Source organism: Jiella avicenniae, assembly GCF_021390325.1.
GTDB lineage: Bacteria > Pseudomonadota > Alphaproteobacteria > Rhizobiales > Rhizobiaceae > Jiella > Jiella avicenniae.
Window position 1 is genome coordinate 53,517 of record NZ_JAJUWU010000001.1, and the last position, 57,423, is coordinate 110,939.

Genomic DNA, 57,423 nt, shown 5'->3' on the forward strand with positions numbered 1-57,423 from the left:
CGTCGGCCGCGTCGTCCAGCGCCGTTTTCCGCCGAAGCGCTTCTTCGCCGAACGCGATCGCAACTACTTCGTCGGCGTCACGGGCGACCTCAACCCGCCGGACACGGATAGCTGGATCTACCAGACGTTCGAGGAGTTGCAGCCGTCCGGCCACAAGATGTTTCACCAACCGTCCGGCCTGTCGCCGCGCGGCGAAAACCGATCCGGCGTGACGCTGGCGGAATATCAGGAGATCGCGCGGCTCAATCAGCACCGGCCGTGGTGGGTCAAGCGCATGGTCGAGGGACGCTACGGGCCGTCCCGGGACGGAACGCCGTGCTTTCCCGAATATGACGACGACCGGCATTTCGCCGGCGACGAGCTGAAACCGCTTCCGGGCCTCGGCCTGCGGCTCGGCTTCGATCAGGGCGTCCGCGGTCCGGCGATGATCGTGGCGCAATGGACGCCGTCCGGCCAGCTTCGTGTCCTCGACGAACTCTATGTCGGCCGGATGGGGCCGACGCGTTTCGGCCATGAATGCCGGCTCCTCCTCGAAAGCCGCTACCAGGGTTTTTCCGTCGATTGGGCAACTTGCGACCCGGCTGGCCTGGCGGGGGCGGACACGGAAGGCGGGGACTATTCCTGGCATCAGATCATGGAGCGCGAGATGGGCATGCCGATCGCGGCCGCGCCCAGCCAGGAAATCAAGCTTCGCCATGACGGCGTGTCGCAGCTGCTGCGCTATTCGATCGACGGTCGTCAACCGGCTCTGATCGTCTCGTCGCGGTGCAAGATGCTGCGCAAGGGGTTCAACTCGCATTACCGTTTCAAAGTGCGCAAGAACGGCGTCGAGACCAGCCTCGATCCGAAGCCGGAAAAGAACGAGTTTGCCGACGTCCACGACGCGCTGCAGTACCTGATCGAAGATCTGATGGGCATCGAAGGCATCACGCAGGGACTGCTGACGGGCATGGGGCACAATGGCGGTCCGCCGCTCGACGACGACGAGGAGCGATCGAGCGTCACGCCGTCGACGGATTTCAACGTCTATGCCGTCTGACGGCCTGACGATCGTCGCAGCGACGCCGGCGATCGCCGCCCTGATGCGGCCGAGCCTGCCGCTCCGCGTGTGGCGGCGGCTGGCGGCGCAGACGGCGATGGGGCCGAGCTTCGCCGTTCTCGGCGCCGACCGCCCGCTGGCGATCGTCGGCTTCGTGCCGATCGAGGCCGGCATGCTCGAACTGTGGATGACGGTTCCACCCGGCTTCCGGCGCCTGGCGGAGGCGGCCGCGGTGCTGCGGCTTCTGACGCGCCGCATCCGGTCCGTCTTTCCCGATCGCGTCATCCTCGCCCGGATAGACGACCGCAACCTGCCGGGCCAGCGGCTCGCCTTCTGCGGCGGCTTCCTGCCGACGGACCAGATGCTCGGCGTCACGTCGCGCCGCAGCTGGGTCCGCCCTCCATTCGCCGCCATCGAGTTGCTGCCGACGGCCGAGCGCCGGGCGATCGCCGCCGTCCTGGCGGGAAACATGACGGTTCGTTCCGGCCCGTAGGCTGCGCGCCCATCGAGATCGGGCGAGGATCAGACCCATGGGTGACGCGATCGGCAAACTTTTCGGTGCCAAGAAGCCGGAAGGTCCGACCGAGGCCGAAAAGGCCATGCAGCGCGATCGCGAGACCCGCGCCAATCGCGACGAGGCCGAGGAGGACAAGAAGCTCGCGCTGGTCTCGCGCGCGCAGTCGCTGCGGCGATCCCTGTCCTACCAGGGCGACGGCAAACAAACGACCGGGGGTTGATGCTTGGCCGACCCGGAAGCCATCGAAAAGCGCAGCTCCAGAGCCTATGAGAAGTGCCGGCCAGCCAAGGAAATGCTGGACGAGCTGTACGACTACGTCCTGCCCTATCGGAAGCCAGCCACGCAGCCCGTCCATGGCTCGGAAAAGCGCGTCGAGAAGATCTACGACGCCACCGCGACCAAGGCGGCCTTCCGCTTCGCCGGTCGGATGCAGCAGGACGTCACGCCGTCGTTCCAGAAATTCTTCGAGCTGAAGACCGGCCCCTATCTGGAAAAGACCGGCGACGAGAAAAAGGAAATCGAAGAGCAGCTGGAGACGGTCTCGAAAAAGATCGCGGCCGTCCTGGAAGGTGCGAATTTCGCGGTGGCCTCGGGCGAGATGTATCTCGACCTCTTCGGCGGTACGGCGGCGCTCCTCATGCTGCCGGACAAACAGGACATCGTTTCGTTCACCGCCGTGCCGGTCGCCGAAATCGCACTTTCCGAGGACGGTCGCGGCAAGGTCAACGCCGTCTACTGGGAAAAGCAGTTCGACGCGTCGGACGTCGAGGGGCTGTGGCCCGAGACGAAGATGTCGCCCGAGCTGAAGAAACTCGTCGAGGACAGCCCGGCCGAACCGGTCACGATCGTCCAGGCGAGCGAATTCAACCGCACGACCGGGCAGTGGAACTTCACGGCCTGGCGGAAGGGCAAGCTGAAAGACGAGGGGCCGCTCTACGAGATCGCCGAAAAGACCTGCCCCTGGTTGACGCCGCGCTTCTACAAGGTGCCGGGCGAGCCGATGGGCCGTGGCCCCGGCTCGATGGGGCTGCCGACGGCGAAGACGCTCAACAAGGTCACCGAACTGACGCTGAAGGCCGCCGCCTTCGCGATCCTCGGCCTGTGGATGGTGAAGAACGACCGCGTCTTCAACCCGAAGACGGCGCGCATGGTCCCCGGCGCGATGTGGAAGGTGGCATCGACCGGCGGCACCATGGGCGCCTCGATCGCCAAATTGGAAGTGCCGGGCCGCTTCGACATCTCCAACATCATCCTGCAGGACCTGCGGGAAGCGCTGAAACAGATGATGCTCGACGATACGCTGCCGCCCGACAGCGGCGCGGTGCGCTCGGCCACGGAGATCGTCGAGCGGATGAAGCGCCTTTCGGCCGACCTCTCCGGCGCCTATGCGCGACTGGTCCTCGAAATCATCCGCCCGCTGATCCAGCGGGTGATCGACATTCTCGATCGGTTCAAGCTGATCGAAAGCCCGCTGACGATCGACCAGCTGCTGTTCAAGGTCGAGGTGACGTCACCGATCGCCAAGATGCAGCAGGCGCAGGACGTCTCGTCCCTGGTCGAATGGCTGCAGATGATCCTGTCGCTCGGCGGCCCGCAGATGATGATGATGAGCGCCAAGATCGAGGACATCTTCGGCGACATGGGCCGCAAGCTCGGCATCTCGGAAAAATACATCCGGTCCGAGGCCGACAAGAAGAAAATCCAGCAGATGGTCGCAGCGCTGATCGCCCAGGCCCAGCAGCCCGCCCAGGCGGCCGCCGGTCTCGGCGCCGGCGCCGGCGATCCATCGCAACAGCAGAGCGCGCCGGCGATGGCGGGCTGAACGAAGGAGGCAGGAGGCAGGACATGACCGAAGACGGCCAGGACAGGCACGGCGTGGAACCCGAGGAGGAGGCCGGCGGACCGGAACCCTCGACGGCGGACTTTCTCGAAATGGCGTCGCGCATGCTCGGCGGCGGCTTTGCCGGAATGGAGGCTTCGCCCGCCGATCTCAGGGGCCAGATCGACGCGCACCGGACGGCGATGAAGAAAGAGGCGGACATCTTCCGCGACACCTTCTCGACGCCGCAGGGACGCAAGTGCCTCGACATCCTGATCGACCGGACGCTCAGACGGCGCATCTACGGCGCCGCTTTCGAAACGTCCCACCTCGAGACGCTGACGGTCGCGACCATCGTCCGTGAGACCGAAAACAACTTCGTCGCCGGGATCCTCGAGGCGATCGCCTTCGCGGACAACAAGGACACCATCGTGAGGCAGGACGCATGACCAGAAAACGAGACATCATCACATGCGCGGGCTCGCTCGCATTTCTCGCCGCCATGCCCTTCGGCCCGCGCATCGTCTTCGCACCGGACGACGGCAACGGCCAAAGCGGTGGCGGTGGCGGTGGCGACGACGGCGGCTACGGCCTCGATCCGTCGCCAGCCCAGCCTGGCGACGGCGACGGTCAATCCGGTCAACAGGGGCAGCCCGGCGGTGCGCCGTCGAACGCCGGCAATCCGTCGGAGCCGATCGGCGGCGCGGACGGGGCGCAACCTTCGCTGCACAAGCCGGAAGGCGTCCCGGATCATCTCTTCGGTCAGAACGACCAGGAGACGATCGACAAAATCTGGAACGCCTACAAGGGCGCGCGGGAAGCGCTCGGCAAACAGTCGAAGGCGCCGGACAAGCCCGAGGCCTATCAGCCGTTCGCCTGGAGCGACAAGGTCAAGGCAAATCTGTCCATCGCCGAAGACGACGAGGCGGCGACGCTGTTCCGCTCGATCGCGCACAAGCACGGCATGAACGACGAGAACATGAAGGCGGTGCCGGAGTTCTTCGAGGCGCTGATCGAGAAAGGCGTGATCGAGCCGCCGCACGACACGCGGGCGGAGATGCGGGCGCTGGCGCCGCAGGGTTTCGCCGGGTCCGACGAGGCGAAGGAAGCCAAGGGCGCCGAGCGCGTCGCCGCGGCGGATCGCTGGATCGCGCAGCTTTCCAGCCAGCGCGGCTTCGACGACGGCATGAAGACGGAAATGCGCCTCCTGACGACGACGGCCGCCGGCGTCAAGGTGATCGAGAGCTTCATGACCTCGGGCATGGGCGGCTCGGTCAATCCGGGTGGCCAGACCGGCGGCGAGCCAACGATCACGAAGGCCGTGCTGGACGCGCGCATCGCCGATCCGCGCAACGACATCATGGGCGACAAATACGATCCGGCCTTCGCCCAGGAGACGGACGCGATGTTCAAGAAGTTCTATCCGGACTGAACGCCCGGAAACATGACGCCACAGCCGCCGCCTTACCGTCCCTCGCCAATCGGTAGATGGACCCGAAACGGCGGCGGCACCCGGCTTTTCTGAGACAGGCCCGCATCAAGCCCGACGGCACTCGGCTCCCGAGGACACGACCCCTCAACCCTTCGGGAAGCCAAGATGTCTCAGACCGCACCCAACCATTATGTCCAACAGTGGAAATCCACGGCGCTGCACCGCTACCAGGCGGGCGGCTTCGCCCTGCGCAACACCACGACGCCGCCGGAAAAGATCACCGGCGAGAAGATGCATTTCCCGATCTTCGGCATCATCGAAGCCGAAGAAGACGTGAAGCGTGGCGACGAGGCGCGCCCGCAGAACGCCAACGACACGACCGTCGCCGTCGACACCAAGAAGTCGCGGGCGTTCGAGGAAGTCTTCGAAGACGATCTCGACCAGATGACCGTCGACCGCAAGCAGGCGGTCGCGATGCGCTCCTCCAAGGCGCTCGGCCGCGTCCACGACAAGACGATCATCCGGGCGCTCAACGCCTCGACGCAGACCGTCGGCGACCCGGCGGAGTTCTTCTCCGTCAACCTCGCCCTCAAGGCACGCCAGGTGCTGATGGTGAACGAAGTCGACGTCCAGGACGGCAACACCTTCTGTGCCATGGACAGCGTTTCCTGGACGATCTTCTCGGCCGACAAGCGCGTCTCGGCGTCGGAATATACCGGGCCGATGCTGCCCTTCACCAAGGGCAAGCTGGCGCTTACCTGGAACGGCGTTCACTACTTCCAGCTCTCCGACAAGATCCTGCGGGAGAACGACGCGGCGGGCGAGGCCACGTGCCTGATGTGGCACCGCACGTCGATGGGCTTCGGCTACGTCCGCCAGCTCACCGGCTCGGTCGTCTGGGACAACCGCAAGGACTGCTGGACCCACAACATGCGCATGCGCATCGGCTCCAAGCTGCTGCTGCCGGAAGGCGCGGTGAAGATCGCGGCGAAATACGACGCCGACACGATGGTCCTGCCGAACCCCTGATCGCCATCGCCGCCGGCGAGACCGCCGGCGCCATTCAAACCGTTTGAGAGGACAGAACCATGAGGGAAATCGGAGGCGGTCACATCCGCCGTCAGGGCGCCGGCGTCAGCTACGGCAGCGGCACCAACATCATCCAGCCCAGCAACTGGGAACTGGCGACCAGCGCCGACGCGGCGACCGTCGAGGCGGCGGGCTATTTCAATGCGCTCGCCTACGACATGAAGAAGGGCGACATCATCACCGCCCGCATCGACATGGAGGGCACGCCGAAACTGAAGATGTACATCGTCACGGCGCGCACCTCGACCACCGTGACGGTCGCCAAGCAGACCGTCGCCTGAGGAGGAGGGCGCCCGCGGCCGACGCGGGCGCCCTGTCGCCATGAACCGGGTCACCATCATCAACCGCGCGCTGTCGCGCATCGGATGTCTCGCCGTCCAGTCGGAAGCCGAGCCCGGCCCGGCTGGCGTCGGCGTTCTGCACACCTATGACAGCGTTCTCGAAGATCTCCTGTCGAAATACCCCTGGCATTTCGCCAAGCGCTTCGCCGCGCTGACCCGCCTCGGCAAGACTCCACCGAAGGGGTGGAAATCGGCCTTCATGCTGCCGCCCGACCGCCTCGATCCGCCGCGCGCCTATTACGAGAGCGCCGGCGACGACCGCCCGACGTCACGCTTCGAACTCGCGCTCGACGAGGTCTACGCCGACAGCGACGTCCTGTTCGCCGAATATCGCTTCCGAGCCGATCCGCGCTATTGGCCGGGCTATTTCCGCGAGCTGGTCGTTCTCGCGCTGGCGGCGGAATATGCGCTGGAGATCCGCGAGGAGGTGACGCTTCGCGACCGGCTGCGGCGCGACTGCTACGGCCCGCCTGAATATCAGGGGGAGGGCGGACAGTTCGCGGTCGCGGCAGCTCTCGATGCCCAGTCGCAGCCGGGAGACCAACCGGCGGGCGGCTTCGATCCCCTCACCAGCACCCGACACGGCTATGACGCCGACGACGCTCGAGCGGGCTGGACATGGTGAAAATCACGACCGTCCAGGCGTCGCACACCTATGGCGTCCTCGACCCGTACATGACCGAGCGCCGGGACACGAAGTTCGTTCCCGGTTCGCTGTCCGCCGGCGAGAACATCGTGATCCTGCCCCAAGGCGGCTATACCGATCGCGGGGGGACCGACGATTTCGGCCGGGTGCGCCGGCGGCTGGACAAGATCGCGCTGACGGCCGCGATGGTCGCGATGCCGAACGGCGGATCGGCGGCCACTCTGGTCGCTTCGCAGAAGACGGTCACCGACGAGGCCGCCGGCAATCGCTTCGTCATCGCCGACGTCACCTTGCCGACGGCGCGATCCCTGACGTTCCTCGACGTCGAAGACGTCTCCGTATCGGACAGCGGGGGCGCCGGCGCGCTGATCGTGGAATATCTCGACGGCGCGACCTGGCGCACCTTCGGCCGCGCTCTCAGCGCGCAGATCGAGCGCAATCGCGGCAGCCGACGATTTTCCGTCGGCGCGCCGGGAAACGCGATCGGCGCCTTCAGCCGCTATCGCGTCTGCCTGGACGCGACAAAGGCCAGCGGGACGGTGTCGCTCTCCGGTATTTCCCTGTGGTCGGAACGGGCGGACAATTCGAAGGCCGTCGTCAGGGCGGCACGCGACGCCGAGGGCACGTCCTTCCAGCTCGTCGTCACGGATCAGACGATCGACATCTTCGTCGCCGGCATCTGGCAGGCGTCCATACCGTCCTATCTCGGTTCGCCCGAGGTGCGCAGCGTGCAGATGGAGGCGAGCTACGACAGCATCTTGTTGTTTCACCCGGATCTCGCTCCGCGCAAGATGCTCCGCCTCGGCGACGACCGAGAGTGGAATATCGCCCGAGCGCCGTTCACCAACATCCCGAACGTCGATTACGGGGCGCAGTACACGAACGGCGTCAATGAGATCCAGGAGATAAAGGGCTACAGCACCAATACCTACGATCTGACGTTCGAAGGCGAAATCACCACACTCATCAGCACGGCCTCGAACGAAGCCGTCAAGGCAGCCCTCGAAGGGCTTACAAACGTCGGACCGGGACTGATCGTCACGGGCGACGACAATGACACTTTCCAGGTCGAGTTCGCGTCAGAAAAGACCAAGGAACGCAATGTCCTCACGATGATCGGCACCAACCAGGAGGCGGAGGGCTTCGTTTCGATCCGGACGCTCCGCGAAGGCAAGCCCGGCGGCGAGCCGATCATTTCGTCCGCACGCGGCTTTCCCGCCGTCGGACGCTTCGCGATGGGCCGGCTCAACATGTTCGGGCTTCGGTCGCGACCGGCGACACAGCTCTCCTCGGTGACCTCGCAGCCCTTCGACCTGTCCTCGGAAATCAAGACGGCAGTCTCGGCGCTGGTCTACGACATCGCCGACAGCGAGGGCGCGGCGATCGTCGACGCGCTGTTCGGCCGGACGCTGATCATGTTCTCGACCGATGCGGTCTATTTCTACGGCAACCGCAAGCTCAGCGCCGAGGAAACTCCCGACATCGTCCGTTCGCCGTCGCCCGGCATCGAGCCCGGCGTCCCGCCCGTCCAGACGGACGACGCCATCCTCTACGTCGAGAAGGGCGGCGAGGTGCTGCGGCTCCTCTCCTATTCGGAGATCGACCAGAACTATACCGCCGGCAACGCCTCGGTCCTGTCGGCCTTCCTGGTCGACGGCGTCGTCGACATGGCGAAGCGCCGGTCCGCCAACGGCATCGATGCCGACCTCGCCGTAATGGCGAATGCCGACGGCACGGCCACGGCGCTGACCATCCTGCGGACGCAGGACGTGTCCGGCTTCGCGCCGTGGCGGACCGACGGCAAGTTCGTCTCCACCGTCGTCGATCGCAGTAACGATCTGTGGTTTCTCTGCGAGCGGGAGAGACCGGGCGGCACGGATATCCGGCTGGAGCGCTTCGCACCGATCAAGCTTCTCGACGAGGGCACGGAATTCGAGGTCGTCACGCCGTCGGCGACGCTCACGGTCGCCGCCCGCTTCGAGGGCCGCTCCGTCTGGATCGTCGCCGAGGGACAGGTCATCGGCCCGGTGACCGTCACCGCCGGCCAGGTGACGCTGCCGGTTCCGGTCAGCGGCATGGTGCGCGTCGGGACCTGGCTGCCAGCGACGGCGACGGATCAGCCGGTGCGCCGAGAGCAGGAAACCAACCAGCGCGAAGCGCGGCTGAAGCGCGTCGTCCGCGCCAAGCTCTCCGTCGTCGAGACGACGAGCCTGGCGATCGCCTGCAACGGGTCGGCGCCCTTCGACATGCCGCTTGCCGCCAACGACGAGACGATCCTCGATCGCGCTCCGCTCGACGCGCCCTTCACCGGCTTTTGCGAAGCCGAAGGCATGCATGGTTTCACCGACGCCGCGACCGTCACGGTCACGCAGCTGCGGCCGGGCTTTCTCACCGTCCGATCCGTGACCAAAGACGTGGTGATGTAATGGAATTCGTCGGAGCCCTCTTTGCGTCTGCCGCATCGGGTGCCGGGACGGCGGCTGGCGCGGTCGGAACGGCCGTTTCCGGCGCCAGCACGCTGTCGCTGCTGTCGGGCGCCGGCACGGTGTTTTCCGCCGTCGCCTCGATCGGTGCCGGCCAGGCCGCCAAACGGGAGGCCGAGGCACAGGCGCAGGAGGCCGAGTTCAGCGCCCGCAACGAGTATATCGAGGGCAAGGAAACCTCGGCGGCGATCCGCGCCGAACTCGCCTCGACGATCGCCAACCAGACCGTGGCCTTCGCATCGAGCGGCGTCGATCTCGGCTCGGTCTCGGCGCAGGCGGCGCGCGACCAGGCGACGCGGGACGCGGAAAACGAGCTGTCGATCAATTCGTCGACCGCCGGCGCCAACACGCTCGCCGGACGCCGCCGCGCGCGCAACCTCCGCTCGCGCGGCGCCAATGCGGCTGCTCAAGGATATATCGGCGCCGCCGGATCGCTCGCCGACGGCGCCATCGACATTCACAGGCGGGGCTGACCCATGGCGCGCATTCCCGAGTTCGCCGCCCAGGCACCGCGTCGCGGGGCGGTGTCCGGCTTCGTCGATACCGGCGCGGCCGACGTCTGGTCATCGCTGGCATCCGCATCGGGGCGGATCGCCGACCGGCTCGGCCGCATGGCCGATCAGCAGGCGGCGCGGGAAGGCCAGGAAGCGGGCTTTGCGGCGGCGGCCAGCGTCCGGATGCCGGGCGTCGACTTCGCCTTCAAGGAAGGCACGCCGGGAACGGCCGGAACGCCGGGCCGCTACACCGCGGCATCGGCCGGATCGACGGCGCCGCTGACAGGCGATCTCGTCTCGCGCGCCGCCTTCGCGAAAAAGTATCTGGAAACCCGCTTCGGCCTGAAGCCGCATCAATCGGCGGCGATCGTCGGCCACGGCATTCAGGAAAGCAATCTCAGGCCCGTCGGCGCCGTCGGCGACCAGGGCACCGCGTTCGGCATGTTCCAATGGCGCGGCGCGCGCTATGCCGGCCTGAAGCGCTTCGCGGCGTCGACCGGCCGCAGCCCCGACATGGTCGAGACGCAGCTCGACTACGTGATGCACGAGCTGCGCACGAGCGAGCGATCGGCGGGCAAGGCGCTGGCGTCCGCCGCCGACGTCGAACAGGCGACGGCGGCCTTCATGGGCTTCGAGCGGCCGCAGGGCTGGACGCCCGGCAATCCGCGCGGCGGCCATGCCTGGTCGAAGCGGCTGAAGCACGCTCGGCAACTGGCCGGAGCCGGCGAGGCGTTGGCGCCGGCTCCGACTGCCGCGGCCGCGCTATCCCCGGCAGAGGGGACGATCGCCGGGGCGCCTGCGCGCTTCGAACCCGGCACTCCAGGCACGGCGGGAACGCCGCCCGCGATCGACGTCCATCTGACGCCGGGCGACGTCGCTCCAAAGCGGATGCGGCCCGGCACGATCCGGGGCGACGCATTCAACGCCGCCGTGACCGGGATGCATCTCGACCGCCTGGAAACCGCCATGAGCGCCCAGATGGACGCGCTGGCGATGCAGACGCCCGACGACCCGGCGGCGCTCTCCACCGCGCTCGACGCCCTGCGCGGCGGCTATCGCGAGGGGCTGGAGCCCCGCGAGGCGGCGATGATCGAAGGCGCCTTCCAGCGGCGCAAGCTCGGCCTGGTGCGTTCGGCCGCGACGCGCTGGCAACAGAATTTCGAGGATCAGCGCCAGGCGGTGTTCGAAGACACGCTCGCCAGCCGCCAGGACAACGCGCTGCGCATCGCCCGGATCGCCGGAACCGACGCCAATGCCGACGCCGCCCTGGCGGCGGAGATGGAAGCGATGGACCGGCAGATCTCCGGCTCGGCCCTGAGCGAGGTGCAGAAGGGCCGGCTGCGCCGCAAGATCGAGACCGACGTGCTTTCCACGCGCATCGCCGGCGGTTTCGACAACCAGCCTGACGCGGTCTCTCGCGCCCGCTTCGCCGAGACGTTCCAGCGCGAATGGCAGGACGGCAAAGGCTTCGGCGGCAAGGTCGACGCGGAAAGCTACGACCGGATCACGGCCGACATGACGCGGCGGATCGAGGCGGATCAGGTCGCGGCCGACAAACGCAATCGCGCCATCGACAAGGAAATCACCGGACAGATCGGCCTGTTGAAGAAGGGGTTTCCGGTTCCGGACGATCGACGCCAGGCATTGCGGGCGGCGGTTGCCACGACCGACGATCCGGCGCTCGCCCAGAACCTCGACTTTCTCGACGGTCTCGCCAACTGGCAGCGGGCGCATATCGGCGCCCGGCCGCAGGTGGTCGACGCGCAGATCGGCGCTCTCAAGACACGAATGGTCCAGGACGGCGCGACGCCCGCAGCTCTGACGACGCTCGACGTCATGGAGAGCTTGAAGAGCGAAATGGCGAAGGGCCTCGCCGACGATCCCGTCGGATGGGCGGACCGCGCCGGCGTCGCCAGGATCGAGCCGCTGGACTTCTCTTCGCCCGAGGGGATGGTCAAGAGCCTCGTCGAGCGCGGCAACGATGCGGAGGCGATCGGCGCCCATTACGGGACCGAGCCGAAGTATTTCACGCCGGCGGAAAAGACGGCGCTGGCGCGCAGCCTCGAAGACAATCCGGAAAACCTGCCCGTCGTCGCGGGCGCTCTCCGGGAAGCCTTCGGCGACAAGACGCCCCAGGCATTGAAGGAAATCTCCAAGGATGCCCCAGTCGTCGCCCATGTGGCCGGGCTCTACGACGCGACGGGCAGCCAGACGGTGGCGCTGGAAGTCGCCGACGCGCTCGCCTGGCGCAAGCTCGACGGGTACGAGAAGACCTTGCCGCCGCCGGCCCAGCTCGCCGACGTGGCGCGCACGGGGCTCGGCGCGGCGCTGGCGCAGATGCCCGACACGCAGATGGCAATCACGCAGACGGCCGCGCTGCTGTTCGAGGCCAGAGCCCGCCGGCAGGGCCTTTCGATCGACGATTTCGACGAGCCGGGCTCGGAAGCCCAGGACCTCTATCTGAAGAGCCTCGACGATGCCGCCGGCGGCCACAGCGTCGGCGACGTCAAGATGGGCGGCATCGTCTCGGTCAACGGGGTGAAGACGATCGCGCCGGCGATGATGATGGCCGACGCGGTCGAGCCGCTGATCTGGAACCTTTCACAGGACGATCTCGCCACCCAGGCGCCGATCAAGAGCGTCAACGGCGTGCCGATCCGGCCGAAGGATCTCAGGAATGGCCGCCTCGTCGCCGCCGGCGACGGGCTCTATCACATGACGCTCGGCGACCCGTCGTCCTACGATCCCCGCTACGTGCTCGGCGCCGACGGGCAGCCGTGGACACTCGATCTGAGGGCGCTGACGGACAGCCAGAGAGAGCGCGGCGTCGGCGCGGTGGACGACGGCCGTTCCTGGAGCGAAAGTCTGTTCGACGCGCAGAACCCGGAACAGGTCGCGCGATGAGCTTCTTCTTCGAGAAGCCAAGGCTGCCGCGTGGTCTTACCTTCGCCGGTGGCGAGGCGACGATGGCCGAGATTGCCAGCGCGGCCGTCGAGAGCCAGCGCTACGCCAACAGCATCAATTCCGGCGAGCAGGCGTTGGTGGAGGCCTACGATCGTCGCATCGAAGCGGTTCGCAAGGCGACGGGCGTGACGCTCGAACACCCCGAACGCCGGGCAGATGCGGAGTGGAAACGTCTCGAAACGGAGCGCCCTGTCAACGCGCTGAACTTCGATCCTGGCCAGAAGACGGCCAGCGATCGCCGTCAGGCGATCTTCCAGCGGGAGCGCAACGCTTTCACACGACGCCTGGCCGAACTCGCGCAGCAGTATCCGGCAGCGCGAGACGCGATCCAGCCGCAGACGTCGATCGAGGCCGACGCCGCCAGTCTCGCAGTCGAGGCGGAGCGGCGATCGGCCACGCTCGCCGACAGCCGCGACGGGCTCGCCAAATGGTCCGCCGTCATCGCCGGCGCCGGCGCGGGGTCGCTGTACGATCCGACCTTCGTCCCCTCGATGCTGCTCGGCGGCGGAGCGGGCGCCGGACGAACGGTCGCGGCGCGCATCCTGTCGGTCGCGACGCGAGAGGCGCTGATCAATGGCGGTGTCGAAGCGGCTCTGCAGCCCGCCGTCCAGAACTGGCGCGGCAAGATCGGCTTGCCGTCCGGCTTTGACGAGGGGGCCAGAAATGTCGCCATGGCGGCCGCCGTCGGCGGGCTCCTCGGTGGAGCGATCGGCGGGGCGGGAGAGGCGATCGGCGCGATCGGCCGTCGCGGGGCACGACCGCGCGACGAGATGGCGGCGGAGATCGCGCGGGCGGCAGATCCCGGAACGCAATTGCGATCGGCGCTTGCTGGCGACATGGCGGCACAGCGCCAGATGCTGGAGCCGATCCGCGAGGCGCTTCCGGCCGAGGCTCGCGGTGCGCTCGACGAGGTCGACCGCGTGCAGCTGGTCGACGCCGCCAGGCCGGCAGATATGCGCGCCGACCGCCACCAGGCCGCCACCGTCGCCGCAGGCCGAGCGCTGGACGGCGACGACCCGGGACTTCTGACGTTTCCGATCGACGACGACCAGGTCGCGCGCATCGTCGATCGCCTGGCTCCGGCCGACAGCGCCGCCGCCGCGCCCACGGCGACGAGGCTTTCGAGCTTCCTGATGCGCGCCGGCGGACTGAAAGACGAGACGGGCGACGTGGCGTCCCTTGCCGGCGGCCAGGTTGCCGAGCGCTTCACCGGCAGATTGATCAAGGACGACGGGCTTGCCCTCGATCGGGCGCGCGAGATGGCGGCCGAAGCCGGCTATCTCGATCGCCTCTATGGATCTCCCGAGGAAGCCATGGCGCGCTCGACGCCGCGCGATCTGTTGGATCTTCTCGACGAAGATCTTCGTGGCGGCGAGATCCTGCCCGGCCTCGATGCGGCCGCACGCGCACCGGACATCGACGCCGAACGCGGCCACCTCGACGGTCTGGCGCGGGAGGTCGCGCGCTATTCCGGTCCGGGAATTTCCGACGACCTGATCGTCAAGGCGATGCGGGCCGTCCAGGACGAAGGCCTGCACCCGGCCGACGCGGTCGAGCGCATGCTGACATACGAGGTCGCGGAAACCGCCGAGGATGGCACCGCCCGCGTCGTCGTCGGCGACGACGGCGAGCCCATTCCCAACCTTCCGGGCTGGAGCGACGAGGAGATCGCGGCCGCCATGGCGCCGCGCGGTCCGGAACCAAGGGCCGACGGCCTCGACGACCCGGCGACGACCGTCGACGAGGATCTGATCGGCGACCGGGACATCGCTGGGCTGGAAGATTATCCGTTCATCGACGACGAGGGCAACGTGATGCTGATGCGCGACTGGCTCACCGCGATCGCCGACGACGAGAATGCCGCCCGCGTCATCGAAGCCTGCAGGATCTGAGGAACGCCGCATGTCGCTCGCTACCTGTCTCGACAGCGCCGTCGCCGGCGAGGAGATTTCCCGCCGGGACGCCGAGCGGCTGAAGGCCCGCTTCGAGGACTTTCGCAAGCGTCATGCGGACGGGGCGGAGGCCACGGCCGACTACCAGGCGCGCCAGGACCTGATCGACGAGCTGAAGGCCGACACGGCACACAAGAAGCGCAAGGCCAAGCTCGCACTGAAGAAGCTGCGCGAGATCGAGATGAACCTTGCCGGCTACCGCGACGCGCGCGGCGAGGCGGACATTTCGGCCGCGGTGCTCGACATGCTGGAGCATTTCGGGACGGCGAAGTTCGCGTCCGTCGCCGGGCGCGAGAGGGCGCTGCAGGGTATGGCCCACGCCAAGATGGAGACGTTTCTCAATCACTTCCGGCGCGGTGCGCTCGCCGGCGACAAGGCGCGATGGAACGTCGCAGACATGCGCAACGTGATGCGCGAGCTGTTCGGCGAGGACAGCGGCGACCAGGCGGCGAAAGGCCTAGCCAAGGCCTGGACGGAAACGGCCGAATGGCTGCGGCAGCGGTTCAATTCGGCGGGTGGCGCCATCGGCAAGCTGGAGAACTGGGGCGCGCCGCAGCATCACGACGCGCGAGCGCTGCGCAATGTCGGGCCTGAGAAGTGGAAGGAAACGATCCGGCCGATGCTGGATCTCGGCCGGATGACGCATCCGCTCACAGGGAAGGCGATCACCGCCCGCGAGATCGACGGCATCCTGGATGAAATCTGGCAGACCGTCGCGACCGACGGCTGGTCGAAGCGCGAACCCTCGCGCCAGCCCTTCGGCCGCGGCTCGCTGGCCAATCAGCGCGCCGAGCACCGCTTCCTGGTGTTCCGCTCGGCCGACGACTGGCTGTCCTATCAGGAGATGTTCGGCGGCGGCGACGCCTTCGCGGCGATGATGGGCCACATCAACATGATGGCGCGCGACATCGCGGCGATGGAAATCCTCGGCCCCAATCCGGAAGGGACGATGAACTGGCTGCGGCAGGCGATCCAGAAGGAAGCGGCATCTAAGGCCGCAGGCGGACGTGGACGTATCCCTGGAGAGGGATCGGACGCCACCGATCGGGCAAAGACCATGACCAAGCGCATCAACGACGTCTGGGCGTCGATCCGGGGCGCGGCGAACACACCGGTCAGCACAAAGTGGGCCAACCGCATGGGCGTGGTTCGCAATCTGATCACGGCCAGCGTGCTCGGCCAGGCGGCGATTTCGTCGGTCTCCGATCTCGGCACGGCGATGATCGCCCGCAAGTTCGCCGGACTTCCGGCGGCGAGCACCATCAAGGAGGCGATCTCGGCGACGATACCGTCGACGCGTCGCGAGGCCGTCGCGGCCGGGCTGATCCTCGACAGCGCCGCCCACGTCATGCATACGCAGGCGCGCTATGTCGGCACCCTCGGCGGCCCGGCCTGGTCGCAATATCTGGCCGATCGGGTGCTGACCTATTCGGGCCTCACCCCATGGACACAGGCCGGCAAGCACGCCTTCGGCCTGTCCTTCCAGTACGAAGCGGCCAAGCTCGTCGGGAAGTCCTACGCCGATCTGCCCGATGCCTTCCGCAACACGTTCGCTCGCTACGGAATTTCCGAACTCGACTGGAAGATGATGCAGAACGCGAAGCTGCATCAGACCGGCCGGGGTGTCGCCATGCTGCGACCGGCGGAGATCGCCGAGGCGGGCGGCGACGCGCTGGCCATGCGCTATCTCGAGATGATCCAGGCCGAGACCGAATTCGCCATTCCGTCCGGCTCGCACCGCTCGCGCACGGCGCTGATTTCCGACGTCCAACCGGGAACCTTCATCGGCGAGGTCGCACGGTCCCTGTCGCAGTTCAAAAGTTTCGGCACGGTGTTCCTGCTGCTGCACGGCGCGCGCATTCATCGGATGATCGCCGGCGGCGACAAGACGGGCGCCGCCGGCTATGCCGGATCGCTGCTGCTGACGACGACCATCTTCGGCGCCGCCGCAATTCAGCTGAAACAGGTCGCCAACGGCCGCGACCCGCGCGACATGGATACGGCAAGCTTTTGGACCGCGGCGTCACTCCAAGGCGGCGGCTTCGGTATCTATGGGGATTTCCTGTTTGCCGACATCAATCGCTACGGCGGCGGCATGGCGACGACGATCGCCGGTCCGGCCGTCGGCAAGATCAACGATTTCCGGAACCTCACCGCCGGCAACCTCGTCCAGCTCGCCAGCGGGGAAAAGACCCATTTCGGCCGCGAGCTGGTGAAGTTCGCCAAGGGCTCCATCCCTGGCGGGAACATCTGGTATCTGAAGCTCGCCTTCGAGCGGAACGTGCTCGACCAGCTTCAGACCGTCGTCGATCCGGAGGCGCAGAAAGCATTCAAGCGGCAGCAGCAATACTGGCGCAGGAACTTCGGCCAGGAATTCTGGTGGGCACCCGGGGAAACTCAGCCTCGCCGTGGCCCTGACTTGAGCCTGGCGAACAACAGATAAAATGCCGCAGCGATCGTGATGGTTTCGATCAATGCGGGCCAAGGCATTTGATCAAGATGCAGTGCCCGCGAGACCTTAGTGCCCTCGAAAACGATTTCCGAACGGAGGTCACCCCAAAACGAAGGCTCTGTCCCTCCCGCATATGTAATGTTTGCCGGAAGGCGCGGCTTTTCGAAGTAGAATCCTCCACCATACTTGGCGTCGTGACCTTTCTGAGGCCAATCAAAAACCTGCTCAGATGCTGACGGTGGAGTTTCTGACGGCTGGTTTAAGAACTCAATCAGCTCTTGCTCGTCCATCGCGCTTCTCGTCAAAACCTTCCAGCCAGTCGCGTAATATCATCCGTACAGCTTCAGGTCGAGTCTCCGCGCCAATCTCCGGCATGACGCGATCGAGCGCGGCCAGCAATTCAGGCGGAACCCGAACTGTGATTGGCGTCGCATTGATCGCTGGGCGGCCAACTGGGTTCTTATTTTCTGACATTGACAATCCATTGTTGATGTCAGAAATATAGACGAGCCGGACGGAAGAGGCAACTTCGCGCCCGGCTCTAACCACGAACCATGGAGCAACCCATGTCCGAGGCTGTGCAGCCTATAACCCGTCGTGGTCTGTTCGGCCACATCGCCGGGGCCGTCGTTCTCACCAATGCCATCGCAGGCACCGTCGCGCCGTCGCCGATGGAGGCGCTGATCCGGCGCCACAAGGCGCTGACCGAGGCCTACAACGCGGCGGCCGACATCGAAGAAATCGCGATGACCGAAGCCGCGACGGCGGCGATGCGGGCGGCCTTCGCCGAACAGGACGCCGCCTTCTTCGATCTCCTGCGGCATCGGCCGCAGACGCTGGAGGAGGCGCAGCGGCGCTTCGCCTATCTGATCTTCGACCGGTGCTCGCCGTGGAACGGCTGCGAGGCGACGCACGACGAGGCCATCGCGCTGGCCCATTCGATGCTGCCGGAGGCGGACGCTTGAGCGGGCTGGCCAATTTTGCCTTCGAGGAACATCTGGTGCGCGTCGTCGAGCGCGACGGTGAGCCGTGGTTCGCCGGCAAGGATGTGTGCCGCTGCCTCGAAATCGAAAAGCACCATCAAGCGCTCGATAGCCTCGACGGCGACGAGAGGGGTACCTGTACTGTAGGTACCCCCTCGGGACATCAGACGATGGTCGTCATCTCCGAGCCCGGCGTCTACCGCCTGGTCTTCCGCTCCCGCAAGCCGGCGGCCGAACGGTTCAAGCGTTGGCTGGCGCATGAAGTCATCCCGGCGATCCGCCGCACCGGCCGCTACGAGACGACGCCGGCGGCGATCGTCGACACCGAAGCGCCGCTGATGGCGAAGGTGGCGGCGGTCCGGCTGGCGCTGCGGCTGTTCGGCCGGGACAATGCGCGGGCGCTGTGGCACCGGCTGGAGCTGCCGGCGATGGACGCGCCGGCGAGCGACGCGGAGGCCGGCGCGCGGAACGCCGCCGCCTGTCTGGATCACCTCCTCGCCGCGCGGATCGAAGACGGGCTGACGATCCGGGCGGCGATCGGCGCCGGCGTGCCAGAACGGGACGCGCTGTTTTCCGCCGGGCTCGGCATCGTCGGACCGCGAACGCGGGAGGAGGGGTTCCAGCTCTTCGTGCCGAACCAGCATCCGGCGCTGTCGCGGCACTTTTCCGGCACGCCATGGGCGGACGGGCGCTGGAACGCGGCACTCGCCGGCGGGCGCTTCGCCTGGACGCGGCGGACGATGCGCATCCCCGGCGGATCGAAGCGCGGGATCGGGATCGATCTTGCCGCCATAGCGGAAACATGACGGCGCCGGCCCGCCGGTAGAAAGGCGCGGCGGGCACCTGCCGCCCGCGCCCCGCCGGCGTTTCACCCGATCTGCCGGCCTCCGGAGGCGGCCTGCCTGCCTGCCGCCTCCGGACACCGCTCCACTTTTATCGGAAACATGACGCCGCGACGGCCCGCTTACGGTCGCCGGCCATGAGCAACGCGCCGCTTTATTCCGACGACCGTCAGGTGATCGCCGCCCCGCCGGCCAATACCACGGTGCTCGACTACGATTTCGAAATCCGCAGCGAAGCGGCCATGCGGGTGCTGCGAGAGCGTGGCGGCGCGACTGAAACGCTGACGCTCAACGTCGATTACGTGTTTCCGACCGGGCCGGGCGATGAGAGCGGGGGATCGCTGCAGCTCGTCATGCCGTCGCTCGACGGAGACGTCTACACGATGCAGGGCCATTCGCCGGTCGAACGGCGGTCGGACTTCCTGCCGGGGCTCGCCTTCGCGACGGCGAAGATCAACGCCGATCTCGACTATCTGACGATGATCGCGCAGGAGCAACGCCGCGACGTCGCTGCCGTCGAAGCGGGGCTGCCGGTCCTCACCGAGGCCCTGCGGACGGAAAGCCAGCAGCGGAGCGCCGCGGATGCTGCCGAGACCGCCGCTCGCCTCGCCGCAGATGCGGCGATCGTCGCCGACTACCGGGCGCGCCTGGTCGACTACGTCAACCAGGGCAACGTCCCGATCTACGCGACGATCGACATCATCCGGGGCGCGGACGGTGCGGGCCTGACGATCCCCGAGGGGCAGCCGATCTACGTCTACGGACAGGCTGCAGTCGAGGATGGCCTCGGCGGGTTTTTCGTTCCGGCCGACACCGGGTCCAGCCGATTTTTCGACGACGCGTCCGGTCAACGTTTCTGGTGGCTGTCCCGGCCCGGCCTGCCGAGCGCGGCCGGGTCCGACGACCTCCTGGAGTTCGAGCGCAACGCCACCCGCTACGCCCGCCGCGTCGAGGACCTGTTCGCCGAGCGCAACGTGCTCACGGTCGCGACGCCCGACGACATCGCGGCCGTCGATACGGCGTTCCCCGCACCGGTCATCAACGTCCTCGGACACCCGACCTCGCCGCCGGCCTCCATCGCCTGGGAGCGCGTCGACACCGAGCCGACGTTTCCGCTCAAGCGGACCGACGCCAAGGGGCGGCACTATCGGCCGAAGCGCGGGCTCTACAAGCTCGAAGAGTTCGGGCCGCTGAAGCCCGGCGGCAACATGAACGCTGCCTGGAACGACTTCGTGGCGATCGCCAAGGAGGATTATTTCGGGGTCTGCCAGCTCCCCATCTATCCGGTCTACAGCGAGGAGAGACTGACGCGCATCTTCGATGCTCCTCCGTCCACGGCCAGCTACAAGCCTTACACGACATTCGGCATCTTCGGGGTGAGCAACGGGCTGAGGCAAAGCCAGATCGTCTTTCCCGAGGGCGTGACGGACGCCGGCATCTACATCGAGCCGCAGGCCAACAACCAGGTCGGCGGCGGCGCTGGCTTCACGATCCTCAGCGAGCAGCCTGCCCACGCCGACGACGATCCTGCGACGGACGCGCTCGCGTCCAACACCTCCGGCATCGGACTGGAGGTCGTCGCCAATGTCACGCCCGGCGGGGCTGGATGGGGCTCGCCACGGCAACCCTCGTGGGTATGGGACATGATCAACGTCGGCGGGTCTCTGCCGTTCGGCGGCAAGATACGCGGTCGCTGGAAAGCCGGCTTCCGCTTCGAAAATTTGTGGATACCGCGCATCAGCAACGCGTGGGCCAACACGAACCTGTTCTACGACAAGCAGTACAAGCAAAAGTTCTTCGAGGCCGGAAACGGCTTCACATTCCTGAACTGCTACGGGCCGCAGTGGTTCAACATCGACTACGCCGGACCCTGGGATACGGGCATCCTCGCCCTGTTCAATGCGGCGTCGTGGGACGGCGAGGGCGTATTCGGCAAGCGTTTCGGCGGTGCCGGAGGGCCACGCCGTGGCGTCTACATCGACCACACCAGTCCGGTTCACGCCACGGGGTACATCAAAGGCTTCGGGGGATATCTCAGCGATTTCGACATCAACGCCTTCGAGACGGCGATGTATGTCGGCAATCTTGCCGGGCTGTTCATCTCGGAGGGGACGCTTCTGCTCGGCATTCCGCCAAGCGTCAATCCGGGGCAGCTCACCTACGACGCAGAGACATTTTTGCAACTACACAACACCCGGAACGTGACTGTCCGTGGCGTGAAAATCCCGATGGGCGGGCACTACACGTCGCCGACGAAGAAATCCACGGCGGTCAAGTTCACCGGCGATGCAATGTACAACACGATCGACGACTTGACCGTCCGAGCGAACGGTTACGGCATCGTCGACGAGACGACGGGCGGCGACGGGCAGAACTATGTCGATCGGTACACGCCGAACGGCACACCTTCGATCGGAACCGGGAACCTGCAGCCCGGATACGAGATCGTCGACAATGGCCGGCTCACCGGCCCGGCGGTCAAGAAGACGGCCGTGCCGACGCTGAACCAGGCGACACCTGCAACCGGCGTCACCTATGCGGTGCAGACCGCAAACTACGTCTACGACCCCCGGCGCAAGCGCTGCAAGCTGTGGGGCCGGCTCACCGTCGGCGACGTCGGGACCGGAGGCGCAGGCGCGACCAGCCTGGTCATTCCCGGAATGCCGTTGCCGGCGTCTCCCGGCGATCAGATCGTCCGCGTCGAGCAGGCCACCGGGTTCGGCGCTGCCGCGCCATCCAACGGGGTGATGCTGAACTCGGCCATCGCCCTCTACATCAGGGCGGCTTCGGGCAACTCCGGCGGCGCACTGCCTTGGGCCAACGTGCAGGCGGGCAGCAGCTTCCTCTTCGAAGCCGAATATCGGACCGCCTAACCCCAGAGAAAGGTCCCGCGCCATGCGGAAATACGAACGCATTCCCATCGTCGTGGACGCGGTGCAATTCACCGGCGGGGCCGAGAGCGCCGCAGAGGTCATTGCCGCTGCCGGCCTCGGCGACAGCGCCTACCTCAAGCTGGCGGACGAAGCCGAGGCCGTCAGCGTTGCGACCCTCGCCGGTGCCGTCCTCATGCGCCCCGGTCAATGGCTCGTCCCGATCGGCCGTTGGGTCACGGACGGCGTCGAACTCAAGGCCGATTGGGCGATCCTTTCCGACGCGGAGTTTCAAGCGAACTATCGGCCCGCCGGGACGGGCGACGAGGCCTGCGATTTCGGCAAGGCATTCGCCGCCGTCCGCAATGGCGGCAAGGCCCGGCGCGACGCCTGGGCGGACGGCATGTCGATCTATTGGGAGCCGCACTGGTCTCCCGGTAAAGATGCAAAGGCGAGCCAGCCGATGTTCGCGCTGACGCTGGTCGACGGTTCGGTCGTGCCCTGGCGTCCGTCCGATACGGATTTTTCCGCCACCGACTGGCGCGTGTTCGGCTGAGGCTGCGTAGGCGAGGAGCAATCCATGGATTTTCGGAACTTCCGCGGCGCCGCCAAGCGGATCGACGATCTCGATCTGCCGCGGCTCGGGCATCTGATCGGCGTCGGCGAAGACGAGATCCACGCCGTGCTCGATGCCGAGACGAACGGGCACGGCTTCGACGCCCTCGGGCGTCCGCGCATGCTGTTCGAGCCGCACATCTTCTGGCGCGAGCTTCCCAAGGGCAAGCGCGGCGAGGCACAGCGCCTCGGCCTCGCCTATCCGAAGTGGCGGCGGAACTATCCGGCCGACAGCTATCCGCGATTGAAACAGGCGATGGCGATCGACGCGACGGCGGCGCTGCGCGCGGCATCGTGGGGGCTCGGCCAGGTGATGGGCTTCAACCACAAACTCGCCGGATACGACACCGTCGACGAGATGGTGACGGCGTTCATGGCCGACGAGGAGAACCATCTCAAGGCGATGGTCGAATTCATCGTCTCGGCCGGGCTCGACGACGAGCTGCGCCGCCACGACTGGCGCGGCTTCGCGCGGGGCTACAACGGCCCCGGCTTCGAGAAGAACGGCTATGACGACAAGCTGGCGGCCGCCTGGCGCCGCTGGGCGAAGATCCCCGATACCGCCTGGTCGCCGGAAGAGGCGGCGCCCGTGCCCGTCCCGTCGCCGGCGCCGCGTGATCGGGCCGGCAGTGCGGCGCCGGATCTGATCGCCAGCGTGAGCAAGGCGATCGGCGCGGCCAAGGGGGCGGCGCAAGGCTCGATCGCCGGCATCGGGACGCCGACCGCCATCGCCGGCACGCTGAAAGCCTTCGGCTGGTTTCCGGATCTGACGCCGGAACAGATCATCATCGGCTTCGGCCTGGTCACGCTCGTCGTCGCCACGGCAACGGCCGCCTTCTTCGCCTTCCGGCGCGCCTACGACGCGCCGGCCAACAAGTGAGGACGCGATGGGCATCCAGTTCAAGGTCCTCGTCGCGGCTCTCCTCGCCGTCGGCATCGGCATTGCCGGCGCCTGGGTCGCCAACACGCTCAAGAAGGAAGGCAGGAATGAAGAACGCGCCCGGATCTCCGATCGCAGCCGGCAGGCCGGCGACGCTGGCGAGGATGCTCGCCTGTCTCGTCGCGAGTGCGTGGCTGGCGGGATGCGCTACGAGTTCGCTACCGGCCGATGCCTCGGCGGTGAATGACATCCGCCGCGCGCTGGGCACGGCCTTGCCCGGCACTCGCGGAGCCACGGCGGCCGACCAGGAGGCGATCGACGACACGGTCGCCGGCGGCTGCGGCGTCGGCATCTACAAGCCGGCGGAATGCCGGCGCCACGACGCCGTGGAGCGATAGCCGGAACGCTTCCGGCTTGAATGTGATTGTATGAAATGATCAGGGCGGACGCGTGGGCGAGGAACTGAGATGGATCATCGGCGCCGCGTTCGCTCTCATCGGCCTGATCGGTGGGTTCATCGCGCGCGATCGTCAGCTGACGAGCACGATCAAAATGGGTGACGACGTGCTGCACGACCGCATCAACCGGACGCGAGACGAGTATCTCCGGCGCGACGACTTCAACGCCCATATGGGCCGGATCGAAACCACCGTGAGCGAGCTGCGTCACGAACTGCGCGACACGCGCCGGGAGACGAACGAGCGGCTGGACGCGATCATCTCGGCCGTCAACAAAGCGGCGATGAATGGCCGCAATTCGTGAGATTTTTGCGCGGTCTAATTCATAAGCTTTTGATTTTACTGAGATAATTGATAACTCTTAATCAGCGGGTCGTAGGTTCGATCCCTACATCACCCACCATTCTTTTCAACGGCTTAGGCCGTTTTCAACGGAACGAGACGAGAACGTTTGAGACCTTGGAATAGGTCTCACGTCTCACGGCCGTTCACAGGGCGTTCTCATCGCCCTTCTCGAACCAGGCGACCATCTTGCCGATCAAAGTGTCGGCCATCTCCGGATGGCGGGCAAGATCGTGTTTCGGGATCTGCTTGGCGCTCCCGGCGATGTGGCCGATGATGGAGTTGATCGTCGCGACGCTCGCTTCGCCGAGCACGATCGAGGTCACGGCCGTGGCAATGTCCGCGTCGGCCGAGTGGATGTCGGCCGCGACATGCAGGTTCCGTCCGTCGGATGCCGATTTTACCTACTTCCTGCAATCGTTTCGTTCGAGGGATTTCAACCGTTCTGCCGGCGAAGCCTTGCATCGGCTCGCGACGGTTGCTGCGGCGGCCTTGGCGGGTGGCTGAAATCATCAGGGAAATCCATGCATTAACGGTTTGTTAACCGGGGCCTCGCGCAAGCTTTGACCGGCATTGTCCCTCGCGACTCATGCAGTTCGTGCGTAGCGAGGAGTGATCCATGGCTTTGGCCATTGGCGGGCAGGCCCAGCAAATCCTGACGAATCTTTCCGGTCTCGGAGCGCGCAAGCTCTCCGCGCTCGGTCTCGTCGGTTTTCTGGTGATAGCACTCGTCGGACTTGGAAGTTACTATCTGTCGCGGCCGGACATGGAGGTGCTCTATTCCGGCCTCGACCGCACCGACGTGACGCGCATCGGCGCGGCGCTGACCGAAGCGGGCATCGCCTTCGACGTCAGCGCCAAGGGCGACGCGATCCTGACGCCCTTCGCCTCCACGGCACCGGCGCGGATGCTGCTTGCGGAGAAGGGCCTGCCGCGGTCGGAGAATGCCGGCTACGAGCTGTTCGACAATCTCGGTTCGATCGGTCTCACCTCCTTCATGCAGGAGATCACCCGGGTGCGGGCGCTGGAAGGCGAAATCGCCCGGACGATCCAGTCGCTCGCCCATATCCGGGCGGCACGCGTCCACATCGTCCTGCCGGACGAGGGAAGCTTTCGTCGCAACGAGAGGAAGCCGTCGGCGAGCGTCGTGATCCGGACCGACCAGCCGGAGGATTTCTCCTCGGCGCAGGCGATCCGTCATCTCGTCTCGTCCGCCATTCCCGGCATGACGCCCGACGAGGTGACGATCCTGTCGTCCGACGGCACGCTGCTGGCCTCCGGCGACGATTCGGCTTCCAGCGCGCCGACGAAGCTCTTCGGCATCGAGCGCATCGTTGCCAAGAGCGTCGAGGATTCGATCCGCCGGACCCTGTCGCCCTATCTCGGCATCGGCAACTTCCAGACCTCCGTCACCGCACGGCTCAACACCGACAGACGGCAGATCTCCGAGCGGACCTTCGATCCGGACGTTCGCGTCGAGCGCTCGACCCGCACCATCCGCGAGAACGCCCAGAGCGAGAATTCGACCAAGGAGAACGCCGTCGGCGTCCAGCAGGACATCCAGCCGGCCGGCGGCGCCGCCCAGACCAACAGCGGCCAGTCCTCGAAGGACAACAACGAGCGGCGCGAGGAACTCACCAACTACGAGATCAATGAAAAGACCGTGCAGACGACGAGCGAAGGCTACAGCGTCGAGAAGCTGTCGGTCGCGGTCGTCGTCAACCGGGCGCGCCTCAAGGAATCGCTCGGCGAGAACGCCACCGATGCCCAGATCGACGCCCGGCTTGCCGAACTCCAGGCGCTCATCGCCTCGGCTGCGGGCATTTCCGATCAGCGCGGCGACCAGCTGAAGATGACCGCCGTCGACTTCATCGCCTCCGACAGCGCTCTCGAGCCCGTCCCGGGGCCGGGCATCGGCGAGATGTTCATGCGCCAGTCCGGCACGCTGATCAACGCCTTCACGATCCTCGCCGTCGCCGTCCTGGTGATCTGGTTCGGTCTCAAGCCGGCGATCCGGGCGATCGTGCAGACGCCGGCCGGAGAGAATGGCGCCCTGGCGCTCGAAGACGGCTCGCTCCCGGGCCTCGGCGCCGAGGATGGCCCGGGCGGGCTGGAGCTGCCCGGCGGTTTCGAGTTCGCACAAGGTACGCCGGATATATCCCAGTTCGGGGGCGGCGCACCCGCCTATCTCGGCCAGTTCGACGAGTCCGAGAACGAGAGCCCGCAGGCTCGTATCGCGAAGTTGCTCGATCAGGACGAGCTGAAGGCCGCGAACGTGCTCAAGCAATGGATCAACCACAAAGAGGCGGCGTAAGAGATGATCTCTCTCGCAGACTATCTCACGGAATTTCCCGAAGAGAGCGACAAGCCCTTCCAGAGCCTGAAGACGGCGAGGCCGGCGCCGCAGAAGAAGACGAGCTTCGAGCACCTGACGCTGGTGGCCGACGGCCTGCCGGTCAAGAAGCGCCCCGCCCGGAAGGTGCCGGAACATCTCGAGGCGATTCCGGAAATCGGCGACGAGGCGAAGGCCCTGGAAAGCGTCGACTTCGACGCCGCGGACTTCGGCTTCGACACTCCCACCTTCGGCGAAGACCCCGAGCCGGCCCTGCCGATGCTCCCGCAGGTGACCGAGGAAGACGTCGAGGCGGCCCGGGCGGAAGGCCGCGAGGACGGCCGGCTGGAAGCTCTCGCCGAGATCGACCAGCGCGTCGAGGCAGCGGTTGCCGCCGCGGTGGAAGCCGAGCGTGCGAAGGCTGCCTTGGCCACGGCCGAGGCGGTCGAAGCGGCCCGGCGCGAGGCGTTGGAAGAGGAGGGTGGCCGGCTCGCCGAGCTTCTCACCGACAAGCTCGATCGCATCGAGACGGCGATGCGCACGTCCTTTGCCAGCGTTCTGAAGCCGATCGCGATCGACATCCGCAGCCGCCAGACGGTCGAGGAACTCGCTGCCGCGGTCTCGACCCTGTCTCTCGACGGGCGCGCCCTGTCGCTCGAGGCGGTCGGTCCGGCGGCGCTTCTCGACGCCTTTGCCGAGGCGCTGGGCCCGCGCCGCGGCTTCGTCGCCTTCGAGGCCGACGAGAGCCTTTCCGACATCCGCATTTCCTGTGATCAGACGACGCTCGAAACCCGTCTCGCCGACTGGAAGCGCGCGCTGGAAGAGGCCTTGCAGTGAGCGAGCAGTCCGAGGCCGGCCACCTGGAACACCAGGAGATCATCATCGTCCGTCGCGGCGGCCATGGCGACGACGGCCACCACGGCGGCGCCTGGAAGATCGCCTTCGCCGACTTCATGACGGCGATGATGGCGTTCTTCCTGGTGATGTGGCTGACCAATTCGTCGGATACTGCGACGCGCAAGCAGGTCGCCCAGTATTTCAATCCGATCAAGCTCAACGATCCTTCGCCGGCCACCCGAGGCATCAAGCAGAAGGACGACGGCGCCGATCGCACCCAGAACGAGAACGGCGAAAGCGCCGCCGAGACCAACGGCGATCCGCGCGGCAACCCCGTCGCCGGCAACGAGACGGGCGGCGAGGAAAAGTCGATCTTTCGCGATCCCTATTCCGTGCTCACCGAGATCGTTTCGGAAAGCAACAAGAACGGCGACGGCGAGATGAGCGGCAAGCCGGACGGTTCCGGCCTGCCGGGGCTCAACGGCGGCGAGGCCTATCGCGATCCCTTCGATCCCGATTCCTGGCAGCTTTCGCCCAACATGATGGAAAGCGGCGGCCGGCTCGAAGACGTTCCGCCGATCGAATTCCGCACCGCCGTCCTGCCGCCGGAAGATCCGATGACCGATCCCGAAAAGGGACCGAAGGGCGAAGGCGTCGACGAGCCGGGCAAGTCCACGGCCGAGGGCGATCAGAAGGACAAGACCGGCTTCAAGCAGGCCGGCGAGGACGAGGGCGCGCCGAGCGGTCGTGGCAGGGACGCCGCCGGTAAGGCCGACGACGGCACTTTGTCGAAGGCCGGCAAGGGCGAGGGCAAGACCGGCAAAGGGGGCGAGGCGGAGAAGCTGCGGGCCGATCTCGGCGCCGAACTGTCCAAGCTCGGCGGCGATCTGCCGGCGAATGTCGAGGTCGTCGAGGGCAAGGGCGGCATCACCATCTCGCTCGCCGACGACGTCACGTCCGGCATGTTCCCGGTCGGGTCGGCCAAGCCGAGCGCCGATGCCATCCTGATGATGGAAAAGATCGCCGCGGTGCTGTCCAAGCGATCGGGCGAGATCACCATCCGCGGTCATACCGACGCGCGGCCCTATACCAGCGGCGAGTACGACAACTGGCGGCTGTCCACGGCCAGAGCTCACATGGCCTATTACATGCTCGCCCGTGGCGGCCTCGACGAGGGCCGTGTGAAGGCCATCGAGGGCTTCGCCGACCGCGAGCTCAAGGATCCGAAGAATCCCGAAGCTGCGATCAACCGGCGCATCGAAATCTTCCTGACCGAGCCCAGCGCCTGATGCGTTCCAGCGTTCCGCCCATGGCGCCTTTCCTGGCGCTCCTCGCCCTCGTGCTCGCGGCCCCGGCCGTGGGCGAAGAGGCGCATGACGATGCCGGCCACAGCACCGCCGAGCAGGTGCGCCAGGCCGGCGAAGCGGCCCGGCGGGGCGGTGGCGCTGCGGCGGCGGTCGGGAAGGACGCGCACGAAGCGGGCCGACATGGCGCGGCGGACGACGCCCACGCCAGTAACGGCGCCGAGGCTCACGACGGCGCCGCTGCCGACCACGACGCGGGTGGGGCAGGGCATGAAGGCGAGACCACCGAGGGCGACGGTGATGCGGCCCATGGCGCGGACAGCGCACACGCCACCCATGCCGAAGAGCCCGCGCCGACGCGCGGACCTCAGCCCTATCAGGTGATCCGTTCGCTGCAGTTCCTCCAGGATCAGGCGGCGCGCGGCAACGTCTCCGCCAACCGGGTCCAGTCGCGGCTCCTGCAGTGGTACGGCCCGGCCTTCGAGCGAGCGACCCAGGAGACCTGGAAGGACGGCCGCAATCAGCGCGCCGCCGCCCTTTTCGTCCTCAGCGGTGGGCCGCCCTCGGTGCTGCGCATGGTGCTCGCCAAGAACGATTTTCCCGCCGATGTCCGGCCGCTGCTCGACGGTGCGCTCGCCTATGTCGAGAACCGCCAGACGGACGCCCAGAAGCTTCTGTCGGCGCTCGACGTCGACGCGATGGAGCCTGGCCTGGCCGCGCAGATCAATCTCGCCGTGGCCCAGATGCAGGCGCAGGCCGCGCCCGACAAGGCACTGGAGCGCTTGCGGCGGGTGATGCTCGACGGCACCGGGACGCTGCTCGAGGAAGCGGCGCTGCGGCTGGCGATGGTGCTGGCCGAAGACCTCGGCGACCATGACCGGGCCGACGGATACGCACGGCTTTATTTCGACCGTTATGCGCGTTCCGTCTACGCCGGCAACTTTCGCGCGAGGTTCACGGCGCTTTATGTCGGGCGGCCCGTCGATCAGGCCGAAAAGACGGTGGAACTGATCGCCGATGCGGTGGAGCGGATTCCGCTCGCCGACCAGCTCAACATCTATCTGTCGATCGGCCGCCGGGCGCTGATCGCCGGCAACATGAAACTCGCCGGCATGGCGGGCGCGAAGGTCCTGGAGGTCTCCGGACTCACCGCGCAGGCGCGGCAGCGGGCGCTGCTCTACGTCTCGGCCTCGACGCTGACGGAGCGCGATCCGGCCGAGACGCTGGCAAAGCTCGACGAGATCGACCGCGAGAGCCTGCATCCCGCCGACCGCAAGCTCTACGACGCCGCGCTCTCGGTGCTGGGCGAGATCCGCAAGCCCCTGATGGCCGATGCCGGAACGGGTGCCGACGACAAGACGAATGCCGCCGAGGCGACACCGATCGATTCCGCCGTCGTCGACCGGGCGACGAAGCTTCTCGATGCCGTACGCAGTGATTTGAAGGACATGGACAAATGACGGCTGCTCGGGGAGTGTCGGGAGACGTTTCGACGGTGGCTGCCGGGCGCAAGGCGGGTCGGGAGAAGGCCGGCCATGCGGCCGAAGGAGAGGGCTTCGCCGCGGCCATGCGCGGCCTCGGTTCGGCGCGCGACGACAAGAGCGCAGCCACGGTCTCGTCCGCCAAAGCCAAGCCGACCGAGCGATCCGCTTTGCAGGCGGGCCGCCAGGGCGACTTCGCCAGGCAGCATGCGACCGTCGGCACCGATCGCGGCGAGGGCAAGGCGGAGACGAGGGGCGCGAGCCGTCTCGCCACGGCGAAGGACGAGGGCGCGGTCACCACGGCAGAAGCGGGCGAGACGACCGCCGGACGCAGGAAGCCGGCGCGTGTCGCTTCGGCGGAAAAGCCCGGCGCGGTTCTGGATGCGAAGACGTCCGGCAACGCCGATACCGGCGATGCCGGAGCCGCCGAGGGCTCGCCATCGAAGGCGAAGGCCGAGACGGTGAAAGGCGCGGGGGCGAAGGGCGACGGCGAAGCCGCCACGTCGCGCGGAAGACGCACGTCGCGGACGGAAGAGCAGGCCGTGTCGGCGAAGTCGGCGATCGCCGCGAAGGAGGGCGCCGGGCAGGTCGAAGGCGCAGACGTTGCGGCAGAGGCGGAAAGACTATCGCTCGCAACGACGAAGGACGGCGAAGCGAAGTCCGAGAATGACCTCGCGCCGCGTGTCGACGGCAAGGGGCGGCAGAGCAGGCTGTCGCCGCACGAGCGGCTCCTCGCCGAGCTCGACCCGGAATTGCGTCGTCTGCGGATCCTGCAGGCCGGCGCCGGCGACGAGGTGCCGGCCGTGGAATTGCAGCTTTCCGCCGAAGCGGTCGCCGAACGGCTCGGCGTCCTGCTGCCGGGCGAAGTGGACGAGAAGGCGCGAGAAGACGTCGCGCCGGCACGGCCGCGGAGCGGGCGCATCATCGTCACCGTCGGACGCGGCGACAGCTACGCGGTCGATCCCGTCGATCTCGACGAGGCTTCGGCCCCGGCGAGGGCGACAGTCGAGGCCGGATCCTCCGCGCAGGTTTCGCCGGACGCCAAGCTTGCGGCAATCCTCGGCGGGTTCAGTCTCGAAAGCCGCATCGTCGCTGCGACCGCGGCCGAGGCGGAACGGCGCCCGAGCGAGTTCGATCATGCCGGGACGCCTTTCGCCGCGCAGCTCGCCCGGGCGGGCGACACGGCCTCCGCCGCTAAAGCGAGCCCGACGATCGGGGACGTCCGGCCGCAAGGCGGCAGCGCCGCGGCCGCGCCGGTTGCCGCGCGGACTGCCACGTCGGGCGTGACGAGGCCGGCGAGCGCGGAGACGCCGCAGGCAGCGGCGACGACGTCGGACGCAGCCGGTCGCGCGAGTTTCACCGTTCCGGAAAGACGCGGGCTCGCTGCAGGAACGTCGGATTTGCCGTTCGCGGGACGAGCCGCCGCCGCCAGCTCCGGGGGCGTTGCCGGCACGGGGCCGGCGACTGCAAGCGCACATGCCGCCGGCGCGGCGGTGGACGCGACGCGCATGACCACCGTGCGGCTTCCCGAACAGCCCGGCTCGCCGCGTTCGCTCGGTCTCGGCGCCCGGGTGGACCTCGTCTCGATGCGGACGGATTTCGAGCCGGCGACCCGCCGGAGCGAACGTGCCGGTCGCGGCGATGCATCCGCCGGTCGCACCGGTCCCTCCACGGTCGAGGCCGGCAGCCCGGCGGGCACCGCATCGGCACGCAGCGCGTTTTCGGTCCTCGGTGAGACGCTTTCCGCGACGGCGCCGAAGGAGCAACCGTTCCAGCCGGCTCCGGCGGCGCTGCAGTCGCAAGCCGCCCGGCAGTCGGAAACGCCTGCGGCCAACGACACGGCGCTCGCCGCTCGGGCCGTCCAGGCGGATACCGGCAATGGCCGGGACCTCGGTGATCTGCCGGGGCGGCGGACACCGACGGGCGAGACGCCGTTTGCCGCTGCGGCGAATGTCGCGGCGGGATCGGGCCTTGCCAACACTGCGGACGGCGCGGCCCGCGGCGTCACCCCGACGGTCGCCGCCGCAGTCGCAGAACGTGGCTCGCCGGCCGATCGCGCGGCGCCGGCGGCGCCCCCTGCCGCAAAGCCGGCGACGGGTGGAAGAGGCGATGCGCCCGCTTCGTTCGAACAGGGAAGGCCCGGCGTTCCGATGCCGGCCTCGGGGGCCGCAGACGGCAGGGCGGCCGCCTCGACCGGCGCCGACGGCGCGGTCACGCCGAAATCGGCCGAGGCACCGTCCGGCGGCATGCCGGCGCGCGCCCCGCTGCCCGAAGACGCCGGTCGGACCTCGGGCCTGCCTCACTCCCGAGGCACGGAGTCCTCGGTCGAAGGCCGTGAGAATTCAAGTGCCGAGCGTTCGTCCGCGACCACGGCCGCGAGAAATGCATCCGGCGCGTCGGAAGCGCTGCCGAACCGCGAATTCGGAACGCGGCAGAGCGGCCATCCGGGCGTCGAACCAGGGCGGCCGAGCGACGCACGCGAGTCCGTTGCGCCGACCGGCCGGCGGGCGGACGCGATCGCTGCGGCGAACGGGGTCGAGAACAGCCGGCATGGCGTCGATCCGATTGCTTCCGGTGACGGCCTTCGGGCAGCCGTGCCGACGGATCCCCGGTCTGCCGGGGCGGCCGATGCCGGTTCGCCATCGGCTGCAAGGCATGAACGGGATGCGGCCGGTATCGCGACATCGGGCGAGAGCGCGCCGAGGCGCGCCGACCTCGGCGGCGCAGCGCCCGTTTCCGAGGCGCGGGCTCCGTCCCGGCCATCGGAAAGCGTCTCATCGCGCAACGATCCCGCCCCCGAGGGGGGAGGTCGCAATGCTCCGGTGACGGGTGAGGCCACCCCGGCGAAGACTGCGGCATCGACCACGACGGAGAGTTCGCTCCGCGCCGGCTCCACCGCGACCGGTCATGCGGCGTTCGCCGGCGGGTCTCCGTCGGCTGTCGCCGCGCCGGTGGATCGACCGGCAGAGGCGTCCTCCTCGACCCGGATTCGTAGCGAGGGCGCGGCGGCCACGGCACCGGCCGGCGAGCCGGCGCAGGGGATGCAGGGCGTGGGCCACGGATCGAGCGCCGAACCGTTGCGCCCGGCCGTCGCGACGAGCGCTCCGGTGACGGACGAGGGCGATCGGGGTCAGCACCAGCAACAGCAGCCTCGCGCCGTCGATCGGCCGGCGGCGGCTATGCCGACCGACGAAGCCAGGGGACCGGCGAGCCGCGCGATGCCCGTGTCCGGCGCTCAGCCGGAGGCTGCCGCCACCACGCCGGCGGCGTCGCGGAGCGAGCATCCGGTTGCCGCCGAGCCGACAGAGGGTATGCAGGGCACGGAGCCGACGGCCGAGCCGTTGCGCTCCGCCGCGTCTTCGACGGTTCCCGCCGCGGTTGACCGTGCCCAGCGTCCGGAACAGAGGGCCGAGGCCGGCGAAAGGCCGGGAATGCCGCCGCTCGACGAACTCGCCAGAACGAAGCCGCTCAGGCAGCCTTCCAGCCAGTCCGTCCGTTCGGAAGAGGGGACCGTCGCGGCGTCACGGCAAGGCATGCTCTCGGCTCCGACGGCCCAGGTCGCCGATGCGCTCGCAACGGCGCTCGTGCGGATGGATCCGGCCGCTAATGCGCCGGCCGGCGCGGACCGGACGCGCCTCAGGGCGGGCGGCGCCGCGCTGAAGACCATCCAGATCCAGCTTGCCCCCGAGAAGCTCGGCAAGGTCAACGTCACGCTCAAGCTGATCGGCGACAACCTCGCCGTCCACATCGAGGCCAGCGAACCGGAGACGGCACACCGGCTGAAGGACGATGGCGAGGGGCTGAAGTCGCTGCTGAAGTCGGCCGGCTTCGACGTCGACGAGGCGATCGTCACCGTCGGTGCGCGCGATGCGGCCGGCACGCGCGCGGCAAGTCAGCCGGGCGTTCCCGGCGATGCTTCGGCCTCCGGCCAGTCACGCGGCGAGGGATCGGCGAGCGGCCAGTTCGCCTCGGATGGCCAGGCGGGCCAGGGTGCGCGGCGTGAAGAGGGCCGCCAGCGGGGTTCGCAGGTTGCACCGGGCGCAAGATCCGTCGACGGGGCGGGGGAGGCCGGCGGTCGCAATCCGGGCCGCGACCCCTCGTTCTATCTGTGAAAGCGCCTCCCGGCGCGGCACGCCGGGCGGTGCGATCGGAAAGTTTTTGGTTTCGCGGCGGGCAAAATGCCCGCCGCGCGCCGTTAAGCTCTCGTTAACCAAAAACTTTTTCCTTAAAAATCAGTGAGTTGAACCTCAAAACGAAAGGCATGGTTAACAAACCCCAAATTCTTGGGATTGGTGCAAGACTCGCGTCAGGTTACCGTTTCTTTACCAACAACGCGGCGGCGGACGAGGGGCTGAAAATGATCGTAGTGGTTGATAATCGGGAACTGGTGACGAGCGGTTACGAGTCGCTTTTCGCACGCGAGGGCGTCTCGACGGCGACCTTCCATTCCAGCGAGTTTCGTGATTGGGTCGAGACGGCGCCCGACGCCGACATCTCGGCGGTCGAAGCCTTCCTGCTCGGCGACTTCGACGATCGGGCGGGATGCCCGCGGGTGATCCGTTCGCGGTCCACTGCGCCGATGATCGCGCTTTCGGAGAGCCGCAACCTGGACGGGACTCTCGATCTCTTCGCGGCCGGCGTCGACGACGTCGTCGCCAAGCCGGTCCACGTCAAGGAAATCCTGGCCCGCGTCGGCGCCATTCGCCGTCGTGAGAACGCCGAGGCGACCCGCACGGTGGTCGGCGAGATCTGCGTCTATCAGGACGGCCGCGACGCCGAAGTCGCCGGCAAGGCGATGGCCCTGCCGCGCCGCGAGCGCCGCATCCTCGAATATCTGGTGTCCAACCGCGGCCGCCGGGTTTCCAAGCAGCAGCTCTTCAACGCCATCTACGGCATCTTCGACGAGAACGTCGAGGAGAACGTCATCGAAAGTCACATCTCCAAGTTGCGCAAGAAGCTGAAGATGCGCCTCGGGTACGATCCGGTTTCTTCCAAGCGTTATCTCGGATATGGCATCGGTGTAGAGTAACGACCGATTTATTGCTAAAGTATTAAGGAGAAATGCCTTGCCGTTGTTTTTCGGCGAGGCATTTTTTATTTGCCCTTATGCTCGGTCGAAGCTGGCCCTTCACAGCTAGGCACAAGCTTTCCGGCTTATCCGTGGTCCAGCGGGGCAGACAACGGAGCCACACGGACCATGAGCATCAACGGCGTTTTCAGGACCAGCGTGTCGGGCATGAACGCACAGGCGAACCGCCTGTCGGCCATTTCGGACAATATCGGCAATGCCAACACCGACGGTTACAAGCGCAGCGAGACGGAATTTTCCTCGCTGATCTTCTCGCAGTCGGACGGACAGTACAATTCCGGCTCGGTCACGACACAGGTCCGGCAGACCATCAGCCAGCAGGGCAGCACCGCCAGCACGTCTTCGGCGACGGACGTCGCCATCCAGGGAGACGGCTTCTTCGTCGTCCAGGACGCCAATGGCCGCGACTTCTACACGCGGGCCGGTTCGTTCGTCGAGAAAACGCAGAACGTCGGCGGAACCGAGACGACCTATCTGGTCAACACCGCCGGTTACCGGCTGACCGGCACGTCGCTGACGGACGGCACGACCGGCCCGATCGAGCTGCCCGTCGGCAAGCTGATCGCCCCGAAGAAGACCGAGTCGGCGGAGTTTTCCGTACAGCTGCCGTCCTCCGCCAAGGCCGTTGCCAGCGGCACGGCCCCGAGCGCGACCTCTCCCGCCGACACGGCTTTCACCAAGAAGACCTCGCAGGTCGTCTACAACCAGCTCGGCGAAGCGCGCACTCTCGACATCTACATGACCAAGACGGCCGAGAGTCCGACGAATGCGACGGACGACTGGACGATCTCGATCTTCGATCAGTCGCAGTCGACGAACGGCGGTTTCCCCTACACGGCGACCGCTCCGGAGACCCTCGTGGACTACAGCCTCGACGTGTCGTTCAACCCGGTGACCGGCCTGCCGACCACTGCCGTCGGGGCGCAGAGCCTGACGCTCGCCGACGGCAGCACGATGGACCTCGATTTCAAGTCGCTGACCCAGTACGGCACGGACTTCTCCGCCAAGGTGACGCCCGACGGCAATCCCGCCGGCTTCATCAGCGAGTTCAAGATCAGCGACGAGGGCGTCGTCAACGGCATCATGAGCACGGGCAATACCGTGCCGCTCTATCAGATCAATCTCGCGACCTTCTCGAGCCCGGATCGGCTGACCGCGGGCGTCGGCAACGTCTACTCCGCCAATGCCGATTCCGGTGCCGCCGTCAACGGCATTCCCGGGGTGAACGGCTTCGGCTCGCTGAAGTCCAACGCCATCGAACAGTCGAACGTCGATCTGGCCACCGAACTGACGGACATGATCGAATCCCAGCGCTCCTACAGCGCCAATTCGAAGGTCTTCCAGACCGGCTCGGAAATCCTCGACGTCATCATCAACCTGAAGCGCTGATCGGCGCGCGGCGGCTTTCGCGACGGGGTTAAACCGAAATGTCTCTACTTTCCGCCTTCTCGAGCGCGCGGTCGTCGCTGGCCACGGTCTCGCAGCAATCGGCGCTGGTTTCCCGCAACGTCGCGAATGCGGAAAATCCAGCCGCCACGCGCAAATTCGCCACCCAGTCCTCGTTGATCTATGGTGGCGTGTCGATCGGCTCGATCTCCCAATCGAGCAATCAGGCGCTGTTCACCTCGATGACCAGCGCCAACGCCTCCCTGGCGGCGGCCGACGTCACCTACGGGGCGCTCAACTCCATCCGGAGCGTCATCGGCGACACCGATTCGATCGCCTCGCCCGCGGCTCGTCTGACCGAGCTCGAGGCGGCCCTGTCGCAATATGCCGTGACCCCCGAAGACACGCAGACGGCGCGCGCCGCCGTCAGCGCGGCCTCGGATCTCGCCAACAGCCTGAATGCCGCGACGAGCGCCATCCAGGCGGCGCGAACCGATGCCGACCGGCAACTCGCCGATACGGCGAACAAGATGAACGGCCTGCTCGAGAAGTTCGAGAAGCTGAACAACAAGATCATGGTCGGCACCGCGACCGGTCAGGACATCACCGACGAGGTCGACCAGCGGGACCAGATCGTCACGGAACTGTCCGGCTATGTGGGGCTGAACGTCCAGGTCCGGGCCGGCAACGACATGACGCTGCATACCGACTCGGGCATCACCCTGTTCGAGACCACGGCGCGGCAAATCGAGTTTTCGCCGAAATCGGCCTACGATGCCACCGTCGTCGGCGGCAGCTTCAAGATCGACGGCGTCAGCGTCAGCGGCGCGTCGGCCGGCATGCCGATCAAGTCGGGCAGCATCTATGGCCTGCTGACCTTCCGCGACGAGACCGCCGTGACCCTGCAGGGGCAGTTCGACGAGATCGCCTCTTCGCTGGTGCAGGCGTTTTCCGAGCCCGATGCGGTCACCTCGACCACGTCCTGGTCCGGGCTCTTTTCGATCGCAGCCGACGGATCGTCCACCATCGTCGACGCCACCGCTTCGAAGACCGGTTTTGCCGGACGCATCAGCGTCGCCGCGAATGTCGTCGCCGATCCCACTTATCTGCGGGACGGCAACATCTCCGGCCAGAGCATCGACTACAATACCAACGACAATGCCGGCTTCAGCGAACGGCTGAACGCTCTCATCGCCAATCTGTCCGGGCAGCGCAGCTTCGACGGTTCCCTCGGGGCCGGCACATCCGGGACGATCGGCGACTACATCGCCTCCACGATCAGCTGGCTCGAAGACAAGCGGTCGGCAGCCAACGACAACGTCGACTACCATTCGACCGTGCTGTCGCGGGCCCAGGAATCGCTCTCCGACCTGACCGGGATCAATCTCGACGAGGAGATGGCCCATCTTCTCGATCTCGAACGCTCCTATCAGGCATCGAGCAAGCTGATCTCGACGATCGGCGAAATGATCGACTCCATCCTCCAGATCGTCTGAGAAGCCTCGCCATGACAAATTTTCTCGTGTCGAACTATTCGATCCTGTCCGCGCCCCGCAACGCCGTCTCGAAGATCCAGCAGGAGCTGGTCATCATGCAGAAGCAGGCGACGACCGGCCGGCTCGCGGACGTCGGTCTGACGCTCGGATTGCGGACCAGCCAGTCGATTTCGCTCCGCTCGGAAAACGAGAGCGCCACCCGGCAGCTCGATACCAACGCCATCATCTCCCAGCGCTTCTCGATCATGCAGAACGCCATGGACTCGCTTGCGGCCACCGGCGGTTCGCTGCTCTCCTCGCTGATCGCCAACGGCTCCAGCGACCCCGGCACGACTGCCAACATCGATCAGGCGAGGGCGAGCCTGCAGCAGTTCGTCGGCGCCCTCAACAGTTCTGCGGGAGCTCGCTTCCTGTTCTCCGGCACGGCGACCGACAAGCCCGCGATCGGCTTTGCGACGGCGAGCGGCGGCACCGCCGGCACCTATTTCGAGGGGTCGAAGGCCCAGGACGCCACGGCAGCCGCCTTCACCGCCGCGTTCGGGATCGGCCAGAGCGATCCGGCCGTCGCCGACATCAGCGCGAGCGATCTCGAGGCCTTCCTCGACGGTGCGTTCGACGATCTGTTCTCGACCAGTCCGACAGGTCCGAACGGCGGCTGGAAGGACAACTGGTCGAATGCCGGCGAAGGCACGACGGTGAACCGGATCAGCGACAGCGAGTCGATCAAGACCTCCTACTCGTCCGACGAAGAGGCCTTCCGGAACATCGCCAAGGCTTACGTGATGCTGTCCGACCTCGGCAACGCCAACATGAACGAGAGCGCGCGCCAGCTTCTCACAAGCCGCGCCATCGAAACTCTCTCCAAGGGGCTCAGCCAGATCACGGAACTGCAGGCGGAGATCGGCGGAAGCCAGCAACGGCTCGACATCGCCAACGAGACGCTGGACGCCCGCAAGAACGTCCTGACCATATCGATCTCCAATTTGGAAGAGGTCGACCAATACGAGGCGAGTACCCGGGTCACCGGGCTGCAGACGCTGCTCGAGACGTCCTATGCGCTGACGGCGCGCATCTCGCGACTGAGCCTGTTGAACTATCTCTGAGCTTGGGTGCACCGATGGCGACTGCAGGAACAGCATCGCGGACGACAGACGGGGCGGACGGACGAAAGCCGCGCTTGCCGCCGCTCTTTTCCGTCCGGACCGGCACGACGTTCGACTCCCTCGGGAAGGACCGGCCGTGCGGCGGCCACGGGCCGGAGCGGCGAGCCGGCAGGGACGGGGGACCGACCGCCGTGACCCGCGCCGTCGCCCGTCCGGGCGACGAGAGGATTTTCGCCGGCGCGCTCTGCTGAGCGTGGCAAGCACCGACGACCGCGTTGGGGCGCCGAGGCGGCCCATCGAAACCAATCATTGAGTTCACCAAGCCCGAACGTCGGCTGCCAGCCGTTCAACGGGTAGGATCAAGGGGTAGGAATGTACCAGTTCTCCTATGCGGAAATCTCCGAGGACGTCGAGATCAACGCACGCGAACGCGAACGCCAGGCGCTCGACCATTCGATCGACCTGCTGGAGCGCGCAGAGAAGAACGGGCCACGATCCCGAGATGCGATCGAGGCGATCTACATGACGAGGAGTCTCTGGGCGATCCTCGTCGAGGACCTGTCCAGCGCCGAGAACGGCCTGCCCGAAAATCTGCGTGCTGAGCTCATCTCGATCGGACTGTGGATCATGCGCGAGGCAGAAGCGATCCGTCTCGGCCGGTCGAGCAATTTCCAAGGCATCATCGAAATCACCACCCTGATCCGCAACGGGCTGAACTGACCATGGCAATCCTGCGCATTTCTCTGCGGGCCGGCGAGCGCATCTTCGTCAACGGCGCCGTCCTGAAGGTCGACCGGAAGACGACCCTGGAATTCCTCAACGACGTGACCTTCCTCCTGGAGAGCCACGTCATGCAGGCCGAGCAGGCGAAGACGCCGATGCGGCAGCTCTACTTCATCGTGCAGATGATGCTGATGGATCCGAACAGCTCCGAGGCGGCCATGGTGCTCTTCGGCAAGGCGCATCCGGCGATGCTGAAGACCTACAGCAACCGCGACATCATCGACGGCCTGCTCGAGGTCGAGGATCTGATCGCTCGCGGCCGCACCTTCGAGGGCCTGAAGCGGATCCGCTCGATGATCCCGCTTGAGGACGACATACTCGGCGAGGTCTCGGACGTCGGCAGCCCGGTCGCCAAGTTCGAGCCGCCGCTTCGCCTCGCTGCGGGAGCCTGAGATGAGCGTCGGCGCCGTCTCCTCCGTTGCGACGACCTCGCAGTCGAGCAGCATCACGACCGCCAGCAAGAAGTCGACGCTCGACTACGACGCGTTCCTGAAGCTTCTCGTCGCCGAGATGTCGAACCAGGATCCGCTCAATCCGACCGACTCGACGGAATATGTCGCCCAGTTCGCGACCTTCTCCTCGGTCGAACAGCAGATCCAGACGAATTCGCGGCTCGATTCGATGATGGCGGTTTCGGCTCTGACCCAGGCGAATTCGCTGATCGGCCGGACGATCACCTCTGCCGACGGCCAGACCAGCGGCGTGGTCGCGGCCGTCAGGGCCGGCAGTCTGGGGATCGAAGCGGTCACCGACGGCGGCAAGACGGTCCTGCTCGGTTCCGGCACGGTGGTCGAATAGCCATGAACGAAGCGGAAGCCATCGAGATCGTCCAATCGGCCGTCTGGACGATCGTTGCAGGCTGTGGGCCGGCCGTTGCCGCCGCCATGGCCGTCGGCGTCGTCATCGCGCTGTTTCAGGCGCTCACCCAGATCCAGGAGGTGACGCTCACCTTCGTGCCGAAGATCCTGGCGATCTTCGTCGTCATCGCGCTGACGGCGTCCTTCACCGGGGCGCAGGTCTACGCCTTCACCCAGGAATCCTACTCGCGGATCGAGTCCGGCTTCGATCGCTGACCGCCGACGGATCCGCGAAAGTCGCCGAGCGCAAATCCCATGGCCCGCCGGATCCGATCCGGCGGGCCTTTTTCGTGGCCGTCGATCGATGAGACCAAATCAGCCTGAAGCAACCTTGATCTGCGACGACCTGAGTCCGGCGTACGGGCCCGGCACGTCCGCCACCAGAGACCGCAGATAGGGTTGGTTCATGGCCGTCGACATTCTGAAGCCCGGTGCCCCCAGCGCTCAGAAAGCACAGAACGACAGGAAGTCCGGCAACCGCGAGATCGGCTTTGCGCTCGCGGTCGTGATGATCCTGACCATCCTGTTCGTCCCGATCCCGCCATTCCTCATCGACATCGGCCTGTCGTTTTCCGTCGCCCTGTCGATCCTGATCCTCATGGTCGCGCTGTGGATCCAGAAGCCGCTGGAATTCTCCGCCTTCCCGACCGTCCTCCTGCTGGCGACGATGCTGCGCCTGTCGCTCAACATCGCGACGACGCGGATGATCCTGTCGCAGGGCCACGAGGGCGTGAACGCCGCCGGTCACGTCATCGGCGGCTTCTCGCAATTCGTCATGGGCGGCGATTTCTTCATCGGCATCATCGTCTTCGTGATCCTGATCACGGTGAACTTCCTCGTCATCACCAAGGGCGCGACTCGTATCGCCGAGGTCGGCGCGCGCTTCACCCTCGACGCCATCCCCGGCAAGCAGATGGCGATCGACGCCGATCTTTCGGCGGGTCTCATCGACGAGAAGGAATCCCAGCGGCGCCGCAAGGAGCTGGAGGAGGAAAGCTCCTTCTTCGGCTCGATGGACGGTGCGTCGAAATTCGTCCGCGGCGACGCCATCGCAGGCCTCATCATCACCGCCGTCAACGTCTTCGGCGGCATCGTCATCGGCGTAACCCGCTATGGCATGGAAGTCGGCGCGGCGGCCGACGTCTTCACCAAGCTGTCGGTCGGCGACGGCCTCGTCTCGCAGATCCCGGCGCTGATCGTCTCGCTCGCCGCCGGTCTTCTCGTCTCGAAGGGCGGAACCCGCGGCGCCGCGCAGACGGCGGTTCTCAACCAGCTCGGACATTATCCCCGCGCCCTGATGGTCGCGGCGGCGCTGATGGCGCTTCTCGCGCTGCTGCCGGGCCTGCCTTTCCTGCCCTTCATCGCGACGGCGGGGGCCATGGCCTTCGTCGCCTGGTCGGTCCCGAAGCAGCGCCGGCAGGCGGAGGCGGCCGTCGTCGCGGAAAAGGCCGCCCAGGAGAAGCTCAGCGCCGAGGCGGAGAAGGACTCCGTCAAGGAATCGCTGAAGATGGTCGAGATCGAGCTGGTGCTCGGCAAGCAGACCTCGGCCCACATGCTGGCCAAGCGCGAGGAAATGGCCCGCCGTGTCCAGAAGATGCGCAAGCGCTTCGCCGCCCGCTACGGCTTCGTCGTTCCCGAAATCAAGCTGTCGGACGACCTGACGATCGATCCGAAATCGTACCAGATCAAGATCCACGGCACGACCGTCGCCTCCCAGCCGCTGCGCCTCGGCGAGATGATGATCGTGCTCGGCGATGCGCCGGGTCCGGACGTCCCGCACGACATCACCAAGGAGCCGGCCTTCGGCATGCGCGCGGCCTGGGTGTCGGAGAGCTTTACCGGCGAGCTGAAGCGTCAGGGCTTCGAGCCGATCGACACGCTGTCGATCGTCCTCACCCATCTGTCCGAGGTCATCCGCAACAACCTCGCGCAGCTCCTGTCCTACAAGGACATGCGGGTGCTGCTCGACCGGCTCGACAGCGAGTACAAGCGGCTGATCGACGAGATCATCCCGACCCACATGTCCTATTCGGGCCTGCAGGCGGCGCTGAAGCTCCTGCTCGCCGAGCGCGTCTCGATCCGCAATCTCAACCTCATCCTCGAGGCCATCGCCGAGATCGCGCCGCATGTGCGACGGTCCGAGCAGATCGTCGAACACGTCAGAATGCGCATGGCCCAGCAGATCTGCGGCGATCTCCTGCACAACGGCAAGCTCTCGGTGCTGCGCCTCGGCAACCAGTGGGATCTCGCCTTCCACCAGGCGCTGAAGCGCGACGCCAAGGGCGACGTCGTCGAGTTCGACATCGATCCGCGTCTCGTCGAACAGTTCGCCGGAGAGGCGACCAAGGTGATCCGCGCCAAGATGGACCAGGGCGAATCCTTCGTGCTCGTCTCGGCGCCCGACGCGCGGCCCTACGTCCGGATGATGATCGAGCGGATCTTCGTCACCCTGCCGGTCCTCAGCCACGTCGAGATCGCCCGCGGCGTCGACATCCGCCCCATCGGTTCGATCTCGTGATCGGCGCGCTTCCCGACGTCGCCCTGGCGCTGTTCCTGATCTTCTGCCGGGTCGGAACCTGCCTCATGGTGATGCCGGGGGTTTCGTCGGTCCGCATCCCGGTCCAGGTCCGGCTGTTCCTGTCCTTCGCCGTGTCGCTGGCGTTGGCGCCGGGTCTGCTTCCCATCGTCCAGCCGCTGGTCGGGACGGGCGACGATGCGGAGCGGCTGCGTCTCATCTTCTCCGAGGCGCTGGTCGGCTTCGTGATCGGCATGCTCGGACGCATCTTCATGCTCGCCTTGAGCTTTGCCGGCCATCTCGTCGCCAATCTCATCGGCATGGGCCAGGCGCTCGGTCCGTCGATCGAGGACAACGACAGCTCCGCGGCCCTGACGACGCTGATCACCATGACCGCGACGACGCTGATCTTCGTGCTCAACCTTCACGCCGAGATCGCCCGGGCGCTCGTCGCCTCCTATTCGGCGATCGTTCCCTCGATCGGCTTCACCGCCCAGGCGAGCCTGATCGCCGTCACCGACAATCTGTCGGAGGCCTTCCTCCTCTGCCTTCGGCTCTCCAGCCCGTTCATCCTCTACGCCGTGATCGTCAATTTCGCCATCGGCCTTGCCAACAAGCTGACGCCGGCGATCCCGATCTACTTCATTTCGCTGCCTTTCGTCCTCGCCGGCGGGGTGGTGCTCTTCGGCTATACGATCGGGGACTTCATGACGATCTTCATGCAGGAATTCCAGAACTGGGTGCTGAACGGATGAGCGAGACCGCCGACCGGGTCAAACGGCTGAACCGCATCCTCAAGGTCCAGGCGCAGAAGCGCCTCCTGGAGGAATGGCGCATCGGCCAGCTGCGCGAGCAGCGCTCCGCCCTGGAAAAGTCGGATGCCGACATTCTCGCCAGCCTCGGCGTCGACAACGCCCTGCACGGTCTGTTCGTCGGCGCCAAGGTCAGCAACCTTCGGCGCAACGAGGCGGAACGCACGAAGCTCACCGAGGCCGAGAGCCAGGCCGAAGAACGCCTGCGGCAGGTGCGCCGGGTCGAAAAGAGCATCGAGAAGGCCCGGAACCGCACCGGGCGGCTGGCGGATGCCGAGGACGAGGCCAAACAGCGCGACGCCAGCATCGACGCCTTCCTCGCCCGCACAACAAGCTTCGAATAAGCCGGGCGCACTAGAACGACGGCAACGATCCGGCAACCGAAGCGGCACGGCATGCGTCCATGACGATCTCCAACGACTTCTCGATCAATCCGGCTGCCCTTGCCGCGACGAAAGCCGAGGCCGTCGGTCGGACGGCGCGGCCGACCGCGACGCCGGCCGCGGGCGAAGGCTTCGCGGCAGCGCTGGCGACGGCGGGCGAGACGTCGAGAACGGCCGCGGGGACGGGGAACTCGGCGCAGTCGACGATCCGTCCCCTGGTCAAGCACGAGGCGCGCGACGTGCCGCCGCTCGAACAGTTCGAGGGCTTCGTTCTCAGGAGTTTCGTCGAATCCATGCTGCCGAGCGGGGAATCGGAATTCTTCGGCAAGGGAACCGCCGGCGACATCTGGCGCTCGATGCTGGCCGAAGAGATCGGCAACGAAATGGCCAAGGGTGGCGGCATCGGCATTGCCGACACGATCGCCAAGAAGGGTGGCGCGCCGGCGGAGGGCCGCGCGAGCGCAGTGCTCGGCGATGGCACGGCAAAGCTCCACGCAGAGAACGACGCCGCGCTTGCGGCGACCCACCGTATCGCGCGGCACGGCGGCTGACCGGCGGGCGGCCCGCCGCCGCCCACCGACGCCCCGGGCGAATGATCGACCCGGCCGCTCGATGCGAGCGGCGGCATAACGACAAACAAGGATGGTTCGGATGTACCAGGCAATCGAAAAGGCGGCGGATCGGCTGGAATCGATCCTTTCACTCGAAATCGACACGCTTCGCGGCCAGACCAGCGAGCCGCTCGCCGAACTCACCACCCGCAAGAACCACTGCCTGCTCGAGCTCAGCCGCCTGTCACGGGCGCTCGCCGGCCAGAACGAGCGGGATACCCGCATCGAGGAGCGGCTGCGGCTTCTGAAGAAGGCGTTGCAGGAAAACCATCGGATCCTCGGCCTGCACGTCAAGGCGAGCCACGAGATCGGCGGCGTGATCGCGGCGACCATCGCGGCGGCCGATTCCGACGGCACCTACACCACTGCCGTCGTTCGCCGGGGCTGAACCGGTGATCAAGCTGATCGGCATCGGCGTCTGGGCCGCCATCGTCGCGCTCGGATCGAGCTACGTGATGGCGTCGGTCTTCGCCCCGGCGCCGGAGGCGGCGGTGAGCAAGGAGCCGACCTATTTCGACGGGCTCGACTACCGCTCGACCGAAAGCGTGACCATTCCGATGATTTCGCACGAGACGATCAAGGGCTACATCCTCGCCCGTTTCGTCTACACGATCGACGGCAGCGTCGGAAACGCGCTGAAGGTGCCGCCCGATCCGTTCATCCTCGACGAGGTCTTCCGGCGGCTCTATTCGACCGACAGCTTCGACTTCGAGCGGCCCGAAAAATTCGACCTGACCGAACTGACGACGTCGATCCGCGATGCGGTCAATGCCCGCTTCGGCCAGGAGCTGTTGCACGAGCTTCTCGTCGAGCAGTTCGACTACATCGCCAAGAAGGACGCGCGCAGCGGCAACGCCGGCGGCGACAAGTCCGCCGGCGAACCCGTCAAGATCGGCAGCGCCGGCCACTGATCCCGGCCCGCCCGTGACGGCGCCGGCTGCGTCGGGGAGCCGGCAGGCCGGACCTCGCTCGCCCCGCCGTCGTCGACGTCATTCCGGCAACGCGTAGTAACGCCCGGTGAGCCGGCGGATGTCGGCGCGCGTCGGCTGGATTTCGGCGCCGACGAAGCGCACGCCGATCTCGCGACCCGCCTGCCAGACGATCACCACCGGCGCCAATCGCAACTCGACTTCGTCGAGGACGAAGAAGCGTGGCGGGAGGGGGCGGTCCGAACCGCGACGGATGCGCGCGCCGCCCCGCGATCGATCGTAGAGCATGCCGTCGTCGAGGAACTTGCCGGACAGGCCGGCGAGCTTCACCGGCCGCAGCCTCGTGCGCCGCCGCGCATCGAGGCGCCCGTCCTTCCCCCGTTGTTCGCTCCGTGAGTCCTGCATGGCAACAGGTTAGGCGCGATCCCTTCAACAAACCCTGAACCGCGCCAAGATCAGCCTCGTCGACTTGCGGCCTTCGCCCGACCCCATCGAGAAAAGATTAACCCGGGCCTGCGATGCTCGGAAACGTCGAGGCCGCATGATGCCGCTTCGCCCGTCTCCCCACGCATCGAGGTCGTCATCATGAGTCAGAGCGCGTCCGTTTCGGCTGCCCGGAAGCTGAACGCCGCAAACCAGTCGGACCGGATCGTCAAGGCGCTGTCGCTGTGCCTCTTCGTCCTGTCGACCAGCTTCTTCTCCGTGGTGACGGCGATCTCCTACATGTATCCGGGCTATTTCGACCGGCTCCTGATGGAGCGGATGGCCGAAGCCGAGATCGATCCGATCGCCGTCGGCTCGACCTCGAAGGCCGAGGATGACGGCGAGGCCTCGGACGTCGCGGCGTTGCCGGTGCCGGTGCAGGTTCGGCCGTGGGCGCTGAAGCCGCAGGACTTCTCGATCGTGATGGTGTTCGGCGACGAGGCGCATCTCGCCTCGCCGGGCGAACTCTGGCACGTCCAGGTGGGCTCGACGGTGCCGGGCCTCGGCCGGATCCTCGCCATCGAGGCGAGCAGGGACGGCGGCACCGTCAAAGCCGAGAACGCCACGCTGAAGGGCGTACCGCAGTAGGCTCCGGCCGACTTCTGCCTCCACCGGCTACGGCGTCCTGCTGCCCTCCGGCCGATCTCCGAGGCGATGTTCCGCTGCGTTGCCTCAGAGGTTTCAGGCGTCGCGCCTGGCGATCCAGTCGTGGTCGGGATGGTTCTTGAAGCGCCACTTGCGCAGCGGGCCGGCCATGACGTTGAGGTAATACATCTCGTAGCCGTAGGGCGCGGCGCAGGGGTGATGGCCCTTCGGCACCAACACCACGTCGTGGTCGGAGACGCTCATCGTCTCGTCGAGCGTGCCGTCCTCGGTGAAGACCCGCTGGTGGCCGTAGCCCTGCGCCGGGTTCAGCCGGTGGTAATAGGTCTCTTCGAGATAGGTCATGTCCGGAAAGGCGTCCTCGTCGTGCCGATGCGGCGGATAGGACGACCAGTGGCCGGCGGGGGTGAAGACCTCCGTGACGAGCAGCGAGTCCGCGACGTCGCGCTCCTCCATGGCGATGGCGTTGATGTGGCGAAGGTTCGTCCCCTTGCCGCGGTCGGCGAGCGAGATGCCTTCGGGCCCGATCCGCGCGGCCTCGTGGCCGCCGGAGCCCGGCGCGGTGCAGACGGCGAGCGTGCAGGCCGTGGTGGCCGTCGCCGACCACTCGCTGGCGTTCGGCACGTAGAGGCAGTGGGGCGGCGTCTTTTCGAAGACGTCCATGCGATCGCCCATCTCGCCAAACTCCTCGCCGTCTGCCGAGATCGTCGCCTTTCCCTCCACCAGCACGAGGATCGCCTCGCGATCGCCCGTCGCCTCGCCGGCGGTTTCGCCCGGGGCGAGGCGGTAGAGCGAGAAGCCCACATAGGTCCAGTCCGGCGACAGCGGGGACTTGGCGTTCTCCGGCGTGATGACATGGACCTTGCCGGTCGTGCCGGTCGGTTTGCGCAACAGATCGCTCATCGCGGCGCTCCTTTTCGTCTTTCGTCGTCTCGTTCGCCCCGTGCCTTGGCGAATTGGTGCCTTGCCGCCCGTCGGCCGGTCGGGTGCTGCGGTCAGAACCCTTCGGTCAGGCCGGCGTCCTTCGCCAGCGCCTTCAAGGTCTTCAGCCCCAGCGACTGATATTGAACCGGATTGCGCACCGCCGGGTCCTGCTCGGCCTCGATGACGATCCAGCCGGCATAGCCGTTCTCGGCGAGGAGCTTCAGGCACGGTCCGAAATCGACGCCGCCCTCCTCGTCACCCGGCACGGTGAAGACGCCGCGCCGGACGCCCTCCAGAAACGACAGCCCGTCCCGCCGGACCTCGGCCATGACTTCGGGCCGGACGTTCTTGGCATGGAAATGCGACACCCGGCCGATATGCTTTTGCAGATAGGGCGCCGGATCGACGCCGTTGCCGCCGAAATAGAAATGCCCGGCATCGAAGAGCAGCCGCGTCGCCGGGCCCGTATGGGCCATGAACAGGTCGAGTTCGGCCGGGGTCTCGACCACCGTTCCCATGTGATGGTGATAGACCAGAGGAACGCCCTCGGCCGCGCAGTGCCGTGCCACCGCTTCGACCTTCTCGCCGAACTCCGCCCAGCGCTCCCTCGGCAGGACCGGCGAGGCAGCAAGGCTCGCCCCGTCGTTGCCGTGGATGGCGTTCGACGTCTCGCAGGCGATGCAGACCGTGCAGCCCATCGCCTTCAGCCTGTCCAGATGCGGCTGGATCAGTGCGATCTCCTCCTCGGCCGAGTGGACGAGGAGGTTGAGCGAGTACCAGGCGGACACGAAGGCGAGGCCGTGGGGGGCGAGGGCTGCCTTCAGCTCGGCCGGATCCCAGGGCATCTTGTGGCCGTTCTCGATGCCGGCAAAGCCGATCTCGCCGGCCTCCCTGAGGCAGGTCTCGAGGGGAATGTCGGCCCCGAGGGTTTGGTCGTCGTCGTTCGACCAGGCGATGGGATTGGTGCCGAAGCGGATCATGGGTGGGGTCCTGTGAGGGAAGGGGGGTGGTGTCGTTTGGTTTCAGGATGCGGTCGCGCGGTGTGAGGATGGCGAGGACTCGACACGGATCGGCCGCGCCGCGCCCCCCTCTGCCTGCCGGCATCTCCCCCACGAGGGGGGAGATCGATCGCCGTCGCCGGCCGCGCTCTTCGATCGCGCGCAGCACCGACGCAAGCAGACGGGTCGCCACCGCCCAAAGCTGCCGATCTCCCCTCTTGTGGGGGAGATGCCCGGCAGGGCAGAGGGGGGCGTGCAGGGCGCAATCCCGTGCAGCCAGTTACCCTGCGCGACCGACGCATCACCCGCCGGCCCGCATCTTCACCTGCTCTTCATAGGCCTTGCGCGCCTCCAGAACCTCCTCGCGCTCGGAAACTTCCGGAACCGCGACGTCCCACCAGTGGCCGCCCGGCTCGCTGGAGGGATAGGGATCGGTGTCGATCACCACGACGAACGGGCCTGCCGCATCCTTCGCCCGCTCCAGCGCCGATTCCAGCTCGGCAATCGAGGCGACATGCACCGCCGCCGCGCCCATCGAGGCGGCATGGGCGGCAAAGTCGATGTTCGAGGCCTGCGCGCGCTCGGTGTGGTCGAGGAGGTTGTTGAACTCCGCCCCGCCCGCCGACATCTGCAGGCGGTTGATGCAGCCGAAGCCGCGATTGTCGGTCAGGACGACGGTGATCTTCAGTCCCAGCATGACCGCGGTCGCCAGCTCGGAATTCGCCATCATGTAGGAGCCGTCGCCGAGCATGCAGACGACGTCGCGATCGGGCTCGGCCATCTTGATGCCGATTGCGCCGGCGATCTCGTAGCCCATGCAGGAATAACCGTATTCCATGTGATAGGCGCCGGGGCGCGGCGCCTTCCAGAGCTTGTGGAGTTCGCCCGGCATGGTGCCTGCCGCGCACATCACCACCGTATTCGGCCCGCTCGCCCGCTGCACGGCACCGATGACCTGCTGGTCGGTCGGCAGTTCGTTGCCCTCCGGGCGGGCCGTCAGCGGATCGACGGCGGCGAACCATTCGGTCTTCAGCGCAGGATCCGGCTCCGCGAAGCGCGTCTCGCCCAGGGCCTCCGACAGCATTTCGAGGCCGACCTCAGCATCGCAGCAGAGCGGCTCGGCGCCGCGCTTCATCGCGTCATAGGCGGCGACGTTGAGCGAGACGAGCCTGCGCTTCGGGTTCTTGAAGAGGTTCCACGAGCCGGTGGTGAAGTCCTGGAAGCGCGTCCCGACGCCGAGGACGAGATCGGCTTCGGCGCAGGTAACGTTGGCCGAGGAGGAGCCGGTGACGCCGACCGGGCCGAGATTCATCGGATGATCCCAGGCGAGCGCCGACTTGCCGGCCTGGCTCTCGACGACGGGGATCCGGTGCTTCTCCACAAAGGCCTTCAGCGCCTCGGTCGCGCCGGAATAGTGGACGCCGCCGCCGGCGACGATCACCGGCTTTTCGGCCGCCTTCAGGAGGTCGACGACGCCGGCGAGCTCCACCGGGTCCGGATAGGGCCGGCGGATGCGCCAGATCTTCGGCTCGAAGAAGCTTTCCGGCCAGTCATGGGCCTCGGCCTGGACGTCCTGGCAGAAGGCGAGGCAGACCGGGCCGCACTCGGCCGGATCGGTCATGGTGCGGAAGGCGCGGGGGAGGGCGGTGAGGAGCTGTTCCGGCCGCATGATGCGGTCGAAATAGCGGGTGACCGGCCGGAAGCAGTCGTTGACCGAGACGGTGCCGTCGGAAAAGTCCTCGACCTGCTGGAGGACCGGATCGGGGCCGCGATTGGCGAAGACGTCGCCGGGGATCAGCAGCAGCGGCAGGCGGTTGACATGGGCGAGGGCGGCGGCGGTGACCATGTTGGTCGCGCCGGGACCGATCGAGGATGTGACGGCCATCGCGCGGCGTCGGCCGGACTGCTTGGCATAGGCGATGGCGGCGTGGCACATCGTCTGTTCGTTGTGACCCCGGTACGTGGTGATCGCGTCACGCTCGGCATGGAGCGCCTCGCCGATGCCGGCGACGTTGCCATGGCCGAAGATCGCCCAGACGCCGCCGAGGAAAGGCTCGCCTTCTTCGGTCATCTGGACGGAAAGATATTTCACCATCGCCTGCGCGGCGGTCAGCCGGATCGTCGTCATCGCGTCGTCTCCCTGCCGGATGTCCTTGCGGCCGCCCGTGCATCATCCCAGAGGGCGCAGAGCCGGCCGTATTTCTCCGCCATCATCGCGGTGGCTTCGTCCGGCGAAAGCGTGCCGGCGAGATAGGCCTTCGCCGCCTCGCCGAAGATCGTCCGCCCGACGGCGAAGCCCTTCACCAGGTCGAACCGGGCGGCTGCGGCGAAGCTTGCCTTCAGTGCCTCTTCGGAGGCGTCGAGGCCGAGCATGACGATGCCGCGCACATGCGGATCGTTCTCGGCGATGGCGGCACAGGCGTTCTCCCAGGCGGCTTCGCTCGCCATCGGCTCGAGCTTCCACCAGTCGGGATGGATGCCGAGGTCGTAGAACCGACGGATCACCTCCGCCGTCGTCTCGTCGTCGACGAGGCCGGCCTTGGACGGGATCACCTCGAGCAGGAATTCCAGCCTGTTGCGGCGGCAGGCGTCGAACAGCCGCGCAATGCTCGCCTCCTGCTCGGCCCAGAGTTCTTGATCGTCGTCCGGATGGCAGAAGCACAGGCATTTGACCACGTGCTCGGCCGGCCATTCGGCGAGCCCGCCGCAATCCGTGCCGATCTCCGGCTCGAACATCAGAGGCCGCGAGCCCGGCCATTCGACGGGCCGGCCGATCCACAGGCCGCGCCCGGCCGCGCGATGGAGCGCCTGGCGGCCGAGCCGGCCGTCGCAGAGGAGGCCGTAGCCGGGCCGCCCGGCCTGAACTTTCAGCACAGCGTCGAGGCAAAGCTGCTTGAAGGCGCCGATTGTCTCCGTCGTCGCGCCGGGCATCTCTTCGAGCTGCATGCGATGGTCGAAGGCGAAGACCCGCATCACCGGCCATTCGCCCTTGCGGTTGGTCGACCAGTGGATCTGTTCGAGCTCCGCGTCCTTTCGCAGCGCCTTCTCCCTGACGCCGCGCTTCAGGAAGAATTCGAGCTCGGCCAGCGAAGGATAGGCCGGCGTGCAGCCATGGCGCGAGACGGCGAAGGCGCCGCAGGCATTGGCATATTCGAGCGAGCGCGGCCAGGCCTCGCCGTCGAGCCAGCCCTTCAGGAGCCCCGACATGAAGCCGTCGCCGGCGCCCAGAACGTTGAACACCTCGATCGGAAAGCCGGGGCCGGCCTCACCGTCATCGAGGCTCGCCGGAATGGCGCCGGTAAAGGCGACGGCGCCCGCCGCGCCCCGCTTGCAGACGAGGGTGGCCGCCGAGACGGCGCGCACCGCCCTGAGGGCCTCGACGGTGTCGGTCGTTCCGCCGGCGATGTGGAACTCCTCCTCCGTGCCGACGATCAGGTCGAACAGAGGCAGCGTCGACTGGAGCTTGGCCGTCACCGCTTTCGACGCGATGAAGCGTTCCTCCCCGGCGCCGTGGCCGGCGAGGCCCCAGAGGTTGGGGCGGTAGTCGATGTCGAGCGCGGTGCGCGCGCCGTGCTCCCGTGCGAGGCGGATCGCCTTCAGGACGGCCGCCTCCGTCTGCGGATGGCTGAGATGGGTGCCGGTCGCGACGACCGCCCGCGCCCTCGCGATGAAGGCCTCGTCGATGTCGGCTTCCGACAGCGCCATGTCGGCGCAGTTCTCGCGATAGAAGATCAGCGGAAACTGCGTGTCGTCGCGAATGCCGAGGAGGACGAGGGCGGTGAGCCGCTCGGAATCTGTGACGACGCCGGTGGTGTCGACACCCTCGCGGCGCAGCTCCTCGATCAGGAACCGCCCCATGTGCTCGTCGCCGACGCGGGTGATCAGCGCCGATTTGAGGCCGAGCCGGGCCGTTCCGGTCGCCATGTTGGTGGGCGAGCCGCCGACATATTTGTCGAAGCTCCGCATGTCCTCCAGCCGGCCGCCGACCTGCCCGCCGTAAAGATCGACGGAGGAGCGGCCGATGGTGATGAGATCGAGGTTCTTTTCCATCAGACGGTCCCGCCGAGCGAGCCTTCCAGCGCGGCCATTTCCTGGCCGCCGGCCATCATGTCCTGCAGCTCGTTGCCGGTGATGTCGCCGCGCTTCGCCGTGCCCAGCGTCCTGCCGCGGTTGAGCACGGTGAAGCGGTCGCCGACGGCGAGGGCATGGCGGACGTTGTGGGTGATAAAGACGACGCCGACGCCCTGCTTGCGAACCCGGTCGATGGTGGCGAGCACGTTGGAGGTCTGGCGAACGCCGAGCGCCGAGGTCGGCTCGTCGAGGATGAGAACCTTCGCGCCGAAATAGACGGCCCTTGCTATGGCGACGGTCTGGCGCTCGCCGCCGGACAGGGTGCCGACGGCCTGGTCCGGCGAGCGCAGCCGGATCCCCATCTCGCGCATGGCGTCCATCGTCGCGGTGTTCGCCTTGTCGATGTCCATGCGCTTGGTGAGCCATTTCCCCTTGGTCGGCTCGCGGCCCATGAAGAAATTGCGGGTCACCGACATCAGCGGGATCATGGCCAGATCCTGGAACACCGTGGCGATGCCGGCCTCCATGGCGTCGCGCGGGCTGGAGAAGGCCATCGGCTTGCCGTTCAGGAAGATCTCGCCCTTGGTCGGCTTGTGGACGCCCGACATGGTCTTGATGAAGGTCGACTTGCCGGCGCCGTTGTCGCCGAGCAGGCAGTGGCATTCGCCGGCCACGACGTCGAAGCTGACGCCGGCGAGCGCGATGATGTTGCCGAAGTGCTTTTCGATGTCGCGCATCTGGACGATCGGCTCGGCGCCGACCTTCGGATCGCCATGGTGAAAGGTGGTGTCGCCGGCCATCTCAGCGCTCTCCCGTCACGCGTTTGCGGATGAAGTTGTTGAACAGGACGGCGGCGAGCAGCATGGCGCCGAGAAACACCTGGAACCAGTCCTGGTCGATGGTGGTGTAGGTCAGCCCGATGGTGACCATGCCGAAGATGATCGCGCCGAAGAAGGCGCCGATCGCCGAGCCGTAGCCGCCGGTCAGAAGGCAGCCGCCGATGACCGCGGCGATGATCGCCTCGAACTCCTTCATGAAGCCGCGCCGCGCGTCGGTCGAGCCGGCGTCGATGACGGTGATGATGGCGACGAGCGTCGCGCAGCAGGCGGTGAGGACGAAGAGCGAGATCTTCACCCGGCGCACCGGCACGCCCGAGTTCGACGCGGCATTCTCGTCGCCGCCGGAGGCGAAGATCCAGTTGCCCTGGGGCGTGCGCAGAAGGACGTAGGTGGCGACGAGGGCGAAGGCGACGAACCAGAGGATCTCGACGGGTATGCCCGGCACCTTCGGCATGCCGCTCGAAAACCGGTCGATCAGTCCCTGCTTGGCCAGCCAGGCGAACAGGCCCGTCAAGGCGTCGCCGGAAAAGATCGGCGTCAGGAAGTCCCCCTCCACGGCATCCCGGACGCCGCGCAGCTGGGTCGAGCCGCCGGTGGCGATCTTCAGGCCGACCAGCGAGGCGCCGCGCAGGATGAAGAGAAAGGCCAGGGTCACGATGAAGGACGGCAGGCCGGTCCTCAAGACGATCGTGCCGTTGAGGGCGCCGAGCGCGGCGGCGATGGCGAAGGTCGCGGGAATGGCGATGACCAGCGGCATGCCGAAGGTGACGACGAAAGCGCCGAAGATCAGCCCGGAAAAGGCCACCATGGAGCCGATCGACAGGTCGAACTCGCCGCCGATCATCAGCATCGCCGCGCCGATGGCGAGAATGCCGAGCTGGGCCGCCGGGGTCATGAAATTCATCACGCCGGACAGGGTGAACATCGTATCCGAGGCGGTGAACAGGAAGAAGATCGTCACCGCGACGACGCCGGCGAGTGCGCCGAGTTCCGGCCGCTTCATCAGTCTGGTGGCAAAGCCTTCCTGCTTCACCCGCTCGTCCTGAACGGATTCCGAGACGTCTGCCATGGCGATTCCTAGAAATTTTCCTGGGCGATGACGAGCCGCGGCGGCTTCGGCGCTGCGGCTCGTCGGTCGTTTGCGTGATCGGTCGAAAGCGCCGATGGCGTCAGCGAATGCCCTTGGACGACAGTTCGATCACCTGCTCGGCCTTGTCCTTGGTGACGAGGTTCGGGCCGGAGGGCACGTTGCCGCCGGGCATCAGGCCGTATTTCGCGTCGAGCGCCAGGAAGGCGACCGGCAGATAGCCCTGCAGGAACTGCTGCTGGTCGATGGCGAAGGCCGCCTTGCCGTCGGCGACGTCCTTGAGGAAGCCGGCCGACAGGTCGAAGGAGGCGACCTTCACGCTGTCGCCGCGGCCGACCGCCTGAACGGCCTCGACCGCCGGCTCGCCGACCGTCGCGGCGCCGAGGCCGAGAATGGTGTCGACGTCCTGGTTCGATTCCAGCGCCGCCTGCACCTTCGACTTCACCTCGGTCGGATCGTTCGAGGTCGGCAGCACCTCGACCTTGCCGCCGAAGCCTTCCGTAAAGCCGGCGCAGCGCTGGTCGAGCGAGACGTTGCCGACTTCCTGGTTGACGCAGAGCGCGGTCGTGCCGCCCATTTCCTTGAGCTTTTCACCCGCCGTCTTGCCGGCGGTGAACTCGTCCTGGCCGACATGGAGCAGGGCGCCGAGCGTTTTGGAAACGTCCGAGCCCGAATTCATCGAGATCACCGGAATGCCGGCCTGGACCGCCCGCTCGATCGAGGGGCCGAGGGCGTCGGCATCGGGGATGGAGACGACGAGGCCGTCCGGCTCCTGATTGACGGCGGCGTCGATGAGCTGGCTCATCTGCACCATGTCGAAGGTTTCGGGCGCCCGGTAGTCGACGCTGGCGCCGGTGTTCTTCGCAGCCTCCTCGACGCCGTTCTTGACGACGGACCAGAACGGGTCGTTGGCTTGGCCGTGCGTGACGACGATGATCTGTTGGGCGGCGGCCGGCCCGGCAATCGTCAGGGCGACGGCTGCGACGGCGAGTTTCTTCAAGATGCTCAATGGTTCCTCCCTCGGCTGAGCGAATGCACTGCACGGCCTTCCCGGCCGCGTCCGGCGTTGCCGAACCTTTCGATCTTCCACCGTCCTCCCGGCAAATTCGGCCAACGGTTTTGGAAGATTTATTCTATTTTTGCCCCCTGAAGCCCGGCTTGTCAATCGGCCGATTCACGATTCTGGCCGACGGCGACGGCCAGCGAGGTCGCGAGGGTCAGCGCTGCGGTCGGGACGCGAAAGGCCCCGACGTCGACCTCGCGGGCGACGAGAAGGACGGTGGCGGCCTCGCTCAGCGGCCCGTCCTCGGTGTCGCTGAGGCCGATCACCGGGATGCCGCGATCGGCGACGCTGGCGGCAAGGCTCAGCGTTTCCTGGGAAAACGGCTTGAAGCTGACGGCGAAGAGAGCGTCGCCCGGGCGGATGGCGTGATCGCTTTCGATCTGCGCGGAGGTGCGGTGAATGACCGTCGGCACCTGCATCTTGTCGAGCAGGTAGCCCATGTAGCTGACGATGGCGAAGGCCCGGCGCAGGCCGACGAGATGGACCGTGCCGGCCGAAGCGAGAAGCTCGGCGGCCTTGGCGAGTTTCCCGCTGTCGAGGTCGTTCATCAGGAAAACCAACGACTTGTGACCGGCCTCCGCGAAGTTTGCAGCAAGCCATCCGGGCCCTTCGCCACCGCGTGTCCGCAGCTGCGACAGCCGTTCGGCATAGTCCGGCCGGAACTCCCGGTATTCGGCGCGAAACAGTGCCTGCATCTGCGAGAAGCCGGAAAAGCCCAGCGCCTGGCAGAAGCGCATGAAGGCGGAGGGCTGGACGCCCGCGCCGGCCGAAAGATCGGCGACGGTCGAGACGGCGACGAGATGGATGTTGTGGCGCAGGAACTCGGCGCACTGGCCGAGCCGCTTCGGCAGCATGTCGGCGATCCCGTCGAGCCGCTCGATGAGTTCCGACACGCTCTCGGGTGCCTTTGCTTCCAGCGCTGCGGGTTCGACCATGGAATTCTCCCATCTTGACAGCGGCACTATACAGGCGCATCCCCCTGATGGAATAGATATTCCAAATCGGGGAGGGCAAATGTCGATCGGTCTCGGCCTCATCGGCACCGGCTTCATGGGCAAGGCCCATGCGCTGGCCTATCGCGCTGCGGGGGCGGTTTTCGGCGATCTGCCGCAGGTGCGGCTCGCGCTGCTCTGCGACACCCCGCGCGACAAGGCCGACGCGATGGCCCGGCAGTTCGGTTTCGAGGCCGCGACGGACGAGTGGCGCGAACTCGCCGCCA

55 protein-coding genes (2 of these 55 running past the window's edge) are annotated in these 57,423 nt (G+C 66.9%); 43 read left to right on the forward strand and 12 right to left on the reverse strand.

What is annotated here, in order from left to right; all coding sequences use genetic code 11:
* From LZD57_RS00305 to LZD57_RS00370, 14 genes are all read left to right on the forward strand, one after another.
* On the forward strand, positions 1–1,039 hold the 3' portion of the coding sequence (locus tag LZD57_RS00305; RefSeq protein ID WP_233717121.1) for a hypothetical protein. Its footprint begins 485 nt before the window's first position; the window shows 1,039 of its 1,524 coding nt (coding positions 486–1,524); its start codon lies off the left edge, out of view; the stop codon is at positions 1,037–1,039.
* The gene (locus tag LZD57_RS00310; RefSeq protein WP_233717122.1) at positions 1,029–1,532 is read left to right on the forward strand and encodes a hypothetical protein; all 504 of its coding nucleotides are present in this window, start codon (positions 1,029–1,031) and stop codon (positions 1,530–1,532) included. The genes LZD57_RS00305 and LZD57_RS00310 overlap by 11 nt, the downstream gene beginning before the upstream one ends.
* Positions 1,533–1,569: 37 nt before the next feature.
* Complete coding sequence (locus LZD57_RS00315) at positions 1,570–1,776, forward strand: hypothetical protein (protein WP_233717123.1); 207 nt, start codon at positions 1,570–1,572, stop codon at positions 1,774–1,776.
* A gap of 3 nt (positions 1,777–1,779) precedes the next feature.
* Positions 1,780–3,378, forward strand: coding sequence for a portal protein (locus LZD57_RS00320; RefSeq protein WP_420844702.1), 1,599 nt, complete (start codon positions 1,780–1,782; stop codon positions 3,376–3,378).
* Between the two features lie 23 nt (positions 3,379–3,401).
* On the forward strand, positions 3,402–3,824 hold the full coding sequence (locus LZD57_RS00325) for a hypothetical protein (RefSeq protein ID WP_233717125.1): 423 nt from the start codon (positions 3,402–3,404) through the stop codon (positions 3,822–3,824).
* Positions 3,821–4,807, forward strand: a complete 987-nt coding sequence (locus LZD57_RS00330; protein WP_233717126.1) for a hypothetical protein — start codon at positions 3,821–3,823, stop codon at positions 4,805–4,807. Before LZD57_RS00325 ends, LZD57_RS00330 begins: the two co-directional genes overlap by 4 nt.
* A gap of 165 nt (positions 4,808–4,972) precedes the next feature.
* Positions 4,973–5,836: a phage capsid protein gene (locus tag LZD57_RS00335; protein WP_233717127.1), complete on the forward strand. Its 864-nt coding sequence runs from the start codon at positions 4,973–4,975 to the stop codon at positions 5,834–5,836.
* Between the two features lie 59 nt (positions 5,837–5,895).
* Positions 5,896–6,177, forward strand: coding sequence for a hypothetical protein (locus LZD57_RS00340; RefSeq protein ID WP_233717128.1), 282 nt, complete (start codon positions 5,896–5,898; stop codon positions 6,175–6,177).
* 40 nt (positions 6,178–6,217) lie between these two features.
* Positions 6,218–6,862, forward strand: a complete 645-nt coding sequence (locus LZD57_RS00345) for a phage connector family protein (protein ID WP_233717129.1) — start codon at positions 6,218–6,220, stop codon at positions 6,860–6,862.
* Positions 6,856–9,309, forward strand: coding sequence for a phage tail protein (locus LZD57_RS00350; protein ID WP_233717130.1), 2,454 nt, complete (start codon positions 6,856–6,858; stop codon positions 9,307–9,309). Before LZD57_RS00345 ends, LZD57_RS00350 begins: the two co-directional genes overlap by 7 nt.
* A complete protein-coding gene (locus tag LZD57_RS00355; RefSeq protein ID WP_233717131.1) occupies positions 9,309–9,839 on the forward strand; it encodes a hypothetical protein in 531 nt (176 codons plus the stop codon). Before LZD57_RS00350 ends, LZD57_RS00355 begins: the two co-directional genes overlap by 1 nt.
* A gap of 3 nt (positions 9,840–9,842) precedes the next feature.
* Complete coding sequence (locus LZD57_RS00360) at positions 9,843–12,764, forward strand: phage tail tip lysozyme (protein WP_233717132.1); 2,922 nt, start codon at positions 9,843–9,845, stop codon at positions 12,762–12,764.
* Positions 12,761–14,716 carry a hypothetical protein gene (locus tag LZD57_RS00365; protein WP_233717133.1) on the forward strand — a complete coding sequence of 652 codons (1,956 nt, stop codon included), beginning with the start codon at positions 12,761–12,763 and terminating at the stop codon, positions 14,714–14,716. The genes LZD57_RS00360 and LZD57_RS00365 overlap by 4 nt, the downstream gene beginning before the upstream one ends.
* 10 nt (positions 14,717–14,726) lie before the next feature.
* Positions 14,727–17,219, forward strand: coding sequence for a hypothetical protein (locus LZD57_RS00370; RefSeq protein ID WP_233717134.1), 2,493 nt, complete (start codon positions 14,727–14,729; stop codon positions 17,217–17,219).
* On the opposite strand, the gene LZD57_RS00375 is transcribed toward LZD57_RS00370, so the two are convergent.
* Positions 17,174–17,518 carry a hypothetical protein gene (locus LZD57_RS00375; protein ID WP_233717135.1) on the reverse strand — a complete coding sequence of 115 codons (345 nt, stop codon included), beginning with the start codon at positions 17,516–17,518 and terminating at the stop codon, positions 17,174–17,176. The genes LZD57_RS00370 and LZD57_RS00375 overlap by 46 nt on opposite strands.
* On the reverse strand, positions 17,496–17,702 hold the full coding sequence (locus LZD57_RS00380; RefSeq protein ID WP_233717136.1) for a ribbon-helix-helix domain-containing protein: 207 nt from the start codon (positions 17,700–17,702) through the stop codon (positions 17,496–17,498). Before LZD57_RS00380 ends, LZD57_RS00375 begins: the two co-directional genes overlap by 23 nt.
* Before the next feature lie 92 nt (positions 17,703–17,794).
* Between LZD57_RS00380 and LZD57_RS00385 the strand changes: the two genes are divergently transcribed.
* The 8 genes from LZD57_RS00385 (at position 17,795) to LZD57_RS00420 (ending at position 24,180) form a co-directional block, all read left to right on the forward strand.
* On the forward strand, positions 17,795–18,193 hold the full coding sequence (locus LZD57_RS00385; RefSeq protein ID WP_233717137.1) for a hypothetical protein: 399 nt from the start codon (positions 17,795–17,797) through the stop codon (positions 18,191–18,193).
* On the forward strand, positions 18,190–19,017 hold the full coding sequence (locus LZD57_RS00390) for a BRO-N domain-containing protein (RefSeq protein ID WP_233717138.1): 828 nt from the start codon (positions 18,190–18,192) through the stop codon (positions 19,015–19,017). The genes LZD57_RS00385 and LZD57_RS00390 overlap by 4 nt, the downstream gene beginning before the upstream one ends.
* A 173-nt stretch (positions 19,018–19,190) precedes the next feature.
* On the forward strand, positions 19,191–21,926 hold the full coding sequence (locus LZD57_RS00395) for a hypothetical protein (RefSeq protein WP_233717139.1): 2,736 nt from the start codon (positions 19,191–19,193) through the stop codon (positions 21,924–21,926).
* A 22-nt stretch (positions 21,927–21,948) separates the two neighbouring features.
* The gene (locus tag LZD57_RS00400) at positions 21,949–22,479 is read left to right on the forward strand and encodes a Thoeris anti-defense Tad2 family protein (protein WP_233717140.1); all 531 of its coding nucleotides are present in this window, start codon (positions 21,949–21,951) and stop codon (positions 22,477–22,479) included.
* A gap of 24 nt (positions 22,480–22,503) precedes the next feature.
* Complete coding sequence (locus tag LZD57_RS00405) at positions 22,504–23,418, forward strand: N-acetylmuramidase family protein (RefSeq protein WP_233717141.1); 915 nt, start codon at positions 22,504–22,506, stop codon at positions 23,416–23,418.
* Between the two features lie 7 nt (positions 23,419–23,425).
* Positions 23,426–23,665, forward strand: a complete 240-nt coding sequence (locus LZD57_RS00410; RefSeq protein WP_233717142.1) for a hypothetical protein — start codon at positions 23,426–23,428, stop codon at positions 23,663–23,665.
* The gene (locus LZD57_RS00415; protein WP_233717143.1) at positions 23,658–23,816 is read left to right on the forward strand and encodes a hypothetical protein; all 159 of its coding nucleotides are present in this window, start codon (positions 23,658–23,660) and stop codon (positions 23,814–23,816) included. The genes LZD57_RS00410 and LZD57_RS00415 overlap by 8 nt, the downstream gene beginning before the upstream one ends.
* A gap of 52 nt (positions 23,817–23,868) precedes the next feature.
* Positions 23,869–24,180 carry a hypothetical protein gene (locus LZD57_RS00420; RefSeq protein WP_233717144.1) on the forward strand — a complete coding sequence of 104 codons (312 nt, stop codon included), beginning with the start codon at positions 23,869–23,871 and terminating at the stop codon, positions 24,178–24,180.
* A gap of 184 nt (positions 24,181–24,364) precedes the next feature.
* On the opposite strand, the gene LZD57_RS00425 is transcribed toward LZD57_RS00420, so the two are convergent.
* Complete coding sequence (locus tag LZD57_RS00425) at positions 24,365–24,544, reverse strand: hypothetical protein (RefSeq protein ID WP_233717145.1); 180 nt, start codon at positions 24,542–24,544, stop codon at positions 24,365–24,367.
* A 293-nt stretch (positions 24,545–24,837) separates the two neighbouring features.
* Here LZD57_RS00425 and fliF point away from each other — a divergent pair, with 293 nt between their 5' ends.
* From fliF to LZD57_RS00520, 19 genes are all read left to right on the forward strand, one after another.
* Positions 24,838–26,532, forward strand: a complete 1,695-nt coding sequence (gene fliF / locus LZD57_RS00430) for a flagellar basal-body MS-ring/collar protein FliF (protein WP_233717146.1) — start codon at positions 24,838–24,840, stop codon at positions 26,530–26,532.
* 3 nt (positions 26,533–26,535) lie between these two features.
* Positions 26,536–27,387 (forward strand): hypothetical protein, encoded by an 852-nt coding sequence (locus LZD57_RS00435; protein ID WP_233717147.1) that lies wholly within the window; start codon positions 26,536–26,538, stop codon positions 27,385–27,387.
* Positions 27,384–28,676, forward strand: a complete 1,293-nt coding sequence (locus tag LZD57_RS00440) for a MotB family protein (RefSeq protein WP_233717148.1) — start codon at positions 27,384–27,386, stop codon at positions 28,674–28,676. Before LZD57_RS00435 ends, LZD57_RS00440 begins: the two co-directional genes overlap by 4 nt.
* Entirely contained in the window at positions 28,676–30,151 is a 1,476-nt protein-coding gene (locus tag LZD57_RS00445; protein WP_233717149.1) for a hypothetical protein, read from the forward strand. The genes LZD57_RS00440 and LZD57_RS00445 overlap by 1 nt, the downstream gene beginning before the upstream one ends.
* Positions 30,148–34,284 carry a flagellar hook-length control protein FliK gene (locus tag LZD57_RS00450; protein ID WP_233717150.1) on the forward strand — a complete coding sequence of 1,379 codons (4,137 nt, stop codon included), beginning with the start codon at positions 30,148–30,150 and terminating at the stop codon, positions 34,282–34,284. The genes LZD57_RS00445 and LZD57_RS00450 overlap by 4 nt, the downstream gene beginning before the upstream one ends.
* A gap of 245 nt (positions 34,285–34,529) precedes the next feature.
* Entirely contained in the window at positions 34,530–35,201 is a 672-nt protein-coding gene (locus LZD57_RS00455) for a response regulator transcription factor (RefSeq protein ID WP_233717432.1), read from the forward strand.
* Between the two features lie 168 nt (positions 35,202–35,369).
* Positions 35,370–36,650, forward strand: a complete 1,281-nt coding sequence (locus tag LZD57_RS00460; protein ID WP_233717151.1) for a flagellar hook protein FlgE — start codon at positions 35,370–35,372, stop codon at positions 36,648–36,650.
* A 38-nt stretch (positions 36,651–36,688) separates the two neighbouring features.
* Positions 36,689–38,143, forward strand: coding sequence for a flagellar hook-associated protein FlgK (gene flgK / locus LZD57_RS00465; RefSeq protein WP_233717152.1), 1,455 nt, complete (start codon positions 36,689–36,691; stop codon positions 38,141–38,143).
* A gap of 11 nt (positions 38,144–38,154) precedes the next feature.
* A complete protein-coding gene (locus LZD57_RS00470; protein WP_233717153.1) occupies positions 38,155–39,246 on the forward strand; it encodes a flagellar hook-associated family protein in 1,092 nt (363 codons plus the stop codon).
* Between the two features lie 372 nt (positions 39,247–39,618).
* Positions 39,619–39,966 carry a flagellar biosynthesis regulator FlaF gene (flaF, locus tag LZD57_RS00475; RefSeq protein WP_233717154.1) on the forward strand — a complete coding sequence of 116 codons (348 nt, stop codon included), beginning with the start codon at positions 39,619–39,621 and terminating at the stop codon, positions 39,964–39,966.
* A gap of 11 nt (positions 39,967–39,977) precedes the next feature.
* Positions 39,978–40,421 (forward strand): flagellar biosynthesis repressor FlbT, encoded by a 444-nt coding sequence (flbT, locus tag LZD57_RS00480; protein ID WP_233717433.1) that lies wholly within the window; start codon positions 39,978–39,980, stop codon positions 40,419–40,421.
* Position 40,422: 1 nt separating this feature from the next.
* Positions 40,423–40,827 carry a flagellar hook assembly protein FlgD gene (flgD, locus tag LZD57_RS00485; protein WP_233717155.1) on the forward strand — a complete coding sequence of 135 codons (405 nt, stop codon included), beginning with the start codon at positions 40,423–40,425 and terminating at the stop codon, positions 40,825–40,827.
* Between the two features lie 2 nt (positions 40,828–40,829).
* Complete coding sequence (gene fliQ, locus LZD57_RS00490; protein WP_233717156.1) at positions 40,830–41,102, forward strand: flagellar biosynthesis protein FliQ; 273 nt, start codon at positions 40,830–40,832, stop codon at positions 41,100–41,102.
* A 190-nt stretch (positions 41,103–41,292) separates the two neighbouring features.
* The gene (flhA, locus tag LZD57_RS00495; protein ID WP_233717157.1) at positions 41,293–43,404 is read left to right on the forward strand and encodes a flagellar biosynthesis protein FlhA; all 2,112 of its coding nucleotides are present in this window, start codon (positions 41,293–41,295) and stop codon (positions 43,402–43,404) included.
* Positions 43,401–44,156, forward strand: coding sequence for a flagellar biosynthetic protein FliR (locus LZD57_RS00500; protein ID WP_233717158.1), 756 nt, complete (start codon positions 43,401–43,403; stop codon positions 44,154–44,156). The genes flhA and LZD57_RS00500 overlap by 4 nt, the downstream gene beginning before the upstream one ends.
* Positions 44,153–44,557 carry an SPFH domain-containing protein gene (locus LZD57_RS00505; protein WP_233717159.1) on the forward strand — a complete coding sequence of 135 codons (405 nt, stop codon included), beginning with the start codon at positions 44,153–44,155 and terminating at the stop codon, positions 44,555–44,557. The genes LZD57_RS00500 and LZD57_RS00505 overlap by 4 nt, the downstream gene beginning before the upstream one ends.
* A gap of 59 nt (positions 44,558–44,616) precedes the next feature.
* On the forward strand, positions 44,617–45,147 hold the full coding sequence (locus tag LZD57_RS00510; protein WP_233717160.1) for a rod-binding protein: 531 nt from the start codon (positions 44,617–44,619) through the stop codon (positions 45,145–45,147).
* Positions 45,148–45,247: 100 nt separating this feature from the next.
* On the forward strand, positions 45,248–45,595 hold the full coding sequence (locus LZD57_RS00515; protein WP_233717161.1) for a hypothetical protein: 348 nt from the start codon (positions 45,248–45,250) through the stop codon (positions 45,593–45,595).
* A 4-nt stretch (positions 45,596–45,599) separates the two neighbouring features.
* Positions 45,600–46,118, forward strand: coding sequence for a hypothetical protein (locus LZD57_RS00520; RefSeq protein ID WP_233717162.1), 519 nt, complete (start codon positions 45,600–45,602; stop codon positions 46,116–46,118).
* Positions 46,119–46,196: 78 nt separating this feature from the next.
* Here the strand turns inward: LZD57_RS00520 and LZD57_RS00525 are convergent, their stop codons facing one another.
* Positions 46,197–46,466: a hypothetical protein gene (locus LZD57_RS00525; protein WP_233717163.1), complete on the reverse strand. Its 270-nt coding sequence runs from the start codon at positions 46,464–46,466 to the stop codon at positions 46,197–46,199.
* 255 nt (positions 46,467–46,721) lie between these two features.
* On the opposite strand from LZD57_RS00525, the gene LZD57_RS00530 reads away from it, so the two are divergent.
* Entirely contained in the window at positions 46,722–47,207 is a 486-nt protein-coding gene (locus LZD57_RS00530; protein WP_233717164.1) for a hypothetical protein, read from the forward strand.
* Between the two features lie 93 nt (positions 47,208–47,300).
* Here the strand turns inward: LZD57_RS00530 and iolB are convergent, their stop codons facing one another.
* From iolB to LZD57_RS00570, 8 genes are all read right to left on the reverse strand, one after another.
* Positions 47,301–48,125: a 5-deoxy-glucuronate isomerase gene (gene iolB, locus LZD57_RS00535; RefSeq protein ID WP_233717165.1), complete on the reverse strand. Its 825-nt coding sequence runs from the start codon at positions 48,123–48,125 to the stop codon at positions 47,301–47,303.
* A gap of 92 nt (positions 48,126–48,217) precedes the next feature.
* Complete coding sequence (gene iolE / locus LZD57_RS00540) at positions 48,218–49,126, reverse strand: myo-inosose-2 dehydratase (RefSeq protein WP_233717166.1); 909 nt, start codon at positions 49,124–49,126, stop codon at positions 48,218–48,220.
* Between the two features lie 319 nt (positions 49,127–49,445).
* Positions 49,446–51,272: a 3D-(3,5/4)-trihydroxycyclohexane-1,2-dione acylhydrolase (decyclizing) gene (iolD, locus tag LZD57_RS00545; protein ID WP_233717167.1), complete on the reverse strand. Its 1,827-nt coding sequence runs from the start codon at positions 51,270–51,272 to the stop codon at positions 49,446–49,448.
* Positions 51,269–53,194 carry a bifunctional 5-dehydro-2-deoxygluconokinase/5-dehydro-2-deoxyphosphogluconate aldolase gene (locus LZD57_RS00550; RefSeq protein WP_233717168.1) on the reverse strand — a complete coding sequence of 642 codons (1,926 nt, stop codon included), beginning with the start codon at positions 53,192–53,194 and terminating at the stop codon, positions 51,269–51,271. The genes iolD and LZD57_RS00550 overlap by 4 nt, the downstream gene beginning before the upstream one ends.
* Entirely contained in the window at positions 53,194–53,952 is a 759-nt protein-coding gene (locus LZD57_RS00555; protein ID WP_233717434.1) for an ATP-binding cassette domain-containing protein, read from the reverse strand. Before LZD57_RS00555 ends, LZD57_RS00550 begins: the two co-directional genes overlap by 1 nt.
* Positions 53,953–54,016: 64 nt before the next feature.
* Positions 54,017–55,123: an ABC transporter permease gene (locus LZD57_RS00560; protein ID WP_233717169.1), complete on the reverse strand. Its 1,107-nt coding sequence runs from the start codon at positions 55,121–55,123 to the stop codon at positions 54,017–54,019.
* A 100-nt stretch (positions 55,124–55,223) separates the two neighbouring features.
* The gene (locus LZD57_RS00565; protein ID WP_233717170.1) at positions 55,224–56,150 is read right to left on the reverse strand and encodes a sugar ABC transporter substrate-binding protein; all 927 of its coding nucleotides are present in this window, start codon (positions 56,148–56,150) and stop codon (positions 55,224–55,226) included.
* Positions 56,151–56,302: 152 nt separating this feature from the next.
* Positions 56,303–57,139 carry a MurR/RpiR family transcriptional regulator gene (locus LZD57_RS00570; protein WP_233717171.1) on the reverse strand — a complete coding sequence of 279 codons (837 nt, stop codon included), beginning with the start codon at positions 57,137–57,139 and terminating at the stop codon, positions 56,303–56,305.
* Positions 57,140–57,218: 79 nt separating this feature from the next.
* On the opposite strand from LZD57_RS00570, the gene LZD57_RS00575 reads away from it, so the two are divergent.
* Positions 57,219–57,423 carry the start of a Gfo/Idh/MocA family protein gene (locus LZD57_RS00575; RefSeq protein ID WP_233717172.1) on the forward strand. The gene runs 911 nt beyond the window's last position, so the window shows 205 of its 1,116 coding nt (coding positions 1–205); it begins with the start codon at positions 57,219–57,221; its stop codon lies beyond the right edge, outside the window.

Coding starts and splice junctions, on each gene's coding strand:
- LZD57_RS00410 (WP_233717142.1), top strand. CDS start 23,426: ATGGGCATCCAGTTCAAGGTCCTCGTCGCGGCTCTCCTCGCCGTCGGC.
- iolB (WP_233717165.1), bottom strand. CDS start 48,125: ATGAGCGATCTGTTGCGCAAACCGACCGGCACGACCGGCAAGGTCCAT.
- LZD57_RS00345 (WP_233717129.1), top strand. CDS start 6,218: ATGAACCGGGTCACCATCATCAACCGCGCGCTGTCGCGCATCGGATGT.
- flgK (WP_233717152.1), top strand. CDS start 36,689: ATGTCTCTACTTTCCGCCTTCTCGAGCGCGCGGTCGTCGCTGGCCACG.
- LZD57_RS00505 (WP_233717159.1), top strand. CDS start 44,153: ATGAGCGAGACCGCCGACCGGGTCAAACGGCTGAACCGCATCCTCAAG.
- iolE (WP_233717166.1), bottom strand. CDS start 49,126: ATGATCCGCTTCGGCACCAATCCCATCGCCTGGTCGAACGACGACGAC.
- LZD57_RS00355 (WP_233717131.1), top strand. CDS start 9,309: ATGGAATTCGTCGGAGCCCTCTTTGCGTCTGCCGCATCGGGTGCCGGG.
- LZD57_RS00555 (WP_233717434.1), bottom strand. CDS start 53,952: ATGCGCGACATCGAAAAGCACTTCGGCAACATCATCGCGCTCGCCGGC.
- LZD57_RS00375 (WP_233717135.1), bottom strand. CDS start 17,518: ATGGACGAGCAAGAGCTGATTGAGTTCTTAAACCAGCCGTCAGAAACT.
- fliF (WP_233717146.1), top strand. CDS start 24,838: ATGGCTTTGGCCATTGGCGGGCAGGCCCAGCAAATCCTGACGAATCTT.
- LZD57_RS00350 (WP_233717130.1), top strand. CDS start 6,856: ATGGTGAAAATCACGACCGTCCAGGCGTCGCACACCTATGGCGTCCTC.
- fliQ (WP_233717156.1), top strand. CDS start 40,830: ATGAACGAAGCGGAAGCCATCGAGATCGTCCAATCGGCCGTCTGGACG.
- LZD57_RS00380 (WP_233717136.1), bottom strand. CDS start 17,702: ATGTCAGAAAATAAGAACCCAGTTGGCCGCCCAGCGATCAATGCGACG.
- flhA (WP_233717157.1), top strand. CDS start 41,293: ATGGCCGTCGACATTCTGAAGCCCGGTGCCCCCAGCGCTCAGAAAGCA.
- LZD57_RS00405 (WP_233717141.1), top strand. CDS start 22,504: ATGGATTTTCGGAACTTCCGCGGCGCCGCCAAGCGGATCGACGATCTC.
- LZD57_RS00560 (WP_233717169.1), bottom strand. CDS start 55,123: ATGGCAGACGTCTCGGAATCCGTTCAGGACGAGCGGGTGAAGCAGGAA.
- LZD57_RS00530 (WP_233717164.1), top strand. CDS start 46,722: ATGAGTCAGAGCGCGTCCGTTTCGGCTGCCCGGAAGCTGAACGCCGCA.
- LZD57_RS00365 (WP_233717133.1), top strand. CDS start 12,761: ATGAGCTTCTTCTTCGAGAAGCCAAGGCTGCCGCGTGGTCTTACCTTC.
- LZD57_RS00435 (WP_233717147.1), top strand. CDS start 26,536: ATGATCTCTCTCGCAGACTATCTCACGGAATTTCCCGAAGAGAGCGAC.
- LZD57_RS00445 (WP_233717149.1), top strand. CDS start 28,676: ATGCGTTCCAGCGTTCCGCCCATGGCGCCTTTCCTGGCGCTCCTCGCC.
- LZD57_RS00315 (WP_233717123.1), top strand. CDS start 1,570: ATGGGTGACGCGATCGGCAAACTTTTCGGTGCCAAGAAGCCGGAAGGT.
- LZD57_RS00360 (WP_233717132.1), top strand. CDS start 9,843: ATGGCGCGCATTCCCGAGTTCGCCGCCCAGGCACCGCGTCGCGGGGCG.
- flgD (WP_233717155.1), top strand. CDS start 40,423: ATGAGCGTCGGCGCCGTCTCCTCCGTTGCGACGACCTCGCAGTCGAGC.
- LZD57_RS00310 (WP_233717122.1), top strand. CDS start 1,029: ATGCCGTCTGACGGCCTGACGATCGTCGCAGCGACGCCGGCGATCGCC.
- LZD57_RS00450 (WP_233717150.1), top strand. CDS start 30,148: ATGACGGCTGCTCGGGGAGTGTCGGGAGACGTTTCGACGGTGGCTGCC.
- LZD57_RS00455 (WP_233717432.1), top strand. CDS start 34,530: ATGATCGTAGTGGTTGATAATCGGGAACTGGTGACGAGCGGTTACGAG.
- LZD57_RS00400 (WP_233717140.1), top strand. CDS start 21,949: ATGCGGAAATACGAACGCATTCCCATCGTCGTGGACGCGGTGCAATTC.
- LZD57_RS00370 (WP_233717134.1), top strand. CDS start 14,727: ATGTCGCTCGCTACCTGTCTCGACAGCGCCGTCGCCGGCGAGGAGATT.
- LZD57_RS00330 (WP_233717126.1), top strand. CDS start 3,821: ATGACCAGAAAACGAGACATCATCACATGCGCGGGCTCGCTCGCATTT.
- LZD57_RS00515 (WP_233717161.1), top strand. CDS start 45,248: ATGTACCAGGCAATCGAAAAGGCGGCGGATCGGCTGGAATCGATCCTT.
- LZD57_RS00470 (WP_233717153.1), top strand. CDS start 38,155: ATGACAAATTTTCTCGTGTCGAACTATTCGATCCTGTCCGCGCCCCGC.
- LZD57_RS00395 (WP_233717139.1), top strand. CDS start 19,191: ATGAGCAACGCGCCGCTTTATTCCGACGACCGTCAGGTGATCGCCGCC.
- LZD57_RS00325 (WP_233717125.1), top strand. CDS start 3,402: ATGACCGAAGACGGCCAGGACAGGCACGGCGTGGAACCCGAGGAGGAG.
- LZD57_RS00340 (WP_233717128.1), top strand. CDS start 5,896: ATGAGGGAAATCGGAGGCGGTCACATCCGCCGTCAGGGCGCCGGCGTC.
- LZD57_RS00335 (WP_233717127.1), top strand. CDS start 4,973: ATGTCTCAGACCGCACCCAACCATTATGTCCAACAGTGGAAATCCACG.
- iolD (WP_233717167.1), bottom strand. CDS start 51,272: ATGACGACGATCCGGCTGACCGCCGCGCAGGCGATGGTGAAATATCTT.
- LZD57_RS00385 (WP_233717137.1), top strand. CDS start 17,795: ATGTCCGAGGCTGTGCAGCCTATAACCCGTCGTGGTCTGTTCGGCCAC.
- LZD57_RS00460 (WP_233717151.1), top strand. CDS start 35,370: ATGAGCATCAACGGCGTTTTCAGGACCAGCGTGTCGGGCATGAACGCA.
- LZD57_RS00510 (WP_233717160.1), top strand. CDS start 44,617: ATGACGATCTCCAACGACTTCTCGATCAATCCGGCTGCCCTTGCCGCG.
- flaF (WP_233717154.1), top strand. CDS start 39,619: ATGTACCAGTTCTCCTATGCGGAAATCTCCGAGGACGTCGAGATCAAC.
- LZD57_RS00550 (WP_233717168.1), bottom strand. CDS start 53,194: ATGGAAAAGAACCTCGATCTCATCACCATCGGCCGCTCCTCCGTCGAT.
- LZD57_RS00570 (WP_233717171.1), bottom strand. CDS start 57,139: ATGGTCGAACCCGCAGCGCTGGAAGCAAAGGCACCCGAGAGCGTGTCG.